We start from the raw sequence: 54,908 nt of genomic DNA on the forward strand, positions 1-54,908 counted from the left end.
TGTGCTCCGTCCTTGGGAACTGGGAGGACGGAGACTGACTGTTTGTATTAGGGGGATTCCATCAGGCGCTTCCGATAGTCACGCGGGAAAATGAGCCAACGTGTTGTTGGCGCCCGATGAGGGCGGGTTTGCCGCTCATGCCGGACCCCAGGCTGGGCTGAGCCTTATGCCAATCCCTCGCTCCGCCACACCCGCGCGGCGCTGTAGTGGAGGATGCCGTGGCGGCGGGCGAGGGCGGCGCGGTCCTTGTCGTAGCCGCCGCCGATCACTCCTACCACCGGAATGTCGCGGCCCAGGCAGTGGCGCATCACCGCTTCGTCGCGCCGGGCCAGGCCCGCGTCGGTGAGCTGCAGGTAGCCCAGGGTGTCGTCCTTGTGCACGTCGACGCCGGCGTCGTAGATCACCAGGTCCGGCTGGTAGAGCGGAAGCAGGTAGTTCAGCGCGTCGTCCACCACCTGCAGGTAGCCGTCGTCGGCCAGGCCCATGGGCAGGGGAATGTCCCAGTCGCTCTCGGCCTTGCGCGCGGGGAAGTTCTTTTCGCAGTGCAGCGAGACGGTGATGGCCTCCGGGGTGTCGGCCAGGATGCGGGCGGTGCCGTCGCCCTGGTGCACGTCGCAGTCGAAGATCAGCACCCGGCCGACCCGCCCGGCTTCCAGCAGGTAACGGCTGATCACCGCCAGGTCGTTGAAGATGCAGAAGCCCGAGGGGAAGTCGTAGTGGGCGTGGTGGGTGCCGCCGGCCAGGTGGCAGGCCAGACCATGTTCCAGGGCCAGTTCCGCCGCCAGCAGCGAGCCGCCCACGGCGCGCACGGTGCGTCGGGCCAGGGCCTCACTCCAGGGCAGGCCGAGGCGGCGCTGGTCCTCCCGGGCCAGCTCGCCCTGCAGGTAGCGGGCGATGTAGTCCGGGCAATGGGCCAGGGCCAGCACCTCCGGCGGGCACAGGGGCGGGCGGTGCAGGGTGGCGTCTGTGGCGATGCCGCTGGCCACCAGGTGCTGGTACAGCAGGCGGAACTTCTCCATGGGGAAGCGGTGTTCCGGCGGGAAGGGCGGGCTGTAGTCGTCGTGGTAGACCAGTGGCAGGTCCATCGGCGGGTTCTCGTGGCAGGGCGCGGCCGTATGATAGGCGCCTTTGCCCCAGCCCGAGAAAGCCCATGCCCGCCCCCGAGTTGCTGACACCCCGGCTGCGCCTGCGCCCCTGGCGCGACGATGACGCCCCGGCCTTTGCCGCACTGAACGCTGACCCGGCGGTGATGCGCCATTTCCCCGCCTGCCTGGACCGCACGGAAAGCGACGCCCTGGCCGCGCGCCTGGGCGAGCACGTCGAGGCCCACGGCTTTGGCCTCTGGGTGGTGGAGCAGCGCAGCGATGGCGCCTTCGTCGGCATGCTGGCGTTGCTGCACGTGGGCTTCGAGGCGCCCTTCACCCCGGCGGTGGAGATCGGCTGGCGCCTGCTGCCGCGCTTCTGGGGCCAGGGGCTGGCCGGCGAGGCGGCAGGCGCGGTGCTGGACTTCGCCTTCGCCACCCTGGGGCTGGAGGAGGTGGTGGCCTTCACCGTGCCGGCCAACCAGCCGTCCTGGATGCTCATGCAGCGGCTGGGCATGCGCCGCGACGAGGCGGGGGACTTCGAGCATCCGCGCCTGCCGGAGGGGCATTCCCTGAGGCGCCACGTGCTGTACCGCATCAGCCAGGCGGACTGGGCGGCGCGACGCTGAGGGCGGGCGTGCCGCCGGTCGCCTCTTTGGGCCTTGCACGGGGCACCCGCTGAAATGGCGTGAACATCGCCGATGTTTTCCCTCAACCCGGAGCGGCCGAACCTTTATCATTTGCCCCCGGCCGCGCTGCTCGGCCCACCCCGAACGATGAAGACCGCCGCACGGCCGATGCGGCGGCGTGCCTTGCTGAGGAGAACCCCATGACCCAGGTGCTCGACGAACTGGTCGCCCTGCTGAGCCTCGAATCCATCGAGGAGAACCTGTTCCGCGGCGTCAGCCAGGACCTCGGCTTCCGCCAGCTGTTCGGCGGCCAGGTGCTGGGCCAGTCGCTGTCGGCGGCGAGCCAGACGGTGGAGCCGGAGCGCCATGTGCACTCGCTGCATGGCTACTTCCTGCGCCCCGGCGACGCCAGCCTGCCGGTGGTCTACTCGGTGGAGCGGGTGCGCGACGGCGGCAGCTTCAGCACCCGCCGGGTCACGGCGATCCAGAAGGGCCAGCAGATCTTCACCTGCAGCGCGTCCTTCCAGCAGGACGAGGGCGGCTTCGAGCACCAGATCACCATGCCCGACGTACCGGGCCCGGAGAACCTGCCGAGCGAGCTGGAGCTGACCAAGCGCAATGTCCACCTGCTGTCCGAGCGGGTGCGTGACAAGTTCCTCTGCGCCAAGCCCATCGAGATCCGCCCGGTCAGCGCCAACAACCCCTACGACCCCAAGCCCGGCGAGCCGATCAAGCACGTCTGGTTCCGCGCCGATGGCTCGCTGCCGGACATCGCCGCGCTGCACAAGTACATCCTCGCCTACGCCTCGGACTTCGGCCTGCTGACCACCGCCATGCTGCCCCACGGGGTTTCGGTGTGGCAGAAGTTCATGCAGGTGGCCAGCCTCGACCACGCGCTGTGGTTCCACCGCGACCTGCGCGCCGATGACTGGCTGCTCTACGCCATGGACAGCCCCTGGTCCGGCAATTCCCGCGGGTTCTCCCGTGGCAGCATCTTCAACCGCGCCGGGCAACTGGTGGCCTCGGTGGCCCAGGAAGGCCTGACCCGCCTGCGCGAGGACTGGAAATGAACGCCCGCCAGGCGCGGCCGCTGGCCAGCTACCAGCACTGGGTGTTCGACATGGACGGGACCCTGACGGTAGCCGTGCATGACTTCGCCGCCATCCGCCGGGCGCTGGACATCCCCCCGGAGGACGACATCCTCCATCACCTGGCCGCCCTGCCGGAGGCCGAGTCCCGCGCCAAGCACGCCTGGCTGCTGGAGCACGAGCGCGAACTGGCCCTGGCCTCGCGCCCGGCCACCGGCGCAGTCCCACTGGTGCGGGCCCTGCATGAGCAGGGCGTGCGCCTCGGCATCCTCACCCGCAATGCCCGTGAACTGGCGCTGCTGACCCTGCAGGCCATCGGCCTGGATGACTGCTTCGCCCATGCCGACATCCTCGGCCGCGACGAGGCGCCGCCCAAGCCCCACCCGGGCGGGCTGCTGCACCTGGCCGAGCAGTGGACGGTGGCGCCGGAGGAACTGGTGATGGTAGGGGACTACCGCTTCGACCTGGACTGCGGCCGTGCGGCCGGTGCCGCCACGGTGCTGGTCAACCTGCCGGAGAACCCCTGGCCGGAGCTGGCCGACTGGCACCTGCCCGATTGCGTGGCGATGCTCGACCTGTTGCGGGCCGAGACGCTTCCCGCGCGCTGATCAGGCCCTAGAGGCGCGGCGCCGAGAAGGTGTCGCAGCGCTTCACCTGGCCGCTCTCGAAACCGGCCTTGAACCAGCGCACCCGCTGCTCCGAGGTGCCGTGGGTGAAGGCATCGGGGCGGACCTGGCCCCGCGCCTGGCGTTGCAGGCGGTCGTCACCGATGGCGCTGGCGGCGTTGAGGGCTTCCTCGATATCACCTGGCTCCAGCCATTGCAGGCGCTTCTGCGCGTGGTGCGCCCAGACCCCGGCCAGGCAGTCGGCCTGCAACTCCTGACGTACCAGCAGGCCATTCGCGCCCTCCAGCCGTGCGCCCCGGCGGCGCGCCTCGTCGAGGCGAGCGGTCAGGCCCAGCACGGTCTGCACATGGTGGCCCACCTCGTGGGCGATGACGTAGGCCTGAGCGAAGTCGCCGGCGGCGGAGAAGCGCTGGCTCATCTCGCGGAAGAAATCCAGGTCCAGGTACACCTGGCGATCACCGGGGCAATAGAACGGGCCCACCGCCGAACTGGCGTGGCCGCAGGCGGACTCCACCGCGCCACTGAACAGCACCAGGCGCGGCTCCGGGTAGCTGCGCCCGGCCTGCTGGAACAGCACCTGCCAGGTGTCCTCGGTGTCGCCGAGCACGGCGCGGACGAACTCCACCTCCTGCTCGTCGCCCACCGGTGTGCCGCTGTGGGGCGGCGCGGTGGCCACCGAGGCCTGGCGCGCCACCTGGTCGAGGATGGTCAGTGGGTCTTCCCCCAGCAGCAGGCCGACCACCACCACCAGGGCCAGCCCGCCGAGGCCCAGGCCCTTGCCGGGCAGGCCGCTGCGGCGGGCGTCCACCAGGTTGTCGCTGCGTCTTGCGCGCTGCCAACGCATCGTTGCCTCCGCTGCCGTCAAACGCCCAAGTCTTGTCGCCCGGCGCCGTGAGCGCCAGGTCGGTCGTCAGACCAGCGTTTCAGGGGCGTGCAGCAAGGTGCCGCGGGCCAGCAGGTGCACGCCGCCGCCGACATGCACGTGACCGTCGGCCTCGACGCGAACTTCCAGGCGGCTGGGGCGCTGCAGGAAGCGCCCCTGGGCGAGGGCGAAGGGTTCGCCCCGAGGCGCCAGGCCGCGCTCCACCAGCCAGGCGGCGACCGGGCCGGCGGCGCTGCCGGTGGCGATGTCTTCCACCAGGCCGGCCGGGTCCCAGGTGCGGCCTTCGCGGGCGTCCACGTCGATGAGGAACACGAAGGCCGCGCCGATGGCTGCCAGGTCGTCGCCCAGCAGGCGTTGCTGGCGGGCATTGGCGAGGCCGGCGGCGGTCACTGGCAACAACAGGTAGGGCAGGCCGGTGCTGACCACCCGGGGCGGGTGGCGGCGGTCCCACTGGCTGCTGAAGGCGGCGGCGAAGGCGTCGGCGGCCGTGGCGTCCAGTTCCTGGCCGAACCGGGCCGGCCCTTGGTCCATCTCCGCGTGGTAGCCGCCATTGGCCTGGCGGCGGGTTGTCAGTGGCACGTCGCGCTCGCCCAGGCGCAGCCGCCAGGTGGCGCTGTCGGTGCGGGCATGCAGGTGATGGAGCAGGGCGGCGGCGCCGAGAATCGGGTGGCCGGCGAAGGGCAGCTCTTCTTCCAGGGTGAAGATGCGCGCGGAGAACAGGTCGGCCTCGGCGCTGGGCGCGAGGAAGATCGACTCGAACTGCCGCAGCTCCCGGGTCAGTGCCTGCATCGCCTCGCCGGAAAGCCCTCTCGCGTCGGCGAACACCGCCAGTCCGTTGCCGGCCAGCACCCGTTCGGCGAATACATCGACCTGCCAGTAATCCATGTCTTGCTCCTGAAATGCAGGCGGCCACTCCAAGGACACTTCTAAAAACTACCTGCGTTGTCATCGCGGCGTTAAAAACAGGCTAAAAATGCTCATTTACCAAACGTAAACTGCGCTTTTTCGCCTGTTTCTGCCTTGCGCTGACGGCCTCGCCTACGTTTTTAGAGGCGCCTTATGGAGGGGCCGCCATTGTGGATAAGGGGCGGTCAGTGTGCCGGATATTCCGCCAGCACGCTCTCGCGGCCCTGGCTGTCGAGGCCAACCACCTGGTAGGCGTCCTGGCGGTCGCCCATCTCCATGCCCGGAGAGCCGATGGGCATGCCGGGCACAGCGGCGCCGATCAGGTCGGCGCGCTCGCGCAGGCGCAGCACGTCGCGGGCGGGCACGTGGCCCTCGACGAACTTGCCGTCGATCACGCCGGTGTGGCACGAGCCCAGGCGGTGGGGGACGCCGAGGCGCTCCTTGACCGCGGCCATGTCGTTTTCCACGTGGTCGTTGACCTGCAGGCCGTTGTCCCGCAGGTGGCTGATCCAGGCCTTGCAGCACCCGCAGTTGGGGTCGCGGTAGACGTCCAGGGTGACCGGGTCGGCGGCCTGGGCGAACAGCGGGGCAACGAGCAGGGGGAGCAGGTAGAGGCGCATGGGAGTTCTCCTGGCGGAAATCGGCGGAGCTTAGCGCCATGCGGGTCGTGGCGCGCGCCAAGGCTGTTACCGGATGTGCCGTTCAGCCCATGCGCCGGAGGGGAAAGTCCTGCAGCAGCAGGGCAATGGCCTGGTCCAGGTCGGTCTGCGCCAGGCTGTCCAGGGGCTGGCCGGCGCGGGCCTCGTAGAGCAGCCGCTCATCGAAGCCGTCGAACACCCGCAGGCTGAGGCCATCACCCTCCTGCGACCCCGGTAGGCCGTAGTACAGCGCCAGGTCGTCTTCCTGCTCGCGGTAGCGGTAGCCCTTGGCGTCCATGGCTTTGTGCACGGCGTTGTCCAGGCGCTGGCCGAAGGCAGCCTGCTCCGGCACCAGGCTGCCGCGCACACTGAAGGTCGTCGGGGCTGCCGCCGGGGGCGCGTCGCCGCTGCCTTCTGCCGTGGGGGCGAGGCTGGCCCCGAGCAGCATGGCGAACAACGGCAGGCTCTGGCGCGGGGGCAGCATGGGTGTCTCCTCGGGTGGCTGGACTGTCCGCAGCCTAGTCCCGGCCCGTCTGGCCCGGCACCGTCCGATGGGTTGGCCGAACGATTCGCTGGGGGTGGATCTGTTGCCCGTTCCGTTACCGCAAGAGGGCAAGGCAATGGGGCTGGCCCGCGTGATCCTGGTGATCCAGGTGCCGGTATTCGCCGGCTTCGGGCTGGCATACCGGTTCCGTCCCTAGGAAGTGGCCAACCTCAACGGCATCTTGCTGACGGAGACGCCCTCTGTGAGCAACGTGCGCATCTACTGCGGTGGCCGGCAGATCGGCCTGGCGCTGTTCCTGCTGTGGGCATTGTGCGAGCGCGAGCGGATGCGCGCCGCGCTGGTGCTGCGGGTGCCGATGCAGGGCTGCCTGGCCCTGGCACGCCTCGCCCGCCCCCCGCAGCAGGACTTGCCGACGAACGGCGAGCTGGACGACGCCCCAGCGGCGGCGGCGCGCCGGGGCGAAGGCCGCGACACACCGGCGCAGGGGCTCCCGGAAATGGCGCCCGGCGCGCCTGGAGAGCGCTGAACAGAGCCTCTGGGGCGACGTTACCCGTGCGCCGGGCAGGCCATGGAAAAGTGCCTATCCTTTGGCTTACACGCCGATGAGTGAGGTGCTCCCATGGATATAGAAACGCTGTTCGCCCAGCTCCATACCCTGCCCAGCATTCCCAAGGTGGCGCAGGACCTGATCCAGCAGTTCGACAACCCCACGTCCAGCCTCGACGCCGTGGCGCGCAACATCCAGTTGGACCCGGTGATCGCCGCCAAGGTGTTGCGCCTGGCCAACTCCGCGCGCTTTCGCGGTGCCCGCGAGTCCACCAGCGTCGAGGATGCGGCCATGCGCCTGGGCTTCAACACCCTGCGCACCCTGGTCATGGCCTCGGCCGTCACCGGCGCGTTCAAGGCACCCACCAGCTTCGACCTCAAGGGCTTCTGGCTGCACAGCTTCCAGGTGGCCAGCATCAGCCGCCTGCTGGCCAAGCAGCGCGGGCTCGACCCGGACACCGCCTTCACCTGCGGGATGATGCATGACATCGGCGAACTGCTGATCCAGACCGGCGCGCCGGAGTTCGCTGAGCGCTTCAACAGCGGCAAGGGCGGCGCTGCCGGGCGGGCTGCCAACGAGACGCTGCAACTGGGCTTCGGCTACCCCGAGGTCGGCGCCGAGCTGGCGCGTCGCTGGCAGTTGCCGGTGGTGATCCAGCAGGCCATCGCCTACCAGGCCCGCCCCATGCAGGCCCCGGCGGAGGCCCAGTTGTCGCGCGTGCTGGCCCAGGCAGTGCTGGTCAGCGAAGCCCTGCAGGCCCATGGCGGCGCCACCGACGAGGCGCGCGTATCGCTGGACGGACCGTTGATGGAGGGGGTGGACCTGGTGGCGCTGTTCAACGCGCTGCCGGCCGTGCTGGAGGCGGACAAGGCGTTCGCCGAATTGTTGGGGTGAGTGCACGGATGCCGACGCTTGACGCGATGGGGCTGGCTGGAATAGTTTCCGCCCCCATGAACCCGAACACCTCGATGCCGCGCCAGCAGATTATTACCGCCATTCCGATCATGGCGGGGTAGCGATCATCGACCGGAAACCCGCCCTAGAGGCGGGTTTCTTCTTTCTGTCTCCAGGGTCCCAGCCAAGCCAGGAGACAGCATGAACCCTTCCCCCCTCGTCGAGGCCGTGCAAAGGGCCGACCACCTGATCAACAGCGGGCGCTTCGATGCGCTGATGGACTTCTACACCGACGACGCCGTGCTGGTGGTGCGGCCGGGGCTGGAGGTCCAGGGGCGCGAGCGCATCCGCCAGGCCTTCGACGGCATCGCCGCCCACTTCCAGCACAGCCTCTGGGTGACCCAGCGCGACCTGCAGGTGATGGAGACCACGGACACTGCGCTGGTGCTGGGCCGCGCGCGCATCCAGTGGCGGGCCACCGATGGCTTCCTCTCCTTCGTCGAACGCAAGGCCACCTACGTGTTCCGCAAGGAGCCGGACGGCGCCTGGCGCTGTGCGGTGGACAACTCCTACGGCACCGCCCTGCTGGACGGCACCGCGCCGGAGGTGACGCCATGAGCGAGGCCCTGCTCAAGCACTACGTGCAGAAGATCCTCCGTGCGCCGGTCTATGACGTCGCCATCGAGACGCCCCTGCAACCGGCCCCGCGCCTTGCCGAGCGGCTCGGCAACCGGGTGCTGCTCAAGCGCGAGGACCTGCAGCCGGTCTACTCCTTCAAGATCCGCGGCGCCTACAACCGCCTCGTCCAGTTGGAGCCGGAGGCCCGGGCGCGCGGGGTGATCGCCGCCTCCGCCGGCAACCATGCCCAGGGCCTGGCCCTGGCGGCCCGCGAGCTGGGCATCGACGCCACCATCGTCATGCCGCGCACCACGCCGGAGCTGAAGGTCCAGGGCGTGCTGGCCCGGGGTGGCAAGGTGGTGCTGCATGGCGACGCTTTCCCCGAGGCCCTGGCCCATGCCTGGGCGCGTGTGCAGGCCGAGGGGCTGACCTTCATCCCACCTTACGACGACCCCGAAGTGATCGCCGGGCAGGGCACCGTGGCCATGGAGATCCTGCGCCAGCAGCCCGGCCAGCTCGATGCCATCTTCGTGCCGGTGGGCGGCGGCGGTCTGATCGCCGGCATCGCCGCCTACGTGAAGTACCTGCGGCCCGAGGTGAAGGTGATCGGCGTCGAACCGGACGACTCCAACTGCCTGCAGGCGGCCCTGGCAGCGGGCGAGCGGGTGGTGCTGGAACAGGTGGGACTGTTCGCCGACGGCGTGGCGGTGGCGCAGATCGGCGCGCACAACTTCGAGGTGTGCCGCGAGTACGTGGACGAGGTGATCACCGTCAGCACCGACGAGGTCTGCGCGGCGATCAAGGACATCTACGACGACACCCGCTCCATCACCGAGCCCTCCGGCGCCCTGGCCGTGGCCGGGATCAAGCGCTACGTCGAGCGCGAGGGCGTGACGGGGCAGGTGCTGGTGGCCATCGACTCCGGCGCCAACGTCAACTTCGACCGCCTGCGCCACGTGGCCGAGCGTGCAGAGCTGGGTGAACAGCGCGAGGCCATCATCGCCGTCACCATCCCCGAGCGGCCGGGCAGCTTCCGCGCCTTCTGCGAAGCGCTGGGCAAGCGGCAGATCACCGAATTCAGCTACCGCTACGACGACGGCGACCAGGCCCGGTTGTTCGTCGGCGTGCAGACCCACCCGCTCAGCGACCCGCGCCAGACGCTGGTGGAGGGGCTGCGGCAGCAAGGCTTCCCGGTGCTGGACCTGACCGACAACGAACTCGCCAAGCTGCACATCCGCCACATGGTCGGCGGCCGCGCCGAGGGCGCGCAGGGCGAGCGCCTGCTGCGCTTCGAGTTCCCCGAGCGGCCCGGTGCGCTGTTCAACTTCCTCGACAAGCTGGGGGGGCGCTGGAACATCAGCCTGTTCCACTACCGCAACCACGGCGCCGCCGACGGCCGCGTACTGGCCGGGCTGCAGGTGCCGGAGGAACAGATGCACCAACTGCCCGCCGCCCTGGACGCCATCGGCTACCCCTGGTGGGACGAAAGCGACAACCCGGCGTACCGGTTGTTCGCCCGCTGAGCGGTCTTAGGGCGGGCTTCAGCCCACCTTCTGTAGCGGCAGCGGACTCGATCCCGGGCGTAGGGTGGACCGCGCTTCACCGGTCCACCGTCGGTGTGGCCGGTAACGCCGATGGTGGACGTGAAAAGCGACGTCCACCCTATGGCCAGCGTGCCTTGCGCCAGGCGCGGCGCTGGGTCTTCTCCAGGTAGGTCCAGGCGACGAAGCGGCTCTGCTTCTGGCCCTGGGCCATGTGCACCACGCGGATGTCGGTGGCGCCGAGGGCCTTGAGGCGCTCCTGCAGGGGGGCGACGTTGCCGACCTTGGAGACCAGGGTGCTGAACCAGAACACCTGCTGGGCGAAGGCGGCGCTCTCGTCGGCCAGGCGGGCGATGAAGGCGGCTTCGCCCCCTTCGCAATGCAGCTCGTTGGATTGGCCGCCGAAGTTCAGCACCGGCAGTTGGCGGCTCGGGTCCTGCTTGCCGAGGTTCTTCCACTTGCGGGTGCTGCCGCTGCGGGCTTCGTCCAGGGAGGCGTGGAAGGGCGGGTTGCAGAGGGTGAAGTCGAAGCGTTCGTCCGCCTGCACCAGGCCCTGGAAGATGTGCCGGGGATCGGCCTGGCGACGCAGTTCGATGGCGTCGCCGAAGCGCGGGTTGGCGGCGAGGATGGCGGCAGCGGAATCCAATGACTGCGGGTCGATGTCGGCGCCGACGAAGCGCCAGCCGTAGTCGTGGTGGCCGATCAGCGGGTAGACGCAGTTGGCCCCGACGCCGATGTCCAGCCCGCGCAGGCCGGGGCCTTGGGGGATGACACCGTCGTGGGCGGCGCCGAGCAGGTCGGCCAGGTGGTGCAGGTAGTCGGCACGCCCGGGGATCGGCGGGCACAGGTAGCCGGCGGGGATGTCCCACTGGCGGATGCCGTAGAACTGCTTGAGCAGGGCCCGGTTGAACACCTTCACCGCGTCGGGGTTGGCGAAGTCGATGCTCGGCTTGCCGTAGGGGTTGGTGATGACGAAGGCGCCCAGCTCGGGGCTGCCGGCGATCAGCGCGGGAAAGTCGTAGCGGCCCTGGTGACGATTGCGCGGGTGCAGGGCGCCCTTGCCGGCCTGGGCTTCAGGCGTGCGGGGGCGTTTGTGCGGCTGGGGCATGGGGCGGCTGTCGGCTGGGGTTGGGCGCGGGATTTTCCCACGGCTGGGGGCTGAAGTCAGCGGTCGGATGCGCAGCCGGTGCCTTGTGGGAAGCACCTGTTCTGTCGTGCAACGCCCTGGCGAGGGGAACTCTGTTGATGCGTGTCATGGGGCGAGGAGGGCGGCCCGCTTAGGTTGTCGGGCAGACCGTGAGATCAGGAGGACACCATGGCTTTTCTTCAATGGCGTGACGAGCTGGACAGTGGCATCGGCGTGATCGATGACCAGCACCGGCGCATCGTCGACATGATCAACCAGCTCCACGAGGCGCAGCTCCGGGCGGATGCCGGGGTCGTCGCCACGGTGATCGAGGAGCTGGTGGACTACACCCTGTCCCACTTCGCCTTCGAGGAATCGATGATGGAGGAGGCCGGCTACGCCTTCACCCGTGCCCACAAGCGTGTGCACGAACTGTTCATCCGCCGGGTGGGGGAGTATCGCGAGCGCTTCGCACGGGGCGAGGACGTGGCCGATGAGCTGAAGTCCCTGCTGGGCCGCTGGCTGTTCAACCACATCCTCAACGACGACCGCGACTACGTGGGCGCGGTGCGCGAGAACCTCACCCGCCTGGCGGCCGAGTCCAACTGGCTGCGCCGCGCCACCAAGCGCTTCTTCCTGCGCACGGCCTGACGGGCTGCCCGCTCAGAGCGGGAATAGCCAGGGCACCAGCACCACGCTGACGAGCATCACCAAGAGGGTGAAGGGCACGCCGATCTTCACGAAGTCACCGAAGCGGTAGTGTCCGGGGCCGACCACCAGGGTGTTCACCGGGGAGGAGATCGGCGTCATGAAGGCGGCCGAGGCGGCGAGGGCGACGATCAGCGCGAAGGGCAGCGGTGAGGCACCCAGTTGCTGTGCGGTGGCGATGGCCACCGGGCCCATGAGCACGGCGGTGGCAGTGTTGGAGATGAACAGGCCGATCAGCGCGGTGACGGCGAACAGGCTGGCCAGCATGGCGTAGGGCCCGGCGTTGCCGAGCAGGGCGACCAGCCCCTGTACGGCGAAGTCGATGCCGCCGGTGCGTTGCAGGGCGGTGGCGAAGGGCAGCATGCCGACGATCAGCACCAGGGTCGGCCAGTGGATGGCGCGGTAGGCGCTGTCCAGGTCGATGCAGCGGAAGGCGCCCATCAGCAGGCAACCGATCAGGGCAGCGAGCACGTTGGGCACCAGTCCGGACACCATCAGCGCGATCATCACCCCCAGGCTGAGCAGGGCGTAGGGCGCCTTGCGCGCGGTGGGGGCGACCTCGTCCACCTCGGCCGGCAGGCTGAGCACCAGGAAGTCGCGGCTCAGCCCCTGCAGGCGGTGGATGGCCCGCCATTCGCCGGCCACCAGCAGGGTGTCGGAGGCCTTGAGCTTCTCGTCCACCAGCACCCCTTCCAGGGCCTTGCCGCTCCGGCGCAGGCCGACCACGTTGAGTTTGTGCCGGGTGCGGAAGCCCAGTTCCTGGATGGTCTTGCCCGGCAGTTGGGATTCCGGCGGCATCGCCACTTCGGCCAGGCCGAGCTGGTGGGCGTGCAGGCTGAAGTAGGAGTCGGCCAGGGGCATGGGTTCCAGCCCCAGTTGCTGGTAGGCGCCGAGCAGGCCGATGGCGGGGCTGGCCAGGTCCACCAGCAGCACGTCGCCGGGCGCCAGCTGGGTGTCGCCGGTGGCCATCAACAGCAGGGTGCGGAAGCGCCGCTGGCGTTCCACTGCGATGACGTTGATGCCGTACTGGCTGCGCAGTTCCAGTTCGTTGAGGGCCTGGCAGGCCAGGGGCGAGTCGGCGCGCACCCGCAGGCGTCGCTCGCGCTCGTCCAGGCGGTAGGCGCGGGCGAGGTCGGCAAGGGTCAGGCGTGGGGCATTGGCGTTGCCGTCTTCGCCCCGTGGGGTGAGCCAGCGGCGTACCAGCAGCATGTAGCCGATGCCGAGGACCAGTACGGCGAGCCCCACCGGGGTCATGCTGAAGAAGCCGAAGCCCTCCAGACCGGCGCGCTTGAGTTCGGCGTGGACCACCAGGTTGGGGGCGGTGGCCACCAGGGTGAGCATGCCGCTGATGAGCCCGGCGAAGGCCAGCGGCATCATCAGCCGGCCCGGCGGAATGCGCAGGCGCGAGGCGACGCCGAGGGCGACCGGGATGAAGATGGCGACCACGCCAGTGGAACTCATCACCGAGCCGAGCCCGGCAGCGGCCAGCATCAGCAGGACCAGCAGGCGCGTTTCGCTGCTGCCGGCCCTGGCCACCAACCAGTCCCCCAGGCGGTAGGCGATGCCGGTGCGCACCAGACCGTCGCCGATGATGAACAGGGCGGCGATCAGCACCACGTTGGGGTCGCTGAAGCCGGACAGGGCTTCGCTGGTGTCGAGCACGCCGGTGAGGGGCAGGGCGACGAGCACCAGCAGGGCGACCACGTCCATGCGCGGGCGGTTGAGGGCGAAGAGGGTGACGGCGCCGGCCAGCAGGCCGAGGACCATCAGCAGGTCGTTGTTCACGCGGGGCTTCCTGTTTCTGACGCGGCGGCAGCTTGTCAGGGATAGCCGAGCACCGCCTTGATCGGGCTCAGGTTGGCGTCGATCCAGGACGGGTCGATGGGGCCCCAGTCGTGGATGCGGTAGTGGCCGCTGTTGTTGCGCGCGCCTTCGGCCTGGTCGAAGCGGCAGTCGATGTCCAGTTCGGCGAGGGCGGCGAGGGTGTCCTGGGCGGTGCGGCGGGGCATGCCGGTGGCCTCCATCAGCGCGGGGACGCTGGTGGCGGTGCCGCTGTCGATCAGCCAGGCGACGTAGAGGCGGCGGTAGAAGCTGGTGCGGGTCTTGCTGGTTTCCATGGCAGGTCCTTGTCGAGGCAGGCGAGGGGCGTCGGGCCAGGGGCTGGGGCGCTAATCCGTGGCGGTGGCTCGGTGCCGGAGTACCCGGTGGCGTTGATTGAAGAAGAAACGGGTAAGGGTGCGAACCAGCGTAGCGGCCAGGCGCGGCTCGAAGGTCAAACGGTCGCAGAGCCGCACGCCGCCTTCGACGGCGTGCAGGGTGCGTTCGTGGCGCCACAGGCGCATGCCGGTCATGGGGGAGGCTTCGACGAAGCCGTGGCTGGGTTCGAGGGATTCCAGCGTGAGGTGGGAATGGCCCATGGGCAGGCAGCCGAGCAGCCAGAGGCGGCTGGTGAACAGGGGGCGTCCAGGTACGAGGGTGAGGTCGTCGAGGGAGCGGATGCCGGGCGGGACGCTCATGCGCAGCCAGGGGCGCATTTCCGCGCGTAGCAGGTCGACGTCGGTGATCCAGCGCCAGGCGGTCTCTGCCGTGATGGGCAGGGTGGATTCGAATTGCAGCTGGATCGGGCTGGACATCCGTGTCGTTCCCTTCAGAGCTGGGCGAGGCCGATGTAGGTGGCGGCGCCGGCGAGGTAGCCGAGCAGGGCCAGGAGGCTGATGCGCTTGAGGTACCAGATGAAGTCGATGCGCTCCATGCCCATGGCGGCGACGCCGGCGGCGGAGCCGATGATGAGGCAACTGCCGCCGGTGCCGGCGCAGAAGGCGAGCAGTTCCCAGAAGGTGCCGTCGACGACGAATTGGCCGAGCCAGCCGGCCTGGTCGCCGGCGGCGGCGACGGCTTCGGGGGTGGCCAGCGGGTACATCTTCATGGCGCCGGCCACCAGAGGCACGTTGTCGACCACGGAGGACAGCAGGCCGATGGCGATGTTGATGGCGTAGACGTTGCCGAGGCTGTCCTTGAGGGCGGCGGCGACCTGGTTGAGGTGGCCGGCGGTGGCGAGGCTGGAGACGGCCAGGAGGATGCCGAGGAAGAACAGGATGCTGGGGGTGTCGACGCGCCGCAGGACGCCGATCACCGAGAGCGGGTGCTTGTCTTCGTCATGCTTGCCGCGGTGCAGCCATTCGGTGACGACCCAGAGGACGCCAAGGCCGAGGAGGATGCCCATGTACGGCGGCAGGTGGGTGATGCCTTTGAACACCGGGACGAAGAGCAGGGCGCCGAGGCCGAGGGCGAACACCAGGTTGCGCTCGAAGGGGGTGGTGGGGTCGTGCTCGGCGGCATCGGCTTCGTCGTCGGGGCGCTGGAATTCGCCGCGGAGGATGAAGCTGAGGACGGCGAGGGGCACCAGCAGGCACACCAGGCTGGGGATGAACAGGCTGACGATGATGCCGCTGGCACTGATCTGGTGGCCGATCCAGAGCATGGTGGTGGTGACGTCGCCGATGGGGGACCAGGCGCCGCCGGCGTTGGCGGCGATCACCACGATGCCGGCGTAGAACCAGCGCTCGTGCTGGTGGCGGATCAGTTTGCGCAGCAGGGACACCATGACGATGGTGGTGGTGAGGTTGTCCAGCACGGCGGAGAGGAAGAAGGTGATGAAGCCGATCATCCACAGTAGGGTGACGCGCTTGTGGGTCTGGATGCGGTCGGTGATGACCTTGAAGCCTTCGTGGGCATCGACCAGTTCGACGATGGTCATGGCGCCGAGCAGGAAGAACAGGATCTCGGAGATTTCCCCCAGGTGGTGGCGCAGTTCGCCGCTGACGCCGTGTTCACCCTGGGCCAGGCCGGGGGCGATGCTGTCGATGCCGAGGACCAGGACGGTCCAGCAGAGTACGGCGGTGATCAGGGCGGAGGCAGCCTTGTCGACCTTGAGCGGGTGCTCCAGGGCGATGCACAGGTAACCGGCGATGAACAGCAGGGCCATCAGCGCGTACATGGGGAAGTCCTTTCTGCAGTGAACGGGAAAGCGGGTAATGAAAAGCCCGCCGATCTGTCGATGGGCGGGCTCTTGTGCATCACAGGCTGGCGATGCGCCCGCGCTGCTCGGTGAGGTTGGTCAGGGCCTGTTGGGCCTCGGCCAGCTTGGCGCGCTCCTTTTCGAGCACCTCGGCCGGGGCCTTGGCGACGAAGCCTTCGTTGGCGAGCTTGCCGCCGACGCGCTTGACCTCGCCGTCCAGGCGCTGGATTTCCTTGTCCAGGCGCGCCAGTTCGGCGTCCTTGTCGATCAGGCCGGCCATGGGCACCAGCACCTGCATGTCACCCACCAGGGCGGTGGCGGACATGGGGGCTTCTTCGTCGTTGGCCAGGACGCGGACGGATTCGAGCTTGGCCAGCTTGTTCAGCAGGGGCTCGAAGTCGGCCAGGCGGCGCAGGTCTTCGGCATTGGTGTTGGCGACGATGATGTCGATGCGCTTGGCCATGGAGATCTTCATTTCGCCACGGATCTGGCGCACGCCGAGCATCAGGGTCTTGACCCATTCGATGTCGCCTTCGGCGGCGGCGTCGATGCGGCTTTCGTTGGCCACCGGCCAGGGTTGCAGCATGAGGGTGTCGCCGCTGACGCCGGCCTGGCCCTTGATGCGCTGCCAGATCTCTTCGGTGATGAAGGGCATGAACGGGTGGGCCAGGCGCAGGATGACCTCCAGTACGCGCACCAGGGTACGGCGGGTGCCGCGCTGGCGCTCGATGGGGGCGTTCTCGTCCCAGAGCACGGGCTTGACCAGTTCGAGGTACCAGGCGCAGTACTCGTCCCAGACGAACTCGTAGAGGGCCTGGGCGGCCAGGTCGAAGCGGAAGGCGTCGAGCTGGCGGGTGACTTCGGCTTCGGTGCGCTGCAGCTGGCTGATGATCCAGCGGTCGACGGAGGAGAGGTCGACGGCTTCGCCATTGATGCCGGTGTCCTGGCCGTCGGTGTTCTCGATGACGAAGTTGGCGGCGTTCCACAGCTTGTTGCAGAAGTTGCGGTAGCCCTCGACGCGGCCCATGTCGAACTTGATGTCACGGCCGGTTGAGGCAAGCGAGCAGAAGGTGAAGCGCAGGGCGTCGGTGCCGAAGCTGTTGATGCCGTCGGGGAACTCGATGCGGGTCTGCTTGGCGATCTTCTCGGCGAGCTTGGGCTGCATCATGCCGCTGGTGCGTTTCTCCAGCAGGGCGTCGAGGGTGATGCCGTCGACGATGTCCAGCGGGTCGAGGACGTTGCCCTTGGACTTGGACATCTTCTGGCCCTGGCCGTCGCGCACCAGGCCGTGGACGTAGACGGTCTTGAACGGAACCTGCGGGGTGCCGTCCTCGTTCTTCACCAGGTGCATGGTCAGCATGATCATGCGGGCGACCCAGAAGAAGATGATGTCGAAGCCTGTGACCAGGACGTCGGTGGGGTGGAAGGTCTTGAGGAACTCGGTCTGTCCCGGCCAGCCGAGGGTGGAGAAGGTCCACAGGCCGGAGCTGAACCAGGTGTCGAGGACGTCTTCGTCTTGGCGCAGCGGCTGGTCGCCGAGGTTGTACTTGGCGCGGACTTCGGCCTCGTCGCGGCCGACGTAGACGTTGCCGGCTTCGTCGTACCAGGCGGGGATACGGTGGCCCCACCAGAGCTGACGGCTGATGCACCAGTCCTGGATGTCGCGCATCCAGGAGAAGTACATGTTCTCGTACTGCTTGGGCACGAACTGGATGCGGCCATCTTCCACGGCGGCGATGGCCGGTTCGGCCAGGGGCTTGGTGGAGACGTACCACTGGTCGGTCAGCCAGGGTTCGATGACGGTGCCGGAACGGTCGCCCTTGGGCACCTTGAGGGCGTGGTCTTCGATCTTCTCCAGCAGGCCGAGCTGTTCGAAGGCGGCGACGACCTGCTTGCGTGCTTCGAAGCGGTCGAGGCCGGCGAACTGGGCCGGGAGGGTGGCGTCGAGGCTGTCGTTGACGCTGCCGTCGAGGTTGAACACCTGGGCGGTGGCGAGCACGGCGGCGTTCTTGTCGAAGATGTTGATCAGCGGCAGGTCGTGGCGCTTGCCGACTTCGTAGTCGTTGAAGTCGTGGGCGGGGGTGATCTTGACGCAGCCGGTGCCGAACTCGGGGTCGCAGTACTCGTCGGCGACGATGGGGATGCGGCGGCCGACCAGGGGCAGTTCGACGAAGCTGCCGATCAGGGCCTTGTAGCGTTCGTCTTCCGGGTGCACGGCGACGGCGCTGTCACCCAGCATGGTTTCCGGGCGGGTGGTGGCGACGATCAGGTAGCCGTTGCCTTCGGCGGTCTTCTTGCCGTCGGCCAGGGGGTAGCGCAGGTTCCACAGGTGGCCTTTCTCGTCGTGGTTCTCCACTTCGAGGTCGGAGATGGCGGTGTGGAACTTGGTGTCCCAGTTGACCAGGCGCTTGCCGCGGTAGATCAGGCCGTCTTCGTGCAGGCGGACGAAGGCTTCCTTGACCGCTTCGGAGAGGCCGTCGTCCATGGTGAAGCGCTCGCGCGACCAGTCGACGGAGGAGCCGAGGCGGCGGATCTGGCGGGTGATGGTGCCGCCGGACTGTTCCTTCCATTCCCAGACCTTGTCGAGGAACTGCTCGCGGCCGAGGTCATGGCGGCTGATGCCCTGGGCGGCCAGTTGGCGCTCCACCACCATCTGGGTGGCGATGCCGGCGTGGTCGGTGCCGGGCTGCCACAGGGTGTTGCGGCCCTGCATGCGGCGGAAGCGGATCAGCGCATCCATGATCGCGTTGTTGAAGCCGTGGCCCATGTGCAGGCTGCCGGTGACGTTCGGCGGCGGGATCATGATGGTGTAGGGCTCGCCGGAACCTTGCGGGGCGAAGTAGTTGTTCTTCTCCCAGGTCTGGTACCAGGAAGTTTCGATGGCGTGGGGCTGGTAGGTCTTGTCCATGTGTGCGGCGGGACCGTGTCGGCAACTGATCGGAAAGCCGCCGAGTATAACGGGCAAAACCCAGGCGGCCAAAGGCCGCTACGCAGGCGGTCAGCTGCGTCGCGGCAGTTGGGGGAGCAGGCGGGTGAGGCGGGCGTTGAGGCGGCGCTTGAGCTCGGCTTCGATCTGCGGGACGAAGTCGTCGATGACGTCCTGCAGGATCAGTTGGGCGGCGGCGCGCAGCTCGCTGTCCAAGCGATCGAGCTGGGTTTGCGTGGCGGCTTCGACGCCGCCGCGCACGGAGGGCTGGGCGGCACTGGGCGCTGCAGGCGCCGGGGCGACGGGCGGTACGGGAGCGGCGGCCTTCACGGGCGCGGGTGCCGGGCGCGGGGCGGCGGGTGTCGCCGGCTGGGCGGCTTGGGGCGCCGGGCTGAGGCTGAACGGCGGCGGTTCGACGATCTCGGACAGCAGAGGGATGCTGGCAGGGTCTACCGATTCGGTGAGCAGGGGCGGCTCGCTGCTGGTGTGTTCATCGAGCAGGGCGCGGATGGACTCGAGGTCGTCCAGCAGGTGGGCCGGGCGGGGAGGCTGGCTGGGGTTGTCCATGGTGCGGCTCAGAGTTCGACTCGTTTGGGATCATAGCCCCGCTGCCGGTAGGTGCGGAAATTCTCCCGGCAGGCGGCAAGCAGGGCTGGCTCCTGGTTGACGATCTCGATGACCCGGCTGAAGTGGCCGAGGTGGGGCGAGAGGGTCGGGTCGAGGTTGATCAGCAGGCCCTGGCTGGCGCCGGGCTGCTGGTCCCGGCCGATGACCACCGGGGCGTGCGGGTCTTCCCCGTACTGGGCGTGGGGGATGAAGGTCTCGGCGCGGAACTGCCAGAGCAGTTCGTCCAGGGCCTGGCCCTGGGCGTCGTCTGCGCAGCGGACGAACACCGGCATGCCGTGGCGCCAGGCCTTGCCGGCCAGCTGACAGGCGGCGCGCAGGCGGTCTGCCGGGGTACTGGTGGACAGGACGTAGAACTCGACGCGGGTCATTTCGGTGTTCCTGGAAAGAGGCCCGGCGCCTGGGGCGCCGGGAGGTGTCGCAGTGGATCAGAGACGGTCGAGCAGGTACTGGGTGAGCAGCGGGACCGGGCGGCCGGTGGCGCCCTTGTCCTTGCCGCCGCTGACCCAGGCGGTGCCGGCGATGTCCAGGTGGGCCCAGTGGAACTTCTTGGCGAAGCGCGACAGGAAGCAGCCGGCGGTGATGGTGCCGGCCTTGGGCCCGCCGATGTTGGCGATGTCGGCGAAGGGGCTGTCCAGTTGCTCCTGGTATTCCTCGAACAGCGGCAGTTGCCAGGCGCGGTCGTCGGCGTACTCGCCGGCCTTGAGGATCTGCTTCACCAGGGCGTCGTTGTTGCCCATCAGGCCTGAGGTGTTGGCGCCCAGGGCGACGATGCAGGCGCCGGTGAGGGTGGCGATGTCGATCACGGCCTGGGGCTTGAAGCGCTCGGCGTAGGTGAGGGTGTCGCACAGCACCAGGCGGCCTTCGGCGTCGGTGTTGAGGATCTCGACGGTCTGGCCGCTCATGGTGGTGACGATGTCGCCGGGGCGGGTGGCGCCGCCGCTGGGCATGTTCTCGGCGCAGGCCAGCAGGCCGACGAGGTTGATCGGCAGTTGCAGCTCCAGCACGGCACGGAAGGTGCCGAGGACGCTGGCGGCGCCGCACATGTCGTACTTCATCTCGTCCATGCCGGCGGCGGGCTTGATGCTGATGCCGCCGGTGTCGAAGGTGATGCCCTTGCCGACCAGGGCAAAGGGTTTGTCGTCCTTTTTGCCGCCCTGGTAGTTGAGCACGATCATCCGCGGCGGCTGCTCGCTGCCCTGTGCGACGGCGAGGAAGGCGCCGGCGCCGAGCTCCTTGAGCTTCTTCTCGTCCAGCACCTCGACCTTGAGGTTCTTGTGGGCCTTGGCCAGGGCCTTGGCTTCCTCGGCGAGAAAGCTGGGGTGACAGAGGTTCGGCGGCAGGTTGCCCAGGTCGCGGGTGTAGGCCATGCCGGTGGCGATGGCGCGGGCGTGCAGGCTGCCGCGCTCGACGTCGGCTTGCTCGGCCTTCTCGGCCAGCAGGGTGATCTTCTTCAGGGCCGGGGCATCGGCCTTGGTGCTCTTGAAGCGGTCGAAGCGGTAGCTGCCGTCGGCCAGGGTCTCCACCAGCAGGCGGGCCTTGCCGTAGGCGTCGCGGCCCTTGACCTTGAGTTCACCGAGGGTGAGCACGGCATCGCTGCCACCCAGGCCCTTGAGCACACTGCCGACGGCAGCGGTCACCTTGCGGAACTGACGGTCGGTCAGCTCGCGCTCCTTGCCGATGCCGACCAGCAGTACGCGGTCGGCCTTCAGGTTGGGCAAGCTGTGCAGCAGCAGGGTCTGACCGACCTTGCCGGCCAGGTCGCCGCGCTTGAGCAGGGTGGCGATGGCGCCGCCAGTGGCGGTGTCCAGCGCGCTGGCTGCGGTGCCGAGTTTGCGGCCTTCGCCAACGGCGACCACCAGTGTGGCGGTCTTCAGGGTTTCCGGGCGTGCGCTTTTGACGAGGAATTCCATGTGATGTCCCCAAGACAAAGAGTCGGGATTGCAGGATATAATGCCGGCCATTTTCCGTGGCGTGCCCGTTCGGGCGTGCCGGCCACAAAGCGGCTAGTTTGAGCGTAGCCGCCTGAGCCTGACAACCCTGGAGTGTCTGGTTTGATCGTCTTCCGTTACCTGTCCCGCGAAGTCCTGGTGACCCTCAGCGCGGTGAGCGCCGTGTTGCTGGTGATCATCATGAGCGGTCGATTCATCAAGTACCTGGCCCAGGCGGCGCAGGGTGCCCTGGACCCTGGCGTGCTGTTCCTGATCATGGGCTACCGCATACCGGGCTTCCTCCAACTGATCCTGCCGCTGGGCCTGTTCCTCGGCTTCCTGCTGGCCTACGGCCGGCTCTACCTGGACAGCGAGATGACGGTGCTGTCTGCCACCGGCATGAGCCAGCAGCGCCTGGTGGCGTATAGCCTGGCGCCGGCTGCACTGGTCGCGCTGATGGTGGCCTGGCTTAGCCTGGGCCTGGCGCCTCAGGGTGTGACTGCAGTGGGGCGCATCCTCAATCAGCAGGACGCGCTGACCGAGTTCGACACATTGGTGCCGGGCCGTTTCCAGACCCTCAAAAGCGGTGATCGGGTGACCTATACCGAGAGCCTGTCGGCGGACCGCGGCGAGCTGGGCGGGGTGTTCATCTCCGAGAAGCGCCTGTCCCAGGACAGCAAGGAGCAGGGCATCGGCGTGCTGGTGGCCGAGAGCGGGCGCCAAGTCATCCACGAGGACGGCAGCCGCTACCTGATCCTGGAGAACGGTTACCGCTACGACGGCAACCCGGGCAAGGCCGATTACCGCGCCATCAAGTACGAGACCTACGGCATCCTCCTGCCGAAGCCGGAGATCAGTGCCGAGATCGGTGAGCGCGAGGCGATCCCGACCCGCGACCTGCTGGGTAGCGACAACCCGCGTTACCAGGCCGAGCTGCAGTGGCGTCTGTCCATTCCGATGCTGGTGTTCGTGGTGACCCTGCTGGCAGTGCCGTTGTCGCGGGTGAATCCGCGCCAGGGGCGCTTCCTCAAGCTGCTGCCGGCGATCCTCCTTTATATGGCTTACCTGTCGATGCTGATTGCCGCCCGTGGCCAGCTCGACAAGGGCAAGATCCCGATGGCCCTTGGCTTGTGGTGGGTGCATGGCATCTTCCTGGGCGTGGGGCTGCTGTTGCTTTACTGGGAACCGCTCCGTCTGAAATGGGCCGCCCGTCGTTCTGCTCGTGAGGTGGCCCATGGCTAAGCTGGACAGGTACATCGGTACCAGTGTGTTCTTCGGCATCCTGGCGGTGCTGGGTGTGATCATCAGCCTGGCGCTGCTGTTCGCCTTCATCGATGAGCTGGGCGACATCAAGGGCAACTACACCCTGATGGACGCCATCTGCTATGTGCTGCTCACTGCGCCGCGCCGTGCCTACGAGATGCTGCCCATGGCGGCGCTCATCGGCAGCCTGATCGGCCTCGGTACCCTGGCCAGCAGCAGTGAGTTGACCATCATGCGGGCGGCTGGCGTTTCCATCGGTCGCATCGTCTGGGCGGTGATGAAGCCGCTGCTGGTGTTGATGCTGGCGGGCATCCTGCTGGGTGAATACGTGGCGCCCTGGAGCGAAAATCTGGCCCAGGCCAACCGTGCCCTGGCCCAGGGCGGTGGCGAGGCCCAGACCTCCAAGCGGGGGCTGTGGCATCGCCAGGGCAATGAGTTCGTGCACATCAATGCTGTGCAGCCCAATGGTGTGCTCTATGGCGTGACCCGCTACGAATTCGACGGCGAGCGGCGCATGCAGGCTGCGAGCTTCGCCCGGCGTGCGCTGTACCAGGGTGATCACTGGCAGTTGGAGGACGTGACCACCACTCACTTCCGCGGTGATCACACCGAGGTGGTGGATGCGAGCAACGAGCGCTGGGACATCCAGCTCAACCCGCAACTGCTCAGTACCGTGGTGATGGAGCCCGAGGCGCTCTCCATCAGTGGCCTGTGGAGCTACGTGCACTACCTGACCGCGCAGGGCCTCAACAGCAGCCGCTATTGGCTGGCCTTCTGGACCAAGCTGTTGCAGCCGCTGGTGACGGGGGCGCTGGTGCTGATGGCGATTTCCTTCATCTTCGGGCCGCTGCGCTCGGTGACCCTGGGGCAGCGCATCTTCACCGGTGTGGTCATCGGTTTCGTGGTGCGTATCAGTCAGGACCTGCTGGGGCCATCGAGCCTGGTGTTCGGATTCCCGCCATTCCTGGCGGTGCTGATCCCTGCGGGCATCTGTGCGTTGGCTGGTATCTGGCTGTTGCGCCGGGCTGGCTGATCGGGTCGCTCATGAAAAAGCCGGCTTGGAGCCGGCTTTTTCATGTTCGCTACTTCTTGTGAGCGCTCTTGGGGAGTTGCACCACGATGCTCTCCGAGTAGCGGTCGTGCCAGGTACGCTTCTCCTTGTCCCAGAGCATCCACAGGAAGCCGAGGCCGAAGCAGAGCCAGGAGCCCATGGCGACCACGAAGCGCAGCAGGGCTTGCCAGAGGCTGACCGCCGAGCCATCGCGATTCTGGATGCGTACGCCCCACACCTGCATGCCAAGGGTCTGGCCGTTGTGGGTCCAGAACTTGGCGAAGAATGCGAACAGGCTGAAGAACAGCACTGTGGACAGGACCGGGTCGTGGGCCAGCAGGCCTTGCTCGGCCATTTCCCGCAGGCGCTCGCCGCCGTAAATCGAGCGCAGGATGGCCTGTTGGTAAAAGAGGGTGACTACCATCAGCAGGGCAACGCTGAGCAGGAAGTCATAGAAGATGGCGGCGAAGCGGCGAACGGCCCCGGCTGTGGGGAAATCGCCTTCCGGGCGCAGGATGTGTTTCGGCATGGAGGGCCCTTGTCACATGTGAAGACGCCGCATTCTAAGGGCAGGCACCGAAACGCGGACATAAAAAAACCCCTGATGAGGCATCAGGGGTTTTCTTGCAGCGACTTAGGCCAGGATCTGGACTTTGTCAGCTTGCATGCCTTTCTGGCCTTGGATGGCTTCGAAGGTGACCTTCTGGCCTTCCTTCAGGCTGCGGAAGCCGCTGCCTTCGATGGCGCGGAAGTGTACGAACAGATCCGGACCGCTCTCGGGGGTGATGAAGCCGAAGCCCTTCTCGTCGTTGAACCACTTAACGGTGCCGGTTTGACGATTCGACATGTCTCAATTTCCTTGGAACTGGAGTTGATTTTCAGCCTCTGCCCGACATTGGGCTGAGGGCTAGGAACTGGTTGCAAAGAGTAAGAGAAGTCGAGCGGGATGTAGCGGATCTGTCGGATCTACTGCATCAGGTCACGATTCAACAGCGACCCATGCAAACACAGTGCTACACACTCTACGCTAACTGTCCGGGGCTGCCAATCCCCCGTGCAGGCGAGTTTCGACGCGGCATGTGCGCAAGCGACTACATGTCGTTCGGGGAACGCTGAACAGCGCAGATAAGGACGAATTGATACGAGGGGAGGTGGTCTTGCGACCTAAGGATCGTGGTGCCCCGGGAGAGACTCGAACTCTCACTCTGTCGCCAGAAACGGATTTTGAATCCGCCGCGTCTACCATTCCGCCACCGGGGCACGATGGCGGCGCAGTATAGGGAGGGCGCCTGGGGCGGTCAATCCGCCTGCGTGGTCAGATTTGCCTAATTCCGCTACTATTCGCGCCCCTCTGAGACGATCCACCATGCGCGTTGCCGATTTCAATTTCGACCTTCCTGAACACCTGATCGCCCGCCACCCGCTGAGCGAGCGGTGCGCCAGTCGCTTGCTCGTGCTCGATGGCACCAGCGGCGAAATCGCCCACCGTGGCTTTTCCGATCTGCTCGGCTACCTTCGCCCTGGCGATCTGATGGTGTTCAACGACACCCGGGTGATCCCGGCGCGCCTGTTCGGGCAGAAGGCTTCGGGCGGGAAGCTGGAGATCCTGGTGGAGCGTGTGCTGGACAGTCACCGCGTGCTGGCTCACGTACGTTCGAGCAAGTCGCCCAAGCCGGGTTCGACGATCTTCATCGACGGCGGCGCCGAAGCCACCATGCTGGCTCGCCATGATGCGCTGTTCGAGCTGGGCTTCGCCGAAGAGGTGCTGCCGCTGCTTGAGCGGGTCGGGCACATGCCGTTGCCTCCTTATATAGATCGCCCTGACGAGGACGCCGACCGCAAGCGCTACCAGACGGTGTACGCGCAGCACGCCGGTGCCGTCGCGGCGCCCACTGCGGGCCTGCATTTCGACCAGGCCCTCCTGGACGCCATCGCCGCCAAGGGGGTCGAGCGCGCCTTCGTCACCCTGCATGTGGGGGCCGGTACCTTCCAGCCGGTACGGGTGGAGCGCATCGAGGACCACCACATGCACAGCGAATGGCTTGAGGTGAAGCAGGACGTGGTGGATGCCGTTGCCGCCTGCCGGGCGCGCGGCGGGCGCGTGATCGCCGTCGGCACCACCAGCGTGCGTTCGCTGGAAAGCGCCGCGCGGGATGGTCAGCTCAAGCCCTTCAGTGGCGACACCGACATCTTTCTGTACCCCGGGCGGCCCTTCCATGTGGTGGATGCCCTGGTCACCAACTTCCACCTGCCCGAATCCACCCTGCTGATGCTGGTCTCGGCCTTCGCCGGCTACCCCGAGACCATGGCCGCCTACGGGGCGGCGGTGGAGCAGGGCTATCGCTTCTTCAGTTACGGTGATGCCATGTTCATCACCCGCAACCCCGCTCCGCGCGGGCCCGAGGACCTCGCATGACGCGCACCTGCCGCATGAGTTTCGAACTGCTCGCCACCGAGGGCAAGGCCCGCCGCGGGCGCCTGACTTTTCCCCGTGGCGTGGTCGAGACGCCCGCCTTCATGCCCGTAGGCACCTACGGCACGGTGAAGGGGATGCTGCCGCGTGATATCGAAGGCATCGGGGCGCAGATCATCCTCGGCAACACCTTCCACCTCTGGTTGCGCCCGGGTACCGAAGTGATTAAGCGCCATGGTGATCTGCATGACTTCATGCAGTGGCAGGGGCCGATCCTCACCGACTCCGGCGGCTTCCAGGTATTCAGCCTGGGGGCGATGCGCAAGATCAAGGAAGAGGGCGTGACCTTCGCCTCGCCGGTGGATGGCGCCAAGGTGTTCATGGGGCCTGAGGAGTCCATGCAGGTCCAGCGTGACCTGGGCTCCGACATCGTGATGATCTTCGACGAATGCACCCCGTACCCGGCGGACTTCGACACCGCGAAGCGTTCCATGGAGCTGTCGCTGCGCTGGGCCAAGCGTTCCAAGGCTGCCCATGGCGAAAACACCGCCGCGCTGTTCGGCATCGTCCAGGGCGGCATGCACGAAGAGCTGCGCCTGCGTTCCCTCGAAGGCCTGCTGGAAATCGGCTTCGACGGCCTGGCCATCGGCGGCCTGTCGGTGGGCGAACCCAAGGAAGAGATGATCCGCGTGCTCGACTTCCTCCCGCCGCACCTGCCGGCGGACAAGCCGCGCTACCTGATGGGCGTGGGCAAGCCCGAGGATCTGGTGGAAGGCGTACGCCGTGGCGTCGACATGTTCGACTGCGTGATGCCTACCCGCAACGCGCGCAATGGCCACCTGTTCATCGACACCGGCGTGCTGAAAATCCGCAATGCTGTTCACCGTCACGATGACTCGCCGCTCGAGCCCGGCTGCGACTGTTACACCTGCAAACACTTCTCAAGGGCTTATCTCCACCATCTGGATAAATGCGGCGAAATGCTCGGCAGCATGTTGAATACAATCCACAACTTGCGGCATTACCAGCGCCTGATGGCTGGTTTGCGCGAGGCTATTCAACAGGGTAAATTGGCCGACTTCGTCGATGCCTTCTATGCCCGGCGCGGACTACCGACACCGCCCCTGGACTGCTAACGCCGCATTTCCCAAGGCCGAACACTTTCAAACTTCCGCAACAGGAGTGCTACATGAGCTTTCTGATCCCCGCCGCCTACGCCGACGCAGCCGCTCCGGCCGCCGCAGGTCCTGCCGGCACCGGCTTCGAGTGGGTTTTCCTGATCGGTTTCCTGGTCATCTTCTACCTGATGATCTGGCGCCCCCAATCCAAGCGCGCCAAGGAGCACAAGAACCTGCTCTCCGGCCTGCAGAAAGGTGACGAAGTGGTCACCTCCGGCGGCATCGCCGGCAAGGTGGTCAAGGTTTCCGATGACTTCGTGGTCATCGAGGTCTCCGACACCGTCGAGCTGAAGATTCAGAAAGTCGCTATCGCCGCGACTCTGCCGAAAGGCACGCTGAAAGCCATCTAACGATTCATCTTCACCATTCACGGGGCGCCTTGGGCGCCCCGCGTCATAACGGGCGGTGTCATGCTCAACAAATATCCCCTGTGGAAGTACCTGCTGATCCTGGCGGTCCTCACCGTCGGCCTCATCTATTCCGCACCCAACCTCTACCCTGATGATCCGGCGATCCAGATTTCCGGCACCAGCACCGCGCTGAAGATCCAGCAGCCCGATGTGGACCGCGCGCTGGCGGCGCTGAAGGAAGCAGGCATCGAGGTCAAGAGTTCCAGCATCAGTGAGCGTGGTGGCCTGTTCCGCCTGACCAAGCTGGCCGACCAGCTTCCGGCGAAGGATGTCATCCGCCGTGCGCTGGGCGACGACTACGTGGTCGCCCTCAACCTGGCCCCTACCACGCCCCAGTGGCTGCGCAGCCTGGGTGCCACACCGATGAAGCTTGGCCTCGACCTCTCCGGTGGTGTGCACTTCCTGCTGGAAGTGGATATGGAAAAGGCCCTGACCTCACGCCTGAAGATCTACGAAGGCGAAGTCCGCACCCTGCTGCGCAAAGAGCGCGTGCGTTACCGCAGCTTGCCGGGCGTCGACAATGGCTTCCAGTTGGGCTTCAGCGACCAGGACAGCCTGGACAAGGCTCAGTCCCTGATACGCAAGACCTTCAACGACTTCGACCTGAAGACCGGCGAGCGCGGCGACCAGCAGGTTCTGACCCTCACCCTGACTCAGGCCAAGATCACCGAGATCCGCGAATACTCCCTCAAGCAGAACCTCACCACCGTTCGCAACCGTGTGAACGAGCTGGGCGTCGCCGAGCCGCTGGTCCAGCGCCAGGGTGCCAACCGTATTGTGGTGGAGCTGCCCGGCGTGCAGGACACCGCCGAAGCCAAGCGTATTCTCGGCAAGACCGCCAACCTCGAATTCCGCCTGGCGGCTGCGGCCGATGCCAACAAGGCCAGCACCGAGTCCTTCGAGTTCCGCGAGCCGGGGCGTCCGCCCGTGCCGCTGGAGCGCAGCCTGATCATCACCGGTGACCAGGTGACCGATGCCCAGGCGAGCTACGACGAGAATGGCCGCCCGCAGGTGAACATCCGTCTCGACGGTCATGGCGGCGAACTGATGAACCGCGCCACCCGCAACAATGTGGGCCGCAGCATGGCGGTGATCTTCATCGAGCAGCGCCCGCAGAGCCGCTACGTGAAGCAGGTGGTCGACGGCGTCGAGAAGGAAGTCGAAGTCCAGAGCTTCAAGGAAGAGAAGCAGATCATCAGCCTGGCGACCATTCAGTCGCCGCTGGGTAGCCAGTTCCGTATCACTGGCCTGAACGGCCAGGGCGAGTCCTCCGAGCTGGCCCTGCTGCTGCGTGCCGGCGGCCTGGCTGCGCCAATGTACTTCGCTGAAGAACGCACCATTGGCCCGAGCCTGGGTGCCGAGAACATCGTCAAGGGCATCGAGTCCACCGAGTGGGCGATGATCTTCGTGTCGCTGTTCATCATTGCCATCTACCGCTTCTTCGGTGTGCTGGCCACCGTGGCCCTGGCATTCAACCTGGTGCTGCTGGTCGGTCTGATGTCGGTGATCGGTGCCACCCTTACTCTGCCGGGCATCGCCGGTATCGTCCTGACCCTGGGCATGGCGGTGGACGCCAACGTGCTGATCTTCTCGCGGATACGTGAGGAGCTGGCCAACGGAATGAGTGTGCAGCGTGCGATCCAGGAAGGCTTCGATCGCGCCTACACCGCGATCATCGACTCCAACCTGACCACCCTGCTGGTGGGTGGCATCCTCTTCGCCCTCGGTACCGGGCCGATCAAGGGCTTCGCCGTCACCATGTCGCTGGGTATCGTCACTTCGATGTTCACCGCGATCATGTTCACCCGAGGCCAGGTCAACCTGATCTTCGGTGGCCGCAACTTCAAGAAACTGTGGATCTGAGGCAGCCATGATCAAGTCAACCATTCGCTTCATGGCGATCCGCAACCTCGCGTTCGCCATCACCGTCGTCATCAGCCTGATCGGCATCGGCAGCCTGTTCATGAAGGGGCTGAACTTCGGCCTGGACTTCACTGGCGGCACGCTGATCGAGCTGTCCTACGAGAAGCCGGCCAACCTGGAGCGCATCAAGGAAGAGCTGGGGCAGGCCGGTTACCGCGATGCCGTGGTGCAGAGCTTCGGTGCCACCACCGACGTGCTGGTCCGCCTCGCCGGCGAAGACCCGCAACTGGGTAACCAGGTGGCGGCTTCGCTGCGCAAGATCGACGCCGACACCCAGTTCACCGTCAAGCGCGTCGAGTTCGTCGGCCCGCAAGTAGGTGAGGAGCTGCGTGACCAGGGTGGCCTGGCCATGCTCCTGGCGCTGGGCGGCATCCTGCTGTACCTCGGCTTCCGCTTCCAATGGAAGTTCGGCGTCGGTGCGGTGGCTTCGCTGATCCACGACGTGATCGTCACCCTGGGCATCCTGGCGTTCTTCCAGGTGCCGTTCGACCTGACGGTGCTGGCGGCGGTGCTGGCGATGATCGGTTACTCGCTCAACGACACCATCATCATCTTCGACCGCATCCGCGAGAACTTCCGGGTGCTGCGCAAGGCGGACCTGATCGAGAACATCGACGTGTCCTGCACTCAGACGCTGCTGCGTACTATCGCCACTTCCTCCTCAACGGCGCTTGCCCTGCTGGCGCTGCTGCTGTTCGGTGGTGACAGCCTGCATGGTTTTGCCCTGTCGCTGCTGGTGGGCGTCGTGGTGGGGACTTACTCCTCCATCTACATCAGCGCACCGGTGCTTATCTGGCTGAAACTGACCACTGAGGACCTCATTCCGCCGGCCGCGACTGCCGAAGTGGATGAGCGCCCCTGACAGCAGGTGTGCTTCATCGGAAGGGCCCGCGCAAGCGGGCCTTTCTCGTTTCTGGCTTTGTGAAAGGCATCCCACTGGCTGCTTCGCTGGTTGGTGTGTAGGAACTTGGGTGAATGTGTGTAATCCAAGGCAGGGCATAGGGCGAAAGCCCGGAGTGAAACCAGGAGGTCCATGTGAACAAGTCGATGCTCGTCGGCGCAGTGCTGGGTGCGGTCGGTGTAACCGCCGGTGGTGCCGTCGCAACCTACAGCTTTGTGGGCAATGGCCCGGAATACGCCGAGGTGCTCGCGGTACAGCCCGTCAAGGAGACCATCAAGACCCCGCGCGAAGTCTGCAAGGATGTCGCCGTGACCCGCCAACGGCCGGTCCAGGACCAGCACCAGATCGCTGGCACCGTGCTCGGCGCGGTGGCGGGTGGCCTGCTGGGCAACCAGGTCGGTGGCGGCAACGGCAAGAAGATCGCGACCGTGGCTGGCGCCGTGGGCGGCGGTTATGCGGGTAACAAGGTGCAGGAGCATATACAGAACAGCGACACCTACACCGCCACCGAAACCCGCTGCAACACCGTGCACGAGACCAGCGAGAAGGTGGTCGGCTATGACGTTCAGTACCGGTTGGACAGTCGTGTGAACCAGGTGCGCATGGATCACGATCCGGGGGCTCAGATCCCGGTGGGCAAGGACGGTCGCCTGATCCTGTCGCAACGCCAGCCGCTGCAGCAGCAGGCCGGCGTCAACCAGTAACCGCTGGCTCTAGCCCATGAAAAAGGCGCCTCGAGGCGCCTTTTTCGTTGCGGTCGCGGTTCAGCGCTTCAGCGAAGGCGGCAGGTGCGGCTGAATGGCAGTCAGCACGGCCTTGAAGCACTTGGTGTTGCCTGCCACGACGTGGCCTTTTTCCAGGAAGTCGTGACCGCCGGTGAAGTCGCTCACCAGGCCGCCGGCTTCCTGTACCAGCAGGGCGCCTGCTGCCATGTCCCACTCGGACAGGCCGAACTCCCAGAACGCATCGAAGCGGCCGGCGGCGACATAGGCCAGATCCAGGCTCGCGGAGCCGGCGCGGCGCAGGCCTGCGGTCTGGCCGACCAGGCTGCGGAACATGTTCAGGTAGTTGTCCAGGTGGTCGAGTTGGCTGTCACGGAAGGGGAAGCCGGTGCCGAGCAGGGCGCCTTCCAGGCTCTTGCGGTTGCTGACGCGCAGGCGGCGGCCGTTCAGGGCGGCGCCACGGCCACGGCTGGCAGTGAACTCTTCCTGGCGAACCGGATCGAGGACCACGGCGTGTTCCAGGCGACCCTTGTACTTGCAGGCGATGCTGACGGCGAAGTGCGGGACGCCGCGGATGAAGTTGGTGGTGCCGTCCAGCGGGTCGATGATCCACTGGTAGTCGGCGCCCTCGCCGGTGCCGGCGATGGAGGTACCTTCCTCGCCCAGGATGCCGTGGGTCGGATACGCCTTGCGCAGGGCCTGGATGATGGTTTCCTCGGCAGCGCGGTCGACTTCGGTGACGTAGTCCTTGGCGTCCTTCTCGTTGATGGCGATCACGTCCAGGCGCTCGATCGAACGGAAGATCAATTCGCCGGCGCTGCGAGCGGCGCGCAGGGCGATGTTCAGCATGGGCTGCATGGGGGCGTATACCTGGGGTCGTTAAAGAAAGCCGCGAATTCTAGCAGAAAAGCCCAGGCCATGTAGATGCGCCCATCGGCCTTCGTGGTGTTTACCCGACTGTTTCTGTAAGATTTCCCACCCTTTTGTAGTCCAGGTGGGAGCAGGCGGGCGTGCTGCAGAATATTCGTGTGGTGCTGGTCGGCACCAGTCATCCCGGCAACATCGGCGGTGCTGCGCGGGCGATGAAGAACATGGGTTTGTCGAAGCTCGTGCTGGTCCAGCCGGAGCAGTTCCCTGACCGCGAGGCCTATGCCCGCGCCTCGGGTGCTGACGATATCCTCGAGTCCGCTCTGGTGGTGGACACCCTGGAGCAGGCGCTGGTGGGTTGCAGCCTGGTCTATGGCACCAGCGCGCGGGATCGCCATATCCCCTGGCCGCTGCTGGACCCTCGCGAGTGCGCGGCCAGTTGCGTCGAGCAGATCAGCGACGGGGCCGAAGTCGCCCTGGTGTTCGGGCGCGAATACGCCGGCCTGACCAATGACGAGCTGCAGCGTTGCCAGTTCCATGTGCATATCCCGTCCGACCCGGCCTTTGGCTCCCTGAACCTGGCGTCCGCCGTGCAGGTGCTGACCTATGAGGTTCGCATGGCCTGGCTGCAGGTCCAGGGCCAGCCGACCAAGATGGAGAAGGTTGAGCTCACGGCCGAGGAGAACGTGCAGCCGGTGACGGTCGACGAGCTGGAGCGCTTCTTCGGCCACCTGGAGCAGACCCTGGTGGACATCGCCTTCCTCGACCCTGAGCGTCCCCGGCATCTGATGACCCGCCTGCGCCGGCTCTACGGTCGCGCCTCCATCAGCAAGCTCGAGATGAACATCCTGCGCGGCATCCTCACCGAGACGCAGAAGGCGGCGCGCGGCGAGATCCAGAAGCGGAGGGAGAAGTGATGCTGGCTCGCATGCGGGAAGATATTCGAGGTGTATTCCACCGTGACCCGGCAGCACGCAACGCCTTCGAGGTGCTCACCTGCTACCCGGGGCTGCATGCCATCTGGCTGCATCGCGTCGCGCACGCGCTGTGGGTTGCCGGGTGGAAGTGGGCGGCGCGGTTGGTATCGAACTTCGGTCGCTGGCTGACCGGCATCGAGATCCACCCCGGAGCACGGATCGGCAGGCGCTTCTTCATCGACCACGGCATGGGCATCGTCATCGGTGAAACTGCCGAGATCGGTGACGACGTCACGCTCTACCAGGGCGTGACCTTGGGTGGCACCAGTTGGAGCAAGGGTAAACGTCACCCGACCCTGGAGGATGGCGTGGTGGTGGGGGCGGGGGCCAAGGTGCTTGGCCCGTTCACGGTCGGGGCGGGGGCCAAGATCGGCTCCAATGCGGTTGTGACCAAGGCGGTCCCGGCCGGTGCCACGGCGGTCGGCATTCCCGCGCGGATCATCGTCAAGGAAGACTCCGAGCAGGCCGCGCGGCGTCAGGCGCTGGCCGAGCGCTTCGGCTTCGATGCCTATGGTGTCGGGCAGGACATGCCGGACCCTGTGGCGCGTGCCATCGGCCAACTGCTTGATCATGTCCAGGCGGTGGATCAGCGCCTCGACGGCATGTGCAAGGCGCTCACCGAGCTGGGCAGTGACTACCGCGCGACGGCCCTGCCCGAGTTGCGTTGCGAGGCCTTCGAGGGTGAAAAGGGCGCCACGGAGCGTCCGACTGTCTGATAGGCGAAGGTGCGAGTTTCTGATATGATTCGCGCCCCTGCCCAGCGCAATACCTGACTTATTTAATCAGGCTTATAGTTGACTTAAATAGTCGGGAATAGCATACTCGCTCGCACTTCAGCGAACCGTGGACTTCCCATGCGACTGACCACCAAAGGCCGCTACGCCGTCACAGCCATGCTCGACCTGGCTTTGCACTCGCAGCAAGGTCCGGTTTCTCTGGCAGATATTTCCGAGCGTCAGGGCATCTCCCTCTCTTATCTTGAACAGCTGTTCGCCAAGTTGCGCCGTGGCAATCTGGTCAGCAGCGTTCGCGGCCCGGGCGGCGGCTACCAGTTGTCCCGCGACGTTTCCAGCATCTACGTGGCGCAGGTCATCGATGCGGTCAACGAGTCCGTCGACGTCACGCGCTGTCAGGGTCAGGGCAACTGCGACTCCTCCGGCGGTGCCTGCCTGACCCACCACCTGTGGGATGACCTCAGCCTCCAGATCCACGACTTCCTCAGCAGCATCAGCCTGAGCGATATCGTCAGTCGCAACGAGGTCCAGGAAGTCGCTCAGCGTCAGAACGAGCGCCATGGCCAGCGTCGTCCCAGTGGACGGAATTCGAGCCCCGAAAAGATTGAAGTGTCCGCCATCGAATGAGCAGGGCACCCGCCTGATAGGAGACAACCGATGAGATTGCCGATTTACCTGGATTACTCCGCAACCACTCCGGTCGACCCCCGCGTTGCTCAGAAGATGAGCGATTGCCTGCTGGCCGACGGCAACTTCGGTAACCCTGCTTCCCGCTCCCATGTGTTCGGCTGGAAAGCCGAGGAGGCTGTGGAGAACGCCCGTCGCCAGGTGGCTGAGCTGGTCAGTGCCGACCCCCGCGAAATCGTCTGGACCTCCGGTGCCACCGAGTCCGACAACCTCGCCATCAAGGGTGTCGCGCACTTCTACCAGAGCAAGGGCAAGCACCTGATCACCTCCAAGATCGAGCACAAGGCGGTCCTGGACACCACTCGCCAGCTGGAGCGTGAAGGCTTCGAGGTCACCTACCTGGAGCCGGGTGAAGACGGCCTGATCACCCCGGCGATGGTCGATGCGGCACTGCGCGACGACACCATCCTCGTCTCCGTCATGCACGTGAACAACGAGATCGGCACCGTCAACGACATCGCCGCCATCGGCGAGCTGACCCGTGCTCGCGGCATCCTGTTTCACGTCGACGCGGCCCAGTCCACCGGCAAGGTGGAGATTGATCTGGAGAAGCTCAAGGTCGACCTGATGTCCTTTTCCGCCCACAAGACCTACGGCCCGAAAGGCATCGGCGCTCTCTACGTACGCCGCAAGCCGCGGGTGCGCCTGGAGGCGATGATGCATGGCGGTGGTCACGAGCGCGGCATGCGTTCCGGTACCTTGGCCACCCACCAGATCGTCGGCATGGGCGAAGCCTTCCAGATCGCCAAGCAGGAAATGGCCTCCGAGAGCGAGCGCGTTCGTGGCCTTAGTCAGCGCTTCTGGGCGGCCCTGGAGGGTATGGAGGAGCTGTACCTGAACGGCAGTGCAACCGCCCGTGTTCCGCACAACCTGAACCTCAGCTTCAACTACGTCGAAGGCGAGTCGCTGATCATGGCGCTCAAGGACCTGGCCGTATCCTCGGGTTCGGCCTGCACCTCCGCCTCCCTCGAGCCGTCCTACGTGCTGCGTGCCCTGGGCCGTAACGACGAGCTGGCGCACAGCTCCATCCGCTTCACCTTCGGTCGCTTCACCACCGAGGAAGAGGTCGACTATGCGGCCGCCAAGGTGCGTGAGGCCGTGGACAAACTCCGTGAATTGTCCCCCCTGTGGGACATGTACAAAGAGGGCGTCGACCTCTCCAAGGTCGAATGGCAGGCGCACTGACGCCACCCCTGATGAGCGAGGAATAAGCACATGGCATACAGCGAAAAGGTCATCGACCACTACGAGAACCCCCGGAACGTTGGCAAGCTCGACGCCGAGGACCCGAACGTCGGCACCGGCATGGTCGGCGCCCCGGCATGCGGCGACGTGATGCGTCTGCAGATCAAGGTCAACGAGCAGGGCGTGATCGAAGACGCCAAGTTCAAGACCTACGGCTGCGGCTCCGCCATCGCCTCCAGCTCCCTTGCTACCGAGTGGATGAAGGGCAAGACCCTGGACGAGGCCGCTGCCATCAAGAACACCACCATTGCCGAAGAGCTGGCCCTGCCGCCGGTGAAGATCCACTGCTCGGTTCTGGCTGAGGATGCCATCAAGGCGGCCGTCCAGGACTACAAGCAGAAGAAGGGTCTGATCTGATCATCGAGGAGTCGTTATGGCCATCAGCATGACCGAAGCCGCCGCCAGCCATGTCCGTCGCTCCCTTGAGGGGCGCGGCAAGGGTGAGGGCATTCGACTCGGCGTCCGCACCACTGGCTGCTCCGGCCTGGCCTACGTGCTGGAGTTCGTCGATGAGGTGGCTTCCGAGGATCTCGTTTACGAGAGCCACGGGGTCAAGGTGATCATTGATCCCAAGAGCCTGGCCTACCTCGACGGCACCGAGCTGGACTTCGTTCGCGAGGGCCTTAACGAGGGCTTCAAGTTCAATAACCCGAACGTTCGCGGCGAGTGCGGTTGCGGCGAAAGCTTCAACGTCTGAGGTTCGGTGTGGGTAGTCCCTGTCACTTCGCGCTGTTCGATCTCAAGCCCGGCTTCGAGATAGATCCCGAGCGCCTGGCGGTTCGCTATCGCGAGCTTGCCCGTACCGTCCACCCTGACCGCTTCGTCGACGCCTCCGAGCGCGAGCAGCGACTCGCGCTTGAGCATGCCGCCCAGCTCAACGAGGCCTACCAGGTCCTGCGCAGTGCCCCGCAGCGCGCGCTTTACCTGTTGGCGCTGAAGGGGCGCGAGCTGCCACTCGAAGCGACCGTCCAGGATCCCGGCTTCCTGCTGCAGCAGATGCAGTGGCGCGAAGAGCTGGAAGACCTCCAGGACTCCGCTGATCTCGATGGCGTGGCCTCCTTCAAGCGCCGCCTGCGCTCGGCCCAGGGCGAGCTCGAGTCGGCGTTCGCCGCCTGTTGGGATGACGAAGCCCGTCGCGATGAGGCCGAGCGCCTTGTGCGCCGCATGCAATTCCTCGACAAGCTCGCTCAGGAAGTGCGCCAACTCGAAGAGCGCCTCGACGACTAACCCTGTCGCCCTCGCCATGGCGGGGGCGCCGCCTGACTAGCAGACCAGCATGGCCCTACTGCAGATCGCCGAACCCGGACTGAGCCCCAAGCCGCACCAGCGTCGCCTGGCCGTGGGTATCGACCTTGGCACCACCAATTCCCTCGTCGCCGCCGTCAGAAGCGGTGTCGCCGAGCCCTTGCCCGATGCCCAGGGCGACGTGATCGTTCCTTCGGCTGTTCGCTACCATCCTGATCGGGTCGAGGTCGGGCGTACCGCCCGTGACGCCGCCCTGGACGACCCGCTGAACACCGTTCTCTCCGTCAAGCGTCTCATGGGGCGTGGCCTTGAGGATGTAAAGCATTTGGGCGAGCACCTGCCCTACCGCTTCGTTGCAGGGGAATCCCACATGCCGTTCATCGAGACCGTGCAGGGCGTCCGCAGCCCGGTCGAGGTGTCCGCCGATATCCTTCGCGCATTGCGCCAGCGTGCCGAGTCGAGCCTGGGTGGCGAGCTGGTGGGTGCGGTCATCACCGTGCCGGCCTATTTCGACGACGCCCAGCGGCAGGCCACCAAGGACGCTGCGCGGCTGGCCGGCCTTAATGTGCTGCGCCTGCTCAATGAGCCGACGGCGGCAGCGGTCGCCTACGGCCTGGACAAGCAGGCCCAGGGTGTCGTTGCCATCTATGACCTGGGTGGCGGCACCTTTGACGTGTCCATCCTTCGCCTGACCCGCGGGGTCTTTGAGGTCCTGGCCACGGGTGGCGACAGCGCCCTCGGCGGTGATGACTTCGACCATGCCATCGCTGGTTGGATCGTCGAGCAGGCCGGCCTTTCCGCTGACCTGGACGCCGGTGCCCAGCGCAACCTGCTGCAAGTCGCCTGTGCTGCCAAAGAAGCACTCACTACGGCTGACCATGTGGAGGTTGGCTACCGCGGCTGGGCGTCCATCTTGACTCGCGATCATTTCGAGGCACTGATCGAGCCCATGGTGGCGCGCAGCCTCAAGGCCTGTCGCCGTGCCGTGCGGGACGCCGGCATAGAAGTCGAGGATGTCGAGGCGGTGGTGATGGTCGGCGGTTCGACTCGTGTGCCCCGTGTTCGCGAGGCGGTGGCGGGTCTGTTCGGGCGTGAGCCGCTGACCGACATTGACCCGGACCAGGTGGTGGCCATCGGTGCTGCCATCCAGGCTGACATCCTGGCGGGCAACAAGCGTGGCGAAGAGCTGCTGTTGCTTGACGTGATCCCGCTATCCCTCGGTCTCGAGACCATGGGCGGGCTGATGGAGAAGGTCATCCCGCGCAACACCACCATCCCGGTGGCGCGCGCGCAGGACTTCACCACCTACCGCGATGGCCAGACCGCCATGATGATCCATGTGCTCCAGGGTGAGCGTGAGCTGGTCAAGGACTGCCGTTCCCTGGCGCGCTTCGAACTTCGTGGCATCCCGCCGATGGTGGCGGGCGCGGCGAAGATCCGCGTCACCTTCCAGGTGGATGCCGACGGTTTATTGGGCGTGACCGCGCGGGAGTTGGGCTCGGGTATCGAGGCGAGCATCCAGGTCAAGCCGTCCTACGGTCTGACCGATGGCGAGATAGCCCGTATGCTGCAGGACTCCTTCCAGTACGCCAATGACGACAAGCAGGCCCGGGTGCTGCGTGAGCACCAGGTCGAGGCCCGCCGCCTGATCGAAGCCGTCGAGGCGGCTGTCCAGGCGGATGGCGACACCCTGCTGGACGGCGACGAGCGTGCCGCCATCGCCTATCAGCTGGATCAACTGCGCGAGCTGCTCGAAGGCAGCGACGGCCTGGCGATCGAGCAGCAGACCAAACGACTGGTCCAGGTGACCGACGCCTTCGCGGCGCGGCGCATGGATGCCAGTGTCAAGGCAGCCCTGGCCGGGCGCCGACTGAATGAAATCGAGGAATGACCCCATGCCGCAGATCGTATTCCTGCCCCACGCCGAGCACTGCCCCGAAGGGTTGGTGGTAGAGGCCCAGACGGGCGAGACCATCATCGCGGCGGCGCTGCGCAACGGCCTGGAGATTGAGCATGCCTGCGAGATGTCCTGCGCCTGCACCACCTGCCACGTGGTCGTCCGTGAGGGCTTCGCGTCAATGGAACCCTCCGACGAACTGGAGGACGACATGCTGGACAAGGCCTGGGGGCTGGAGGCCGAATCGCGTCTGTCCTGTCAGGCCGTCGTAGGCGAAGAGGACTTGGTGGTGGAGATTCCGAAGTACACCATCAACCAGGTTTCGGAAAAGCACTGAGGGCTGCGCCATGAGTCTGAAATGGGTTGATGTGCTGGAAATCGCCATCCAGCTTGCCGAAAGCAAGCCTGACGTGGACCCGCGCTACGTCAATTTCGTCGACCTCCACAATTGGGTGACCAGTTTGCCGGATTTTGATGACGACACCCGGCGAGGGGGTGAGAAGGTTCTGGAGGCGATCCAGGCGGCCTGGATCGAAGAGGCTGACTGAGACCTACTCAGCCACCCTACGCATTTAACTGGAACCCGCGTATAATTCGCGGGTTTAATTTTTCGCTTTAATCCATAGTTTCCGGAGTAATTCCATGGCTGTTGAACGTACCCTCTCCATCATCAAGCCGGACGCCGTTTCCAAGAACGTCATCGGCGAGATCGTCACCCGCTTCGAGAAGGCCGGCCTGCGCGTCGTTGCCGCCAAGATGGTCCAACTGTCCGAGCGTGAAGCCGGCGGCTTCTACGCCGAGCACAAAGAGCGTCCCTTCTTCAAGGATCTGGTTTCCTTCATGACCTCCGGTCCGGTCGTTGTCCAGGTACTGGAAGGCGAAGGCGCCATCGCCAAGAACCGTGAACTGATGGGCGCTACCGATCCGAAGAAAGCCGATGCCGGCACCATCCGCGCCGATTTCGCCGTTTCCATTGACGAAAACGCCGTACACGGTTCCGACTCCGAGGCCTCCGCTGCTCGCGAGATCGCCTACTTCTTCGCCGCCACCGAGGTGTGCGCTCGCATCCGCTGATCGCGGCTGGGAGAGGGTGAAGCCATGACTGCATCGACCGGTAAAGTGAACCTGCTGGGTCTGACCCAGCCGCAACTGGAAAGCTTCTTCGAAACCATCGGGGAGAAACGCTTCCGCGCCGGTCAGGTGATGAAGTGGATTCACCACTTCGGCGTCGAGGACTTCGACGCCATGAGCAATATCGGCAAGGCCTTGCGCGAGAAGCTCAAGGCTTCTGCCGAAATCCGTGCCCCGGAAGTGGTCAGCCAGGACATTTCCAGCGATGGCACCCGCAAGTGGGTGGTCCGTGTGGCGTCGGGCAGTTGCGTCGAGACGGTCTACATCCCCCAGGGAGGGCGCGGCACGTTGTGCGTCTCGTCCCAGGCTGGTTGCGCGCTGGACTGCAGCTTCTGCTCCACTGGCAAGCAGGGTTTCAACAGCGACCTCACCGCCGCCGAGATCATCGGCCAGGTCTGGATCGCCAACAAATCCTTCGGAACCGTCCCCGCCAAGATCGACCGCGCCATCACCAACGTGGTGATGATGGGCATGGGCGAGCCGCTGCTGAACTTCGACAACGTCGTGTCCGCCATGACCATCATGATGGACGACCTCGGCTATGGCATTTCCAAGCGCAAGGTGACCCTGTCCACCTCCGGCGTGGCACCGATGATCGACAAGCTCGCTGAAGTCACCGACGTGTCGCTGGCGCTGTCCCTGCACGCGCCCAATGACGAACTGCGTAACGAGCTGGTGCCGATCAACAAGAAGTACCCCCTCGCGGTGGTGCTGGATGCCTGCAATCGCTACATCTCCCGTCTCGGTGAGAAGCGCTTCCTGACCATCGAGTACACGCTGCTCAAGGATGTGAACGATCAGCCTGTCCATGCTGAGCAGATGATCGCACTCCTCAAGGATTTTCCTTGCAAGATCAACCTCATTCCGTTTAATCCCTTCCCCTTCTCCGGGTACGAGCGGCCGAGCAACAACGCCATTCGCCGTTTTCAGGACCTGTTGCACAAGGCCGGTCACAACGTCACCGTTCGCACCACCCGTGGCGACGACATCGACGCCGCTTGTGGGCAACTGGTCGGGCAGGTCATGGACCGTACCCGCCGCAGCCAGCGTTACATCGCCCTGCGTCAGCTCGACAACGACGCGGACGCCGGCCTGAACGCCGCCAACCGAAACTGAAGGGAGAAACTCCATGACCCTGCGCGCTGCGCTCATTCTCGTACTCGCCAGTCTGGCTGGCTGCGTATCCACCGGCTCGGTGGACCCGATGAGGACCGCGGAGGGGCGTGAAAAGGCCCGGGATGCCTATATCCAGCTGGGCCTCGGCTACCTGCAGCAGGGGGCTGCGGAGCGTGCCAAGGTGCCGCTGCGCAAGGCCCTCGAACTCGACTCTTCCAGCGCGGATGCCAACGCCGCGCTGGCCTTGGTTTTCCAGACCGAGATGGAACCCAAGCTGGCCGACGAGCACTACCGCAAGGCCCTCTCCTCACGTCGCGATGCGCGCATCCTCAATAACTATGGCGGTTTCCTGTTCGAGCAGAAACGCTACGAGGAAGCCCTCGAACGCTTCCAGGAAGCGGCAGAAGACAGCCTCTATCCCGAGCGTTCCCGAGTATTCGAGAACCTCGGCCTGACGGCCCTGCGCATGAAGCGTATCGACCAGGCCAAGCAGTATTTCGACAAGTCCCTGCGCCTGAACATCCAGCAGCCCGTGGCATTGCTGGAAATGGCCAGCCTCTCGTTCGATGAGAAGCAGTACGTCCCCGCCCGTGATTACTACGAGCGTTACACCAAGATCGCCCCCCAGACAGCCCGCAGCCTCCTGCTCGGCGTGCGCATCGCCACGGTCTTCGAGGACCGTGACCAGGCCGCCAGCCTGGGCCTGCAGCTCAAACGCCTCTATCCCGGTACGCCCGAGTACCAGCAATACCTGTCGGAGCAAAGATGAAAGCGTCGCAACCCGAACCTGTCGCTGCGACCCGGGGCAATCCGGGCGAAGTGCTGCGCCAGGCGCGAGAAAACCAGGGCCTGGACCTGGCCGACATCGCCCGCCAGCTGAACCTCACCGAATATGCGTTGCGCCAGCTGGAAGCCGGCTCGTTCGAGCAGCTTCCCGGCCATACTTTCGCGCGTGGCTACATCCGTGCCTACGCCAAGCTCATCGGGCTGGACCAGGCTGAACTGGTTGCCGAGTTCGATCGTTACACCGGTACCGATGCCACCGGCAGCAGCGTCCACAGCCTGGGACGTATCGAGGAGCCGGTCCGTCTGTCCCAGAGTGTGTTGCGTTTCGTCAGCTTCGCGATCCTCGTTGCTTTGGGTGTCATCGGCTTCCTCTGGTGGCAGGACCAGGCCGAGCGCCGCGCCAGCGACAACAGCGAGCTGAACCTGGAGCATGTGGAAGTCGAGAGTGCCGACGGCACTACCCAGATCCACCCGCTGGACGAGCTTGAGGACCAGGCTGTTGCCGGAATCCAGCAGGAGGCCCAGGCTGGAGGCGAGACTGCCGCAACTCCTGAGGCTGCACCGCACCAACCTGCCACGCCAGCCCAGGCACCAGTTGTGGCTGCGGCTTCTCCGGCTACCGCTCAGCCCGTGCAGCCGAACACTGCAGCACCGTCCACGGCGCCAACCCAGACTACCGTTCCGGCCCAGCCTCCCGCTCCTGCTGTGACGCCCGGCGAGCCGGTTGTGGCCGCTGCCGGTCAAGGCGTGGTGCGTGTGCAGTTCACTGCCAACTGCTGGTTCCAGCTCACCGATGCCGGCGGCAGCGTGCTGCAGAGCGGAATCAAGCGCTCCGGTGAAAGCATCGAGGCTGCCGGCAAGCCCCCCCTCGAGTTGCGACTGGGCTACGCCCGAGGCGCTCAGGTCAGTTACAACGGCCAGCCCGTGGATATCGCGCCGTTCATCCATGGCGAGACCGCTCGCCTGAAACTGGGTCAATAAACGATGCATTGCGAATCCCCGATCAAACGTCGCCCTTCCCGCAAGATATGGGTCGGCTCCGTGCCGGTGGGGGGCGATGCCCCCATCGCTGTGCAGAGCATGACCAACACCGACACCTGCGACGTCGCCGCCACCGTCGGCCAGATCCGTCGCCTGGAGGAAGCCGGTGCGGATATCGTCCGTGTGTCCGTGCCGGACATGGAGGCAGCCGAAGCCTTCGGCCTCATCAAGCAGCAGGTCCGTGTCCCGCTGGTGGCCGATATCCACTTCGACTACAAGATCGCCTTGCGCGTGGCCGAACTGGGCGTCGACTGCCTGCGCATCAACCCCGGCAACATCGGCCGCGAAGACCGCGTGAAGGCCGTGGTCGATGCCGCCCGTGACCGCAACATCCCGATCCGCATCGGCGTCAACGCCGGTTCCCTGGAGAAGGATCTGCAGAAGAAGTATGGCGAGCCCACCCCGGAAGCCCTGCTCGAATCGGCCATGCGCCATGTGGACTACCTCGACAAGCTGGACTTCCAGAACTTCAAGGTCAGCGTGAAGGCCTCCGACGTGTTCATGGCCGTCGCCGCCTATCGCCTGCTGGCCAGGCAGATCGAGCAGCCCCTGCACCTCGGCATCACCGAGGCCGGTGGTCTGCGCTCGGGTACCGTCAAGTCGGCGGTCGGACTGGGTATGCTGCTCGCCGAAGGCATCGGCGACACCATCCGCATTTCCCTGGCCGCCGACCCGGTGGAAGAGATCAAGGTTGGTTTCGATATCCTCAAGTCCCTGCGCCTGCGCTCCCGTGGCATCAACTTCATCGCCTGCCCGAGTTGCTCGCGGCAGAACTTCGATGTGGTCAAGACCATGAACGAACTGGAAGGGCGCCTGGAGGACCTGTTGGTCCCGCTGGACGTTGCCGTCATCGGATGCGTCGTCAACGGCCCCGGCGAAGCCAAGGAGGCCCACATCGGCCTCACCGGCGGTACGCCGAACAACCTGGTCTACATCGACGGCAAGCCGGCGCAGAAACTGCAGAACGAGAACCTGGTGGATGAGCTGGAGAGGCTGATCCGTCGCAAGGCGGCCGAGAAGGCCGAGGCTGACGCGGCCGTCATCGCCCGCAGCTGAATAAGGACACCCCGTGAGCAAGACCCTCCAAGCCATCCGTGGCATGAACGACATCCTGCCGGAGCAGACCCCTGCCTGGCGCTACCTGGAAAACACCTTCGCCACGCTGCTCGACGGCTATGGCTACAAGGAAATCCGCCTGCCCATCCTTGAGTTCACCGAGCTGTTCGCCCGGGGCATCGGCGAGGGCACCGACGTGGTCGACAAGGAGATGTACACCTTCCTCGACCGCAACGAAGAGTCGCTGACCCTGCGTCCCGAAGGCACGGCCGGTTGCGTGCGTGCCGTCCTTGAGCACGGCCTCACCGGCGGTGGCCAGGTGCAGAAGTTGTGGTACGCCGGCCCGATGTTTCGCTACGAGAAGCCGCAGAAAGGCCGCTACCGCCAGTTCCACCAGATCGGCGTGGAAGTGTTCAACCTCCCCGGGCCGGACATCGACGCCGAACTGATCGTGCTTACCTGGCGCCTCTGGCAAAAACTCGGCATTGCCGACGCCGTGACCCTGCAGCTGAACAGCCTGGGTTCCAGCGAGGCCCGTGCGCGCTACCGTGACGCCCTGGTGGCCTACCTGCAGGAGCGTTTCGACCGCCTGGACGAAGACAGCCAGCGTCGCCTCACCACCAACCCGCTGCGCATCCTCGACAGCAAGAATGCCGATACCCAGGCACTGCTGGTGGATGCGCCGACCCTGCACGACTACCTGGACGAAGAGTCCGTCGCGCACTTCGAGGGCCTCAAGGCGCGCCTGGATGCCGTCGGTATCCGCTACGAGATCAACCAGAAGCTGGTACGTGGCCTCGACTACTACAGCCGCACCGTCTTCGAGTGGGTGACCGACAAGCTCGGCGCCCAGGGCACCGTTTGTGCCGGTGGCCGCTACGACGGGCTGGTCAGCCAGTTCGGTGGCAAGCCGACCCCGGGCGTGGGCTTCGCCATGGGCGTCGAGCGCCTGGTGCTGCTGCTGGAGACCCTGCAGCAGATCCCCGACACCCTCAACGCCCCGGCCGACGTCTACATCTGCGCCTTCGGCGAGCCGGCCGAGCTGGCTGCCCTGGCCCTGGCCGAGCGCCTGCGCGATGGCCTGCCGGGCCTTCGCCTGCTGGTCAATGCCGCCGCCGGCAGCTTCAAGAGCCAGTTCAAGAAAGCCGACAAGAGCGGCGCACGGTATGCGCTGATCCTGGGTGAGGACGAACTGGCCAAGCGCGTGGTAGGTTTCAAACCCCTGCGCGAAGACCAGGAACAACAGAACATTGCCTGGGATGCTCTGACCGAGCACCTGGCCGCCTGCCTGCAACAGGCTTGAGCTTTGGAACATAGGAGTTGATTGGGGTGAGCACGCGTAGCGAAGACGAAGAACTGGCGGCGATCAAGGATTGGTGGCAGCGCAACGGCAAGCCCCTCGTCACTGGCGGCGCATTGGCGCTGGCCGTGGTGTTCGGCTGGCAGGCCTGGCAGAAGTACCAGACCAACCAGTCCCAGGGCGCCTCCATCGTCTACCAGCAACTGCTGGAGACGGCCCTGAACCCCAGCGGCAAGCCCGACGCCGGCAAGGTCGCGGAGCTGGCCAACAAGCTGAAGAGCGATTTCGGCGGCACTCACTACGCCCAGTACGGCAGCCTGTTCGTCGCCAAGGTGGCGGTGGAGTCCGGCAAGCTGGACGACGCGGCCGCCGAGCTCAAGGCCATCGTCGACAAGCCGGCTGACCCGACCCTGGGTGAGCTGGCACGTCAGCGCCTGGCCCGTGTCCTGGCCGCCCAGGGCAAGGTCGATGACGCCCTTAAGCTGCTCGAAGGCGATGCCGCCAAGTCGTTCCTTGCCAGCCGCGAAGAACTCAAGGGCGACCTGCTGGTCCAGCTGGGCCGCGTCGATGATGCCCATGCCGCTTACGAGAAGGCCAAGGCCGCGCTGTCGGATGACGCCGCAGTCGGTGGCCTGCAGATGAAGCTCGACGACCTCGCCAAAGGGGACGCATGACGATGCGCTGGAAATTCGCCGCACTGCTCGCCCTGGCTGTACTGGCCGCCGGTTGCAGCAGCAACAGCAAGAAGGAATTGCCACCGGCCGAACTGCCGAAGATCACCGAAGAAGTCGAGCTCAAGGAGGTTTGGAGCCGCTCCATTGGCGAAGGCCAGGGCGAGACCTACAACATGCTGGTGCCCGCCGTCGACGGCGACGTCATCTACGCAGGTGACGTCGAAGGCCTGGTGGTTGCCATGGACCGCATGACCGGCGACAAGCTGTGGACCAAGGAGCTCGACCTGCCGGTATCCGGCGCGGTCGGTGCCGGCTACGGCCTGGTGCTCGTGGGCACCCTGAAAGGCGAAGTCATCGCCCTTGACTCCAGCAACGGTGAAGAGCGCTGGCGTGCTCGGGTCAACGGCGAAGTGCTGGCACCGCCGGCCACCAACGGTGACGTGGTGGTCGTGCAGACCCAGAACGACACACTGTTCGGCTTCGACGCCTCCACCGGCAACCAGCGCTGGATCTACGAGAACACCCCGGCGGTGCTCACGCTGCGTGGCACCGGTGCGCCGGTCGTGACCAACCGCCTGGCGGTAGCTGGCCTGTCGTCCGGCAAAGTGATCGCCGTCGACGTGCAGCGTGGCCTGCCAGTGTGGGAGCAGCGTGTCGCCGTGCCTCAGGGCCGTTCCGAACTGGATCGTGTCGTGGACATCGACGGCGGCCTGCTGCTGTCCGGTGGCACCCTGTACGTCTCCACCTACCAGGGCCGCGTCGCCGGCCTGGACCTGGAAAGCGGTCGCGTGCTGTGGCAGCGCGAAGCTTCCAGCTACGTGGGCGTCGCCCAGGGCTTCGGCAGCGTCTACGTCAGCCAGGCCAGCGGCACCATCGAAGGCATCGACGAGCGTTCGACTTCTGCCCTGTGGAGCAACGACTCCCTGGCCCGTCGCCAGCTCTCGGCCCCCGAGGTGTTCTCCAGCTACGTGGCGGTCGGTGACTTCGAAGGCTACCTGCACCTGCTGAGCCAGGTGGACGGTCACTTCGTCGGTCGCGAGAAGATCGACGGCGACGGCCTGCGCGCCCGTCCGCTGGTAGTGGGCGACATGCTCTACGCCTTCGGCAATGGTGGGAAGCTGGTCGCCCTGACCATCCGCTAAGCTGGTGTTCAATGTCCGGCCGCTGCCGTTCGACGGCAGCGGCCGTTGTGTTTTCTGAAAAATGCAGTGGAGAGCCTCATGGTTCCCGTAATCGCCCTGGTGGGCCGCCCGAACGTCGGCAAGTCCACCCTGTTCAACCGCCTGACCAAGACCCGCAACGCCATCGTCGCGGAGTACGCCGGTCTGACCCGTGATCGCCAGTACGGCGAGGCGAAGTGGCAGGGACGCACCTACATCGTCATCGACACCGGTGGTATCTCGGGTGACGAGCAAGGCATCGACGCGAAGATGGCCGAGCAGTCCCTCCAGGCGATCGAGGAAGCCGATGCCGTGCTGTTCATGGTGGACTCCCGCGCCGGCATGAGCGCCGCCGACCAGTCCATTGCCGAGCACCTGCGTCGCCGCAACAAGCGCACCTTCCTGGTGGCCAACAAGGTCGACACCGTCGACCCCGACCTGGCCCGTGCCGAGTTCAGCCCCTTGGGCCTGGGTGACGCCTTGCCTATCGCCGCAGCCCACGGTCGTGGCATCAGCCAGATGCTGCAGGCGGCCCTCGGCGAGTTCCCCCGTGATGACGATGCCGACGAGCAGGAAGCCGCCGAGACCGAAGAGGTCGCCGAAGGCGAGGAGGCCACGCGCATCCCCGGCCCGAGCGAGAAGGACGGCATCAAGATCGCCATCATCGGCCGCCCCAATGTCGGCAAGTCCACCCTGGTGAACCGCATGCTTGGTGAGGAGCGGGTGATTGTCTACGACCAGGCCGGCACCACCCGCGACAGCATCTACATCCCCTTCGAGCGCAACGAAGAGAAGTACACCCTGATCGACACCGCTGGCGTGCGTCGCCGCGGCAAGATCTTCGAGGCGGTGGAAAAGTTCTCCGTGGTGAAGACCCTCCAGGCGATCCAGGACGCCAACGTGGTCATCTTCGTCATGGACGCCCGCGAAGGCGTGGTCGAGCACGACCTCAACCTGCTGGGCTTCGTGCTGGAGACCGGCCGTGCCCTGGTCATCGCCCTGAACAAGTGGGACGGTATGGAGTCGGGCGAGCGCGACTACGTGAAGACCGAGCTGGAGCGCCGCCTGTTCTTCGTCGACTTCGCCGACATCCACTTCATCTCCGCCCTGCACGGCACGGGCGTGGGCCACCTGTATAAATCCGTCCAGGCTGCCTTCCGCTCCGCCATCACCCGCTGGCCCACCAGCCGCCTGACCCAGATCCTCGAGGACGCGGTGCAGGAGCATCAGCCACCGCTGGTGAACGGTCGCCGCATCAAGCTGCGCTACGCCCACCTGGGCGGCGCCAACCCGCCGCTGATCGTGATCCACGGCAACCAGGTGGACGCGGTGCCCAAGTCCTACACCCGTTACCTGGAGAACACCTACCGCCGGGTCCTGCGGCTGGTCGGTACGCCGATCCGCATCGAGTACAAGGGTGGTGAAAACCCCTTCGAGGGCAAGAAGAACAAGCTCACCGAGCGCCAGGTGAACAAGAAGCGTCGGCTCATGTCGCACCACAAGAAGGCCGAGAAGAAGCGCCGCGACAAGAAGCGCTGATCCCGCTGCCGGTTGGAAGAAGGGCGCCTGAGGGCGCCCTTTTTCATGGGGCGCGTCGGCTGTGGTCGGCAGCCCGCCCAGCGCTTAAGCTATGGCGCATTTCCCAGTCGCCAACAGCCGGATTGCAATGATCACCAGCAAGCTGCCCAACGTCGGCACCACCATCTTCACCCGCATGTCGCAACTGGCCGCCGAAGTCGGCGCCATCAACCTGTCCCAGGGCTTTCCCGATTTTGCCGCGCCCGCCGCGCTGTGCGATGCCGTAGGCCGGCACATCGCCCAGGGCCACAACCAGTACGCACCGATGACCGGGCTGCCGGCGCTGCGTGAGCAGGTCGCCGCCAAGGTAGCGACCTTCTACGGCCGCACGGTCAGCGCCGACAGCGAAGTGACCATCACCCCCGGCGCCACCGAGGCCATCTTCTGCGCCATCCAGGCAGTGGTCCGCGCCGGTGACGAGGTCATCGTCCTCGACCCCTGCTACGACAGCTACGAGCCCTCGGTGGAACTGGCAGGTGGGCGCTGCGTGCATGTGCCACTGGCTCTGCCGGGTTTCGCCATCGACTGGCAGCGGATGAAGGATGCGCTCAGCCCCCGCACCCGCATGATCATCCTCAACAGCCCGCACAACCCCAGCGGCGCGCTGATCTCCCGTGCCGAACTGGACCAGTTGGCGGCGCTGATCCGCGATCGTGACATCTACCTGGTGTCCGATGAGGTCTACGAACACCTGGTGTTCGACGGCGCCCAGCACGTCAGCGTGCTAGCCCATGACGAGCTCTATGCCCGCGCCTTCGTGGTCAGCTCCTTCGGCAAGACCTACCACGTCACCGGCTGGAAGACCGGCTACGTGGTGGCGCCCCCGGTACTTTCCGCCGAGCTGCGCAAGGTCCACCAGTACGTCAACTTCTGCGGTGTCACCCCGCTGCAGTGGGCGCTGGCCGACTTCATGGCCGCTCACCCCGAGCACCTGGCCGAGCTGCCCCGCTTCTACCAGGCCAAGCGCGACCTCTTCTGCGACCTGCTGGCCGACTCGCGCTTCCGCTTCACCCGCGCCGCCGGCACCTATTTCCAGCTGGTTGACTACAGCGGCATCCGCCCCGACCTGGACGATGTCGCCATGTCCGAGTGGCTCACCCGCGAGCACGGCGTGGCCGCCATTCCCGTCTCGGTGTTCTACCAGCGCGCCCCGGCCGACCTGCGGCTGGTGCGTTTCTGTTTCGCCAAACGTGAGGAGACGCTGCGCCAGGCAGCGGAAAAACTATGCGCGATCTGAGCCTTCTGCCCGACCTGAAGCTGGCCCTGGTTCAGACCACCCTGGCCTGGCACGACCGCGACGCCAACCTGAACCGGTTCGAAGCCCTGCTGGATTCTGCGCAAGGCGCTGACCTGGTGATCCTGCCGGAGATGTTCACCACCGGCTTCTCCATGGACTCCGAAGCACTCGCCGAACCTGAACAGGGCCCCACCCATGCCTGGCTCAAGATCCAGTCCGCCCGGTTGGGTGCCGTGATCACCGGTAGCGTGATCATCCGTGCCGCCGACGGCAGCCACCGCAACCGCTTGCTCTGGGCCCGCCCGGACGGCGAGGTGTTGCACTACGACAAGCGCCACCTGTTCCGCATGGCCGGCGAGCATAAGCACTACAGCCCGGGGGAGGCCCAGGCGCTGTTCGAACTCAAGGGCTGGCGGGTACGTCCGCTGATCTGCTACGACCTGCGCTTCCCGGTCTGGAGCCGTGACCCGCACGACACCGACCTGCTGCTGTACACCGCCAACTGGCCTGCTGCTCGCCGTCATCACTGGAACCGTCTGATCCCCGCCCGTGCCATCGAGAACCTCTGCTACGTCGCCGCCGTCAACCGTGTAGGCAGCGACGGAAAAGGCCACCCCTACAGCGGCGACAGCCAGGTGCTCGATTTCCAGGGGGAGCCCTTGCTGAATGCCGAGGACAGCGATGGCGTTTTCCGCACGACCCTGACGGCCGCCGCACTGGCCGCCTACCGCGAGCGCTTCCCGGCTTACCTCGACGCCGACGGCTTCCAGCTTGCGCCCTGAGCGCCAAGCGACGACGGAAGAGGATCAAGCATGAGCGAACAGAAGCCGCTCCCTGCCTCCGGGCCCCGGCTGGTGCTGGGGGACCGGGTGTTCAACACACCGGTGGAGGTCACCCTGGCGGTGGTCGGGGGCAAGTGGAAAGCGCTGCTGGTCTACCACCTGATGGGGCAGACCCGGCGCTTTTCCGAACTCAAACGCCTGGTACCGGACATCACCGAGAAGATGCTCGCCCAGCAACTGCGAGAGCTGGAGCGCGACGGCGTGGTCACCCGCACCGTGTACGCCGAAGTGCCGCCGCGGGTGGAGTACAGCCTCACCGAGCACGGCCTCAGCCTGCGCCCGGTGCTCGATGCAATGTGCGCCTGGGGCAAGTGCCACTGGCAGCAACAGGGCTGAATCGGCGTGATGGCAATTTGCTAATAATTCCCGGAAAGCCACTGCCTTAGCCCTTACCATGGCTGACGCAGGGATGCGTCGATGACAGGTCACAGGGTGTGCCTGGTGTAGTGTTGCCGCTCCCTGCCCAACATGAACGCAAGGAGCGAATTCAATGCACAAGACACTCATGGCGCTGGGCACCTGCCTGGCGATGGGCCCGGTGATGGCAGCCACCTACTGCGACAGCCGGGGCAACAGCAGCAGCGAGTGGGTGGCTGGGGTCAGCGTCAATGGCGCGGCCCGGGTCTCCGGCAATGATGGTGGCTACCTGGATGCCACCGGCAAACCACCCTTCCAACTCACCGGCAAAGGCGACCGCCTGGAACTGCGTCCCGGCTTCCGAGGCTCCCAGTACAACGAGAACTGGGGCGCCTGGATCGACTTCAACCAGAACGGCACCTTCGAGGCCAGCGAGAAGGTCCTGGCCGCCCAGGGCAGCGCGGTTGTATCTGCCCCCATCGCTATTCCTTCCGGCGCCACCGGTACCACGCGCATGCGCGTGCAGATGCGCTGGGGGTCTGCGGCCCAGCCCTGCGGCAGCATCGGCTACGGTGAGACCGAGGACTACACCGTCAAGCTGCCGGATGGCTCGGCACCCTCCACGTTCCCCTACACCCTTACTCTGGAGCCCGGCTTTTGGGTGACCCGTAGCGGTGAGCTTGGAGACAAGCTGGGCCTGATTGTGGAGATGAATGGCGAGCGCGTTCTCGACCGCAATGCTGCTGGCAATCTCCGTGATCGGTACTGGCGCAACCTCGCTGGCAATCGCTACCGAATCTGGCTCGAAGCCAACAGCGGTGATGGTTACAAGACCGTGTCCAATACCGTCAGCTACCAGCCTGGTGTAACCGATCGCGTGGCACTGACCCGCGATGCCAGCCAGGGCAGCATCAGCCCCTCGGCGGCCTTCCAGGGCAACTGGGTGATCGCTCGCCAGGGGGCCGAGGTGGTGCGCCAGCCGGCCCAGGCAGGCGTGCCGCTGCAGTTCGCCTTCACCTATGGTGAGCGCTACCAGGTCTGGGCCGAGGCCAACGTGAATGGCAAGGACGAGGCGATCTCCGTCCCGCTGGTCTTCCGCGAGGGGTTCCCGTCGCCCTACATCGACCTGGAGGTGGAGGCGGACTTCCAGCTCCGCCACAACGGCCCGAGCGGCAAGCCGCTGAGCTGGGTCATCCGCGAGAACGGCGTCGAAGTACTGCGCCAGCCCACCGGCGGTGCGTCCGAACTGCGCTACCCCTTCCAGAAGGGGCGCCAGTACAAGGTCTGGATCGAACAGACCGTTGGGAGCGAATCGGTGCAGGTCTCCGATGCCGAGTACTTCTCACCGGGGCTCACCGATCTCTTCCAACTGACCATTGGCGCTAACAATCAGGTGACTCGCAGCGGCAGCCTCAACGATCCCCTGACCTGGGTAATCGAAGAGGACGGCAATACCGTGCTGCAGCGCAATGCAGCCAACGAACTGACCTTCACCTACTCACCCTTCTATCCCACCAAGCGCTACCGCGTCTGGCTGACCCGCTTCGAGAACGGCTACTACCAGCGCGTATCCAACGTCGTGCACTATGGTCGGGCCGCGGCACCGGTCGAGGACTACCTGCCGCTCTACCAGTTGTCGGTGGACGGCAGCCAGAACCTGACCCGAACCCAGGGCACGCACAACATGCTGACCTGGGTGATCGAACAGGATGGCCAGATCGTACTGGAGCGCGGTGCAGAGAACGGGCTGAGCTACCGCTACTTCGCCTACACCCCGGGCAAGCGCTACCGCACCTGGCTGAAGGCGTTCATTGACGGCCGCTACCAGCGGGTATCGCCGGTGGTCAGCTACTGAGTTCACTGTCTCCCTGAAACGAAGAACCCCGCCAATCGGCGGGGTTCTTTTTCAGCGCGGCTGCACTCAGGCCGCTTCAGCCTCGGCCTGGCTCAGGGCGCGGTTGAGGGCGCTGAACAGGGCGCGGAAGCTGGCGGTGGTCAGGTTCTCGTCGATGCCGATGCCATGCAGGGCGCGACCGCCGTTCACCCGCAGCTCGATATAGGCAGCGGCCTTGGCGTTCGTGCCTGCCCCGATGGCGTGTTCGGAGTAGTCCATCACTTCCACCTTCACTGGCAGGCTGGCCACCAGCGCTTCCAGCGGGCCCTTGCCCATGCCGCGCAGGTGTTGGGTCTCGCCCTTGACCTGGACCTCGATGTCCACCGCGCTGGTGCCGTTCTCTTCCTGCAGGCGATGGCCTTTCAGGGTGTAGGGCGTGGTGGCCTGCAGGTACTCGGCGTCGAGCAGCTTGTGGATCTGCTCGGCGGTCATTTCCAGGCCGAGGCGGTCGGTTTCCTTCTGCACCACCTGGCTGAATTCGATCTGCATACGGCGCGGCAGGCTGATGCCGTATTCCTGTTCCAGCAGGAAGGTGATGCCGCCCTTGCCGGACTGGCTGTTGACGCGGATGACCGCCTCGTAGCTGCGGCCGATGTCGGCCGGGTCGATCGGCAGGTAGGGCACCTCCCAGATGCCGTCTTCCTTCTGCTGGGCGAAGCCCTTGCGGATGGCGTCCTGGTGGGAGCCGGAGAAGGCGGTGTGCACCAGGTCGCCCACGTAGGGGTGGCGCGGGTGGACCGGCAGTTGGTTGCACTCTTCCACCACCTTGCGCACGGCATCGATGTCGGAGAAGTCCAGCTTCGGGTGCAGGCCCTGGGTGTACATGTTCAGCGCCAGGGTCACCAGGTCGACGTTGCCGGTGCGTTCGCCGTTGCCGAACAGGCAGCCTTCCACGCGGTCGGCGCCAGCCATCAGGCCAAGCTCGGTGGCGGCCACGCCGGTGCCACGGTCGTTATGGGTGTGCAGGCTGATGATCACCGAGTCGCGGCGGCTGATGTGGCGACCGAACCACTCGATCTGGTCGGCGTACACGTTCGGCGTAGCGCATTCCACCGTGGCTGGCAGGTTGAGGATGATCTTCTTCTCGGGGGTGGGCTGCCAGACGTTGATCACGGCGTCGCAGACTTCGACGGCGAACTCCAGCTCGGTGGAGCTGAAGATTTCCGGCGAGTACTGGAAGGTCCAGTCGGTTTCCGGCTGCTTCGCGGCCAGGTCGCGGATCAGGGTGGCGGCCTTGACGGCGATGTCGACCACACCGGCCCTGTCCTGGTTGAAGACGATGCGGCGGAAGGACGGCGCTGTGGCGTTGTAGACGTGGACGATGGCCTTCTTCGCGCCCTTGAGGGATTCGAAGGTGCGGGTGATCAGGTCCTCGCGGGCCTGGGTCAGCACCTGGATGGTCACGTCATCGGGGATATGGCCGCCGTCGATCAGTTCGCGGACGAAGTTGAAGTCGGTGTCGGAGGCGGAGGGGAAGGCCACCTCGATCTCCTTCAGGCCCACCTGCACCAGGGTCTTGAAGAAGCGCATCTTCTTCTGCGCATCCATCGGCTCGATCAGCGACTGGTTGCCGTCGCGCAGGTCGGAGCTGCACCAGATCGGCACTTCGGTGATGGTCTTCGACGGCCAGGTGCGGTCCGGCAGGTTGATGGCGGGGAACGGGCGGTACTTGCTGGACGGGTCTTTGAGCATGCTCATGGCGAAGTCCTTGTGTCGGGCCTGGTCGTTGCGGGGCCCTGGGCGAATGAAAAGCCGGGATGAGGCGACGCTGTTCAGCTACGCAGTCGCGGGCTGACCAGGCGGAGGCAGGCATGCTGCCGGAGGAGGATGAGGGTGTGAGCGTTTTGCATGCGGACAACCCTATTGATTCGGGTTGTGGATGGCAAGTCTTGCGGGAAAATTGGTGGAAAGCGTCTTTAATAGGGTTTTTTAG

57 protein-coding genes and 1 tRNA gene are annotated in these 54,908 nt (G+C 65.8%); 39 read left to right on the forward strand and 19 right to left on the reverse strand.

Going from position 1 to position 54,908, the window contains the following annotated elements; all coding sequences use genetic code 11:
- Positions 1-164 precede the first annotated feature (164 nt).
- Positions 165-1,085, reverse strand: coding sequence for a histone deacetylase (locus A7D27_RS14215; protein ID WP_069565272.1), 921 nt, complete (start codon positions 1,083-1,085; stop codon positions 165-167).
- Positions 1,086-1,150: 65 nt separating this feature from the next.
- Here A7D27_RS14215 and A7D27_RS14220 point away from each other — a divergent pair, with 65 nt between their 5' ends.
- The 3 genes from A7D27_RS14220 (at position 1,151) to A7D27_RS14230 (ending at position 3,407) form a co-directional block, all read left to right on the forward strand.
- The gene (locus A7D27_RS14220) at positions 1,151-1,711 is read left to right on the forward strand and encodes a GNAT family N-acetyltransferase (protein WP_069565273.1); all 561 of its coding nucleotides are present in this window, start codon (positions 1,151-1,153) and stop codon (positions 1,709-1,711) included.
- Between the two features lie 200 nt (positions 1,712-1,911).
- Positions 1,912-2,781, forward strand: a complete 870-nt coding sequence (gene tesB / locus A7D27_RS14225; RefSeq protein ID WP_069563634.1) for an acyl-CoA thioesterase II — start codon at positions 1,912-1,914, stop codon at positions 2,779-2,781.
- Positions 2,778-3,407, forward strand: a complete 630-nt coding sequence (locus A7D27_RS14230) for an HAD family hydrolase (protein ID WP_069565274.1) — start codon at positions 2,778-2,780, stop codon at positions 3,405-3,407. Before tesB ends, A7D27_RS14230 begins: the two co-directional genes overlap by 4 nt.
- 7 nt (positions 3,408-3,414) lie before the next feature.
- Here the strand turns inward: A7D27_RS14230 and A7D27_RS14235 are convergent, their stop codons facing one another.
- The 4 genes from A7D27_RS14235 to A7D27_RS14250 form a co-directional block, all read right to left on the reverse strand.
- Positions 3,415-4,269: a neutral zinc metallopeptidase gene (locus A7D27_RS14235; RefSeq protein ID WP_069565275.1), complete on the reverse strand. Its 855-nt coding sequence runs from the start codon at positions 4,267-4,269 to the stop codon at positions 3,415-3,417.
- A gap of 66 nt (positions 4,270-4,335) precedes the next feature.
- Positions 4,336-5,193, reverse strand: coding sequence for a PhzF family phenazine biosynthesis protein (locus A7D27_RS14240; RefSeq protein WP_069565276.1), 858 nt, complete (start codon positions 5,191-5,193; stop codon positions 4,336-4,338).
- A 206-nt stretch (positions 5,194-5,399) separates the two neighbouring features.
- Positions 5,400-5,834 carry a DUF411 domain-containing protein gene (locus A7D27_RS14245; protein ID WP_069563630.1) on the reverse strand — a complete coding sequence of 145 codons (435 nt, stop codon included), beginning with the start codon at positions 5,832-5,834 and terminating at the stop codon, positions 5,400-5,402.
- A gap of 82 nt (positions 5,835-5,916) precedes the next feature.
- On the reverse strand, positions 5,917-6,336 hold the full coding sequence (locus A7D27_RS14250; protein ID WP_069565277.1) for a DUF4136 domain-containing protein: 420 nt from the start codon (positions 6,334-6,336) through the stop codon (positions 5,917-5,919).
- A gap of 262 nt (positions 6,337-6,598) precedes the next feature.
- Between A7D27_RS14250 and A7D27_RS14255 the strand changes: the two genes are divergently transcribed.
- From A7D27_RS14255 to ilvA, 4 genes are all read left to right on the forward strand, one after another.
- Positions 6,599-6,883 carry a hypothetical protein gene (locus A7D27_RS14255; RefSeq protein WP_170832295.1) on the forward strand — a complete coding sequence of 95 codons (285 nt, stop codon included), beginning with the start codon at positions 6,599-6,601 and terminating at the stop codon, positions 6,881-6,883.
- A gap of 93 nt (positions 6,884-6,976) precedes the next feature.
- Positions 6,977-7,798: an HDOD domain-containing protein gene (locus tag A7D27_RS14260; protein ID WP_069563627.1), complete on the forward strand. Its 822-nt coding sequence runs from the start codon at positions 6,977-6,979 to the stop codon at positions 7,796-7,798.
- A 201-nt stretch (positions 7,799-7,999) separates the two neighbouring features.
- Positions 8,000-8,416 (forward strand): DUF4440 domain-containing protein, encoded by a 417-nt coding sequence (locus tag A7D27_RS14265; RefSeq protein WP_044410586.1) that lies wholly within the window; start codon positions 8,000-8,002, stop codon positions 8,414-8,416.
- Between the two features lie 8 nt (positions 8,417-8,424).
- On the forward strand, positions 8,425-9,939 hold the full coding sequence (ilvA, locus tag A7D27_RS14270) for a threonine ammonia-lyase, biosynthetic (protein ID WP_069565307.1): 1,515 nt from the start codon (positions 8,425-8,427) through the stop codon (positions 9,937-9,939).
- Between the two features lie 139 nt (positions 9,940-10,078).
- Here the strand turns inward: ilvA and rlmF are convergent, their stop codons facing one another.
- Positions 10,079-11,098, reverse strand: a complete 1,020-nt coding sequence (gene rlmF / locus A7D27_RS14275) for a 23S rRNA (adenine(1618)-N(6))-methyltransferase RlmF (RefSeq protein ID WP_371850548.1) — start codon at positions 11,096-11,098, stop codon at positions 10,079-10,081.
- A gap of 174 nt (positions 11,099-11,272) precedes the next feature.
- Between rlmF and A7D27_RS14280 the strand changes: the two genes are divergently transcribed.
- Positions 11,273-11,734 carry a bacteriohemerythrin gene (locus A7D27_RS14280; RefSeq protein ID WP_069559353.1) on the forward strand — a complete coding sequence of 154 codons (462 nt, stop codon included), beginning with the start codon at positions 11,273-11,275 and terminating at the stop codon, positions 11,732-11,734.
- Positions 11,735-11,746: 12 nt separating this feature from the next.
- On the opposite strand, the gene A7D27_RS14285 is transcribed toward A7D27_RS14280, so the two are convergent.
- The 8 genes from A7D27_RS14285 to A7D27_RS14320 all read right to left on the reverse strand — a co-directional run bounded on the left by A7D27_RS14285 (position 11,747) and on the right by A7D27_RS14320 (position 21,272).
- On the reverse strand, positions 11,747-13,576 hold the full coding sequence (locus tag A7D27_RS14285) for an SLC13 family permease (protein WP_069559352.1): 1,830 nt from the start codon (positions 13,574-13,576) through the stop codon (positions 11,747-11,749).
- Between the two features lie 35 nt (positions 13,577-13,611).
- The gene (locus A7D27_RS14290; RefSeq protein WP_069559351.1) at positions 13,612-13,908 is read right to left on the reverse strand and encodes a helix-turn-helix domain-containing protein; all 297 of its coding nucleotides are present in this window, start codon (positions 13,906-13,908) and stop codon (positions 13,612-13,614) included.
- Between the two features lie 51 nt (positions 13,909-13,959).
- Positions 13,960-14,424, reverse strand: coding sequence for a hypothetical protein (locus tag A7D27_RS14295; RefSeq protein ID WP_069559350.1), 465 nt, complete (start codon positions 14,422-14,424; stop codon positions 13,960-13,962).
- Between the two features lie 14 nt (positions 14,425-14,438).
- Complete coding sequence (gene nhaD, locus A7D27_RS14300; RefSeq protein ID WP_069559349.1) at positions 14,439-15,788, reverse strand: sodium:proton antiporter NhaD; 1,350 nt, start codon at positions 15,786-15,788, stop codon at positions 14,439-14,441.
- 79 nt (positions 15,789-15,867) lie between these two features.
- A complete protein-coding gene (locus A7D27_RS14305; RefSeq protein ID WP_069565278.1) occupies positions 15,868-18,717 on the reverse strand; it encodes a valine--tRNA ligase in 2,850 nt (949 codons plus the stop codon).
- A gap of 90 nt (positions 18,718-18,807) precedes the next feature.
- Complete coding sequence (locus A7D27_RS14310; protein WP_069565279.1) at positions 18,808-19,302, reverse strand: DNA polymerase III subunit chi; 495 nt, start codon at positions 19,300-19,302, stop codon at positions 18,808-18,810.
- Between the two features lie 8 nt (positions 19,303-19,310).
- A complete protein-coding gene (locus A7D27_RS14315; protein WP_069565280.1) occupies positions 19,311-19,730 on the reverse strand; it encodes a DNA polymerase III subunit chi in 420 nt (139 codons plus the stop codon).
- Positions 19,731-19,787: 57 nt separating this feature from the next.
- Positions 19,788-21,272: a leucyl aminopeptidase gene (locus tag A7D27_RS14320; protein ID WP_069565281.1), complete on the reverse strand. Its 1,485-nt coding sequence runs from the start codon at positions 21,270-21,272 to the stop codon at positions 19,788-19,790.
- A gap of 141 nt (positions 21,273-21,413) precedes the next feature.
- Here A7D27_RS14320 and lptF point away from each other — a divergent pair, with 141 nt between their 5' ends.
- Positions 21,414-22,532 (forward strand): LPS export ABC transporter permease LptF, encoded by a 1,119-nt coding sequence (gene lptF, locus A7D27_RS14325; RefSeq protein WP_069559344.1) that lies wholly within the window; start codon positions 21,414-21,416, stop codon positions 22,530-22,532.
- Positions 22,525-23,586: an LPS export ABC transporter permease LptG gene (lptG, locus tag A7D27_RS14330; protein ID WP_069559343.1), complete on the forward strand. Its 1,062-nt coding sequence runs from the start codon at positions 22,525-22,527 to the stop codon at positions 23,584-23,586. Before lptF ends, lptG begins: the two co-directional genes overlap by 8 nt.
- Before the next feature lie 49 nt (positions 23,587-23,635).
- Here the strand turns inward: lptG and A7D27_RS14335 are convergent, their stop codons facing one another.
- From A7D27_RS14335 to A7D27_RS14345, 3 genes are all read right to left on the reverse strand, one after another.
- Entirely contained in the window at positions 23,636-24,133 is a 498-nt protein-coding gene (locus A7D27_RS14335; protein ID WP_069559342.1) for an RDD family protein, read from the reverse strand.
- 105 nt (positions 24,134-24,238) lie between these two features.
- Positions 24,239-24,451 (reverse strand): cold-shock protein, encoded by a 213-nt coding sequence (locus tag A7D27_RS14340; protein WP_069559341.1) that lies wholly within the window; start codon positions 24,449-24,451, stop codon positions 24,239-24,241.
- A gap of 327 nt (positions 24,452-24,778) precedes the next feature.
- Positions 24,779-24,864: transfer RNA gene (locus tag A7D27_RS14345), tRNA-Leu, on the reverse strand.
- 106 nt (positions 24,865-24,970) lie between these two features.
- Here A7D27_RS14345 and queA point away from each other — a divergent pair.
- The 6 genes from queA (at position 24,971) to A7D27_RS14375 (ending at position 31,133) form a co-directional block, all read left to right on the forward strand.
- Positions 24,971-26,020 (forward strand): tRNA preQ1(34) S-adenosylmethionine ribosyltransferase-isomerase QueA, encoded by a 1,050-nt coding sequence (gene queA, locus A7D27_RS14350; protein ID WP_069565282.1) that lies wholly within the window; start codon positions 24,971-24,973, stop codon positions 26,018-26,020.
- 14 nt (positions 26,021-26,034) lie between these two features.
- On the forward strand, positions 26,035-27,153 hold the full coding sequence (gene tgt, locus A7D27_RS14355) for a tRNA guanosine(34) transglycosylase Tgt (protein ID WP_165664657.1): 1,119 nt from the start codon (positions 26,035-26,037) through the stop codon (positions 27,151-27,153).
- A gap of 53 nt (positions 27,154-27,206) precedes the next feature.
- The gene (gene yajC, locus A7D27_RS14360) at positions 27,207-27,545 is read left to right on the forward strand and encodes a preprotein translocase subunit YajC (protein ID WP_069559338.1); all 339 of its coding nucleotides are present in this window, start codon (positions 27,207-27,209) and stop codon (positions 27,543-27,545) included.
- 60 nt (positions 27,546-27,605) lie between these two features.
- Positions 27,606-29,468 (forward strand): protein translocase subunit SecD, encoded by a 1,863-nt coding sequence (gene secD / locus A7D27_RS14365; protein WP_069565284.1) that lies wholly within the window; start codon positions 27,606-27,608, stop codon positions 29,466-29,468.
- Positions 29,469-29,475: 7 nt separating this feature from the next.
- Positions 29,476-30,390, forward strand: coding sequence for a protein translocase subunit SecF (gene secF, locus A7D27_RS14370; protein ID WP_069559336.1), 915 nt, complete (start codon positions 29,476-29,478; stop codon positions 30,388-30,390).
- A gap of 173 nt (positions 30,391-30,563) precedes the next feature.
- Entirely contained in the window at positions 30,564-31,133 is a 570-nt protein-coding gene (locus tag A7D27_RS14375) for a glycine zipper 2TM domain-containing protein (RefSeq protein WP_069565285.1), read from the forward strand.
- A gap of 60 nt (positions 31,134-31,193) precedes the next feature.
- Here A7D27_RS14375 and suhB read toward each other — a convergent pair whose 3' ends face one another.
- A complete protein-coding gene (gene suhB, locus A7D27_RS14380; RefSeq protein ID WP_044406015.1) occupies positions 31,194-32,009 on the reverse strand; it encodes an inositol-phosphate phosphatase in 816 nt (271 codons plus the stop codon).
- A gap of 152 nt (positions 32,010-32,161) precedes the next feature.
- Here suhB and trmJ point away from each other — a divergent pair, with 152 nt between their 5' ends.
- From trmJ to A7D27_RS14495, 23 genes are all read left to right on the forward strand, one after another.
- A complete protein-coding gene (trmJ, locus tag A7D27_RS14385) occupies positions 32,162-32,935 on the forward strand; it encodes a tRNA (cytosine(32)/uridine(32)-2'-O)-methyltransferase TrmJ (RefSeq protein WP_069565286.1) in 774 nt (257 codons plus the stop codon).
- Positions 32,935-33,711: a serine O-acetyltransferase gene (cysE, locus tag A7D27_RS14390; protein WP_069565287.1), complete on the forward strand. Its 777-nt coding sequence runs from the start codon at positions 32,935-32,937 to the stop codon at positions 33,709-33,711. Before trmJ ends, cysE begins: the two co-directional genes overlap by 1 nt.
- A 138-nt stretch (positions 33,712-33,849) precedes the next feature.
- Positions 33,850-34,356: a Fe-S cluster assembly transcriptional regulator IscR gene (gene iscR, locus A7D27_RS14395; protein ID WP_044406009.1), complete on the forward strand. Its 507-nt coding sequence runs from the start codon at positions 33,850-33,852 to the stop codon at positions 34,354-34,356.
- A gap of 30 nt (positions 34,357-34,386) precedes the next feature.
- The gene (locus A7D27_RS14400) at positions 34,387-35,601 is read left to right on the forward strand and encodes an IscS subfamily cysteine desulfurase (RefSeq protein ID WP_069565288.1); all 1,215 of its coding nucleotides are present in this window, start codon (positions 34,387-34,389) and stop codon (positions 35,599-35,601) included.
- Positions 35,602-35,631: 30 nt separating this feature from the next.
- Positions 35,632-36,018 (forward strand): Fe-S cluster assembly scaffold IscU, encoded by a 387-nt coding sequence (gene iscU, locus A7D27_RS14405; protein WP_044406005.1) that lies wholly within the window; start codon positions 35,632-35,634, stop codon positions 36,016-36,018.
- A gap of 16 nt (positions 36,019-36,034) precedes the next feature.
- A complete protein-coding gene (gene iscA, locus A7D27_RS14410) occupies positions 36,035-36,358 on the forward strand; it encodes an iron-sulfur cluster assembly protein IscA (protein WP_044406003.1) in 324 nt (107 codons plus the stop codon).
- A gap of 8 nt (positions 36,359-36,366) precedes the next feature.
- Positions 36,367-36,888: a co-chaperone HscB gene (gene hscB, locus A7D27_RS14415; RefSeq protein WP_069565289.1), complete on the forward strand. Its 522-nt coding sequence runs from the start codon at positions 36,367-36,369 to the stop codon at positions 36,886-36,888.
- A 49-nt stretch (positions 36,889-36,937) separates the two neighbouring features.
- Positions 36,938-38,797: a Fe-S protein assembly chaperone HscA gene (gene hscA / locus A7D27_RS14420; RefSeq protein WP_069559330.1), complete on the forward strand. Its 1,860-nt coding sequence runs from the start codon at positions 36,938-36,940 to the stop codon at positions 38,795-38,797.
- A gap of 4 nt (positions 38,798-38,801) precedes the next feature.
- On the forward strand, positions 38,802-39,140 hold the full coding sequence (fdx, locus tag A7D27_RS14425) for an ISC system 2Fe-2S type ferredoxin (protein ID WP_069559329.1): 339 nt from the start codon (positions 38,802-38,804) through the stop codon (positions 39,138-39,140).
- 10 nt (positions 39,141-39,150) lie between these two features.
- Complete coding sequence (iscX, locus tag A7D27_RS14430) at positions 39,151-39,351, forward strand: Fe-S cluster assembly protein IscX (protein ID WP_069559328.1); 201 nt, start codon at positions 39,151-39,153, stop codon at positions 39,349-39,351.
- Positions 39,352-39,445: 94 nt separating this feature from the next.
- Positions 39,446-39,877, forward strand: coding sequence for a nucleoside-diphosphate kinase (ndk, locus tag A7D27_RS14435; protein ID WP_044405994.1), 432 nt, complete (start codon positions 39,446-39,448; stop codon positions 39,875-39,877).
- A 24-nt stretch (positions 39,878-39,901) separates the two neighbouring features.
- Positions 39,902-41,050, forward strand: coding sequence for a 23S rRNA (adenine(2503)-C(2))-methyltransferase RlmN (gene rlmN, locus A7D27_RS14440; protein WP_069565290.1), 1,149 nt, complete (start codon positions 39,902-39,904; stop codon positions 41,048-41,050).
- Between the two features lie 13 nt (positions 41,051-41,063).
- The gene (pilW, locus tag A7D27_RS14445) at positions 41,064-41,819 is read left to right on the forward strand and encodes a type IV pilus biogenesis/stability protein PilW (RefSeq protein ID WP_069559326.1); all 756 of its coding nucleotides are present in this window, start codon (positions 41,064-41,066) and stop codon (positions 41,817-41,819) included.
- Positions 41,816-42,817 (forward strand): RodZ family helix-turn-helix domain-containing protein, encoded by a 1,002-nt coding sequence (locus tag A7D27_RS14450; RefSeq protein ID WP_069565291.1) that lies wholly within the window; start codon positions 41,816-41,818, stop codon positions 42,815-42,817. The genes pilW and A7D27_RS14450 overlap by 4 nt, the downstream gene beginning before the upstream one ends.
- 3 nt (positions 42,818-42,820) lie before the next feature.
- Positions 42,821-43,933: a flavodoxin-dependent (E)-4-hydroxy-3-methylbut-2-enyl-diphosphate synthase gene (gene ispG, locus A7D27_RS14455; RefSeq protein WP_069565292.1), complete on the forward strand. Its 1,113-nt coding sequence runs from the start codon at positions 42,821-42,823 to the stop codon at positions 43,931-43,933.
- 13 nt (positions 43,934-43,946) lie between these two features.
- On the forward strand, positions 43,947-45,236 hold the full coding sequence (gene hisS / locus A7D27_RS14460) for a histidine--tRNA ligase (protein ID WP_044405985.1): 1,290 nt from the start codon (positions 43,947-43,949) through the stop codon (positions 45,234-45,236).
- Between the two features lie 26 nt (positions 45,237-45,262).
- Positions 45,263-45,907, forward strand: a complete 645-nt coding sequence (locus A7D27_RS14465; protein ID WP_069559322.1) for a YfgM family protein — start codon at positions 45,263-45,265, stop codon at positions 45,905-45,907.
- 2 nt (positions 45,908-45,909) lie between these two features.
- Entirely contained in the window at positions 45,910-47,049 is a 1,140-nt protein-coding gene (gene bamB, locus A7D27_RS14470; RefSeq protein ID WP_069559321.1) for an outer membrane protein assembly factor BamB, read from the forward strand.
- Positions 47,050-47,127: 78 nt separating this feature from the next.
- Complete coding sequence (der, locus tag A7D27_RS14475; protein WP_069559320.1) at positions 47,128-48,606, forward strand: ribosome biogenesis GTPase Der; 1,479 nt, start codon at positions 47,128-47,130, stop codon at positions 48,604-48,606.
- A gap of 127 nt (positions 48,607-48,733) precedes the next feature.
- Positions 48,734-49,882, forward strand: coding sequence for a pyridoxal phosphate-dependent aminotransferase (locus tag A7D27_RS14480; protein ID WP_069565293.1), 1,149 nt, complete (start codon positions 48,734-48,736; stop codon positions 49,880-49,882).
- Positions 49,870-50,664: an amidohydrolase gene (locus A7D27_RS14485; protein ID WP_069565294.1), complete on the forward strand. Its 795-nt coding sequence runs from the start codon at positions 49,870-49,872 to the stop codon at positions 50,662-50,664. Before A7D27_RS14480 ends, A7D27_RS14485 begins: the two co-directional genes overlap by 13 nt.
- A 30-nt stretch (positions 50,665-50,694) precedes the next feature.
- Positions 50,695-51,060, forward strand: coding sequence for a helix-turn-helix domain-containing protein (locus A7D27_RS14490; RefSeq protein WP_044405973.1), 366 nt, complete (start codon positions 50,695-50,697; stop codon positions 51,058-51,060).
- 154 nt (positions 51,061-51,214) lie between these two features.
- Positions 51,215-52,936, forward strand: a complete 1,722-nt coding sequence (locus A7D27_RS14495) for a GEVED domain-containing protein (RefSeq protein ID WP_069565295.1) — start codon at positions 51,215-51,217, stop codon at positions 52,934-52,936.
- A 66-nt stretch (positions 52,937-53,002) separates the two neighbouring features.
- Here the strand turns inward: A7D27_RS14495 and leuA are convergent, their stop codons facing one another.
- Entirely contained in the window at positions 53,003-54,673 is a 1,671-nt protein-coding gene (gene leuA, locus A7D27_RS14500) for a 2-isopropylmalate synthase (RefSeq protein WP_069559316.1), read from the reverse strand.
- Positions 54,674-54,908 lie beyond the last annotated feature (235 nt).

It is taken from the genome of Pseudomonas sp. 1D4 (assembly GCF_001728925.1).
GTDB lineage: Bacteria > Pseudomonadota > Gammaproteobacteria > Pseudomonadales > Pseudomonadaceae > Metapseudomonas > Metapseudomonas otitidis.

Bases quoted from the DNA above. Each gene is read 5' to 3' on its own strand.
- A7D27_RS14215 (WP_069565272.1), bottom strand. From the start codon at position 1,085: ATGGACCTGCCACTGGTCTACCACGACGACTACAGCCCGCCCTTCCCG.
- A7D27_RS14220 (WP_069565273.1), top strand. From the start codon at position 1,151: ATGCCCGCCCCCGAGTTGCTGACACCCCGGCTGCGCCTGCGCCCCTGG.
- tesB (WP_069563634.1), top strand. From the start codon at position 1,912: ATGACCCAGGTGCTCGACGAACTGGTCGCCCTGCTGAGCCTCGAATCC.
- A7D27_RS14230 (WP_069565274.1), top strand. From the start codon at position 2,778: ATGAACGCCCGCCAGGCGCGGCCGCTGGCCAGCTACCAGCACTGGGTG.
- A7D27_RS14235 (WP_069565275.1), bottom strand. From the start codon at position 4,269: ATGCGTTGGCAGCGCGCAAGACGCAGCGACAACCTGGTGGACGCCCGC.
- A7D27_RS14240 (WP_069565276.1), bottom strand. From the start codon at position 5,193: ATGGATTACTGGCAGGTCGATGTATTCGCCGAACGGGTGCTGGCCGGC.
- A7D27_RS14245 (WP_069563630.1), bottom strand. From the start codon at position 5,834: ATGCGCCTCTACCTGCTCCCCCTGCTCGTTGCCCCGCTGTTCGCCCAG.
- A7D27_RS14250 (WP_069565277.1), bottom strand. From the start codon at position 6,336: ATGCTGCCCCCGCGCCAGAGCCTGCCGTTGTTCGCCATGCTGCTCGGG.
- A7D27_RS14260 (WP_069563627.1), top strand. From the start codon at position 6,977: ATGGATATAGAAACGCTGTTCGCCCAGCTCCATACCCTGCCCAGCATT.
- A7D27_RS14265 (WP_044410586.1), top strand. From the start codon at position 8,000: ATGAACCCTTCCCCCCTCGTCGAGGCCGTGCAAAGGGCCGACCACCTG.
- A7D27_RS14280 (WP_069559353.1), top strand. From the start codon at position 11,273: ATGGCTTTTCTTCAATGGCGTGACGAGCTGGACAGTGGCATCGGCGTG.
- A7D27_RS14290 (WP_069559351.1), bottom strand. From the start codon at position 13,908: ATGGAAACCAGCAAGACCCGCACCAGCTTCTACCGCCGCCTCTACGTC.
- A7D27_RS14295 (WP_069559350.1), bottom strand. From the start codon at position 14,424: ATGTCCAGCCCGATCCAGCTGCAATTCGAATCCACCCTGCCCATCACG.
- nhaD (WP_069559349.1), bottom strand. From the start codon at position 15,788: ATGTACGCGCTGATGGCCCTGCTGTTCATCGCCGGTTACCTGTGCATC.
- A7D27_RS14305 (WP_069565278.1), bottom strand. From the start codon at position 18,717: ATGGACAAGACCTACCAGCCCCACGCCATCGAAACTTCCTGGTACCAG.
- A7D27_RS14310 (WP_069565279.1), bottom strand. From the start codon at position 19,302: ATGGACAACCCCAGCCAGCCTCCCCGCCCGGCCCACCTGCTGGACGAC.
- A7D27_RS14315 (WP_069565280.1), bottom strand. From the start codon at position 19,730: ATGACCCGCGTCGAGTTCTACGTCCTGTCCACCAGTACCCCGGCAGAC.
- A7D27_RS14320 (WP_069565281.1), bottom strand. From the start codon at position 21,272: ATGGAATTCCTCGTCAAAAGCGCACGCCCGGAAACCCTGAAGACCGCC.
- lptG (WP_069559343.1), top strand. From the start codon at position 22,525: ATGGCTAAGCTGGACAGGTACATCGGTACCAGTGTGTTCTTCGGCATC.
- A7D27_RS14335 (WP_069559342.1), bottom strand. From the start codon at position 24,133: ATGCCGAAACACATCCTGCGCCCGGAAGGCGATTTCCCCACAGCCGGG.
- A7D27_RS14340 (WP_069559341.1), bottom strand. From the start codon at position 24,451: ATGTCGAATCGTCAAACCGGCACCGTTAAGTGGTTCAACGACGAGAAG.
- queA (WP_069565282.1), top strand. From the start codon at position 24,971: ATGCGCGTTGCCGATTTCAATTTCGACCTTCCTGAACACCTGATCGCC.
- tgt (WP_165664657.1), top strand. From the start codon at position 26,035: ATGAGTTTCGAACTGCTCGCCACCGAGGGCAAGGCCCGCCGCGGGCGC.
- yajC (WP_069559338.1), top strand. From the start codon at position 27,207: ATGAGCTTTCTGATCCCCGCCGCCTACGCCGACGCAGCCGCTCCGGCC.
- secD (WP_069565284.1), top strand. From the start codon at position 27,606: ATGCTCAACAAATATCCCCTGTGGAAGTACCTGCTGATCCTGGCGGTC.
- secF (WP_069559336.1), top strand. From the start codon at position 29,476: ATGATCAAGTCAACCATTCGCTTCATGGCGATCCGCAACCTCGCGTTC.
- suhB (WP_044406015.1), bottom strand. From the start codon at position 32,009: ATGCAGCCCATGCTGAACATCGCCCTGCGCGCCGCTCGCAGCGCCGGC.
- cysE (WP_069565287.1), top strand. From the start codon at position 32,935: ATGCTGGCTCGCATGCGGGAAGATATTCGAGGTGTATTCCACCGTGAC.
- iscR (WP_044406009.1), top strand. From the start codon at position 33,850: ATGCGACTGACCACCAAAGGCCGCTACGCCGTCACAGCCATGCTCGAC.
- A7D27_RS14400 (WP_069565288.1), top strand. From the start codon at position 34,387: ATGAGATTGCCGATTTACCTGGATTACTCCGCAACCACTCCGGTCGAC.
- iscU (WP_044406005.1), top strand. From the start codon at position 35,632: ATGGCATACAGCGAAAAGGTCATCGACCACTACGAGAACCCCCGGAAC.
- iscA (WP_044406003.1), top strand. From the start codon at position 36,035: ATGGCCATCAGCATGACCGAAGCCGCCGCCAGCCATGTCCGTCGCTCC.
- hscA (WP_069559330.1), top strand. From the start codon at position 36,938: ATGGCCCTACTGCAGATCGCCGAACCCGGACTGAGCCCCAAGCCGCAC.
- fdx (WP_069559329.1), top strand. From the start codon at position 38,802: ATGCCGCAGATCGTATTCCTGCCCCACGCCGAGCACTGCCCCGAAGGG.
- iscX (WP_069559328.1), top strand. From the start codon at position 39,151: ATGAGTCTGAAATGGGTTGATGTGCTGGAAATCGCCATCCAGCTTGCC.
- ndk (WP_044405994.1), top strand. From the start codon at position 39,446: ATGGCTGTTGAACGTACCCTCTCCATCATCAAGCCGGACGCCGTTTCC.
- rlmN (WP_069565290.1), top strand. From the start codon at position 39,902: ATGACTGCATCGACCGGTAAAGTGAACCTGCTGGGTCTGACCCAGCCG.
- pilW (WP_069559326.1), top strand. From the start codon at position 41,064: ATGACCCTGCGCGCTGCGCTCATTCTCGTACTCGCCAGTCTGGCTGGC.
- A7D27_RS14450 (WP_069565291.1), top strand. From the start codon at position 41,816: ATGAAAGCGTCGCAACCCGAACCTGTCGCTGCGACCCGGGGCAATCCG.
- ispG (WP_069565292.1), top strand. From the start codon at position 42,821: ATGCATTGCGAATCCCCGATCAAACGTCGCCCTTCCCGCAAGATATGG.
- bamB (WP_069559321.1), top strand. From the start codon at position 45,910: ATGCGCTGGAAATTCGCCGCACTGCTCGCCCTGGCTGTACTGGCCGCC.
- der (WP_069559320.1), top strand. From the start codon at position 47,128: ATGGTTCCCGTAATCGCCCTGGTGGGCCGCCCGAACGTCGGCAAGTCC.
- A7D27_RS14480 (WP_069565293.1), top strand. From the start codon at position 48,734: ATGATCACCAGCAAGCTGCCCAACGTCGGCACCACCATCTTCACCCGC.
- A7D27_RS14485 (WP_069565294.1), top strand. From the start codon at position 49,870: ATGCGCGATCTGAGCCTTCTGCCCGACCTGAAGCTGGCCCTGGTTCAG.
- A7D27_RS14490 (WP_044405973.1), top strand. From the start codon at position 50,695: ATGAGCGAACAGAAGCCGCTCCCTGCCTCCGGGCCCCGGCTGGTGCTG.
- A7D27_RS14495 (WP_069565295.1), top strand. From the start codon at position 51,215: ATGCACAAGACACTCATGGCGCTGGGCACCTGCCTGGCGATGGGCCCG.
- leuA (WP_069559316.1), bottom strand. From the start codon at position 54,673: ATGAGCATGCTCAAAGACCCGTCCAGCAAGTACCGCCCGTTCCCCGCC.